This is a genomic window from Carboxylicivirga sp. (assembly GCF_982718395.1).
In genome coordinates this window covers 1-44239 of record NZ_CEXQWX010000033.1, presented here as the reverse complement: position 1 = coordinate 44239, position 44239 = coordinate 1, and the positions used below count along the sequence as shown (strand labels likewise).

The 44239-nt window shown below is 37.1% G+C and carries 27 protein-coding genes and 1 pseudogene; 3 read left to right on the top strand and 25 right to left on the bottom strand.

Going from position 1 to position 44239, the window contains the following annotated elements:
- Positions 1-311: 311 nt before the first annotated feature.
- Positions 312-2198 carry a serine hydrolase domain-containing protein gene (locus tag AC4MRQ_RS08515; protein WP_491197240.1) on the bottom strand — a complete coding sequence of 629 codons (1887 nt, stop codon included), beginning with the start codon at positions 2196-2198 and terminating at the stop codon, positions 312-314.
- Between the two features lie 150 nt (positions 2199-2348).
- Positions 2349-2750: a MotA/TolQ/ExbB proton channel family protein gene (locus tag AC4MRQ_RS08510; protein ID WP_491197239.1), complete on the bottom strand. Its 402-nt coding sequence runs from the start codon at positions 2748-2750 to the stop codon at positions 2349-2351.
- 212 nt (positions 2751-2962) lie between these two features.
- Between AC4MRQ_RS08510 and AC4MRQ_RS08505 the strand changes: the two genes are divergently transcribed.
- From AC4MRQ_RS08505 to AC4MRQ_RS08495, 3 genes are all read left to right on the top strand, one after another.
- Positions 2963-4039: a sensor histidine kinase gene (locus AC4MRQ_RS08505; RefSeq protein ID WP_491197238.1), complete on the top strand. Its 1077-nt coding sequence runs from the start codon at positions 2963-2965 to the stop codon at positions 4037-4039.
- On the top strand, positions 4029-4730 hold the full coding sequence (locus tag AC4MRQ_RS08500; protein ID WP_491197237.1) for a LytR/AlgR family response regulator transcription factor: 702 nt from the start codon (positions 4029-4031) through the stop codon (positions 4728-4730). Before AC4MRQ_RS08505 ends, AC4MRQ_RS08500 begins: the two co-directional genes overlap by 11 nt.
- Positions 4731-5223: 493 nt before the next feature.
- The gene (locus AC4MRQ_RS08495; protein WP_491197236.1) at positions 5224-5631 is read left to right on the top strand and encodes a DUF2721 domain-containing protein; all 408 of its coding nucleotides are present in this window, start codon (positions 5224-5226) and stop codon (positions 5629-5631) included.
- Between the two features lie 109 nt (positions 5632-5740).
- On the opposite strand, the gene AC4MRQ_RS08490 is transcribed toward AC4MRQ_RS08495, so the two are convergent.
- From AC4MRQ_RS08490 to AC4MRQ_RS08380, 23 genes and pseudogenes are all read right to left on the bottom strand, one after another.
- Positions 5741-7435 (bottom strand): sialate O-acetylesterase, encoded by a 1695-nt coding sequence (locus AC4MRQ_RS08490; RefSeq protein ID WP_491197235.1) that lies wholly within the window; start codon positions 7433-7435, stop codon positions 5741-5743.
- A 10-nt stretch (positions 7436-7445) separates the two neighbouring features.
- The gene (locus tag AC4MRQ_RS08485; RefSeq protein WP_491197234.1) at positions 7446-9689 is read right to left on the bottom strand and encodes a sulfatase-like hydrolase/transferase; all 2244 of its coding nucleotides are present in this window, start codon (positions 9687-9689) and stop codon (positions 7446-7448) included.
- Entirely contained in the window at positions 9686-9889 is a 204-nt protein-coding gene (locus AC4MRQ_RS08480) for a hypothetical protein (protein ID WP_491197233.1), read from the bottom strand. Before AC4MRQ_RS08480 ends, AC4MRQ_RS08485 begins: the two co-directional genes overlap by 4 nt.
- 112 nt (positions 9890-10001) lie before the next feature.
- Positions 10002-10355: a hypothetical protein gene (locus tag AC4MRQ_RS08475; RefSeq protein ID WP_491197232.1), complete on the bottom strand. Its 354-nt coding sequence runs from the start codon at positions 10353-10355 to the stop codon at positions 10002-10004.
- Positions 10356-10552: 197 nt separating this feature from the next.
- Complete coding sequence (locus AC4MRQ_RS08470; protein ID WP_491197231.1) at positions 10553-12139, bottom strand: sulfatase family protein; 1587 nt, start codon at positions 12137-12139, stop codon at positions 10553-10555.
- Between the two features lie 15 nt (positions 12140-12154).
- On the bottom strand, positions 12155-13570 hold the full coding sequence (locus tag AC4MRQ_RS08465) for a sulfatase-like hydrolase/transferase (protein WP_491197230.1): 1416 nt from the start codon (positions 13568-13570) through the stop codon (positions 12155-12157).
- Positions 13571-13752: 182 nt separating this feature from the next.
- The gene (locus AC4MRQ_RS08460) at positions 13753-16587 is read right to left on the bottom strand and encodes a helix-turn-helix and ligand-binding sensor domain-containing protein (RefSeq protein WP_491197229.1); all 2835 of its coding nucleotides are present in this window, start codon (positions 16585-16587) and stop codon (positions 13753-13755) included.
- Positions 16588-16694: 107 nt separating this feature from the next.
- Positions 16695-19574 carry a helix-turn-helix and ligand-binding sensor domain-containing protein gene (locus tag AC4MRQ_RS08455; protein WP_491197228.1) on the bottom strand — a complete coding sequence of 960 codons (2880 nt, stop codon included), beginning with the start codon at positions 19572-19574 and terminating at the stop codon, positions 16695-16697.
- A gap of 65 nt (positions 19575-19639) precedes the next feature.
- Positions 19640-21418 carry a sulfatase-like hydrolase/transferase gene (locus tag AC4MRQ_RS08450; RefSeq protein ID WP_491197227.1) on the bottom strand — a complete coding sequence of 593 codons (1779 nt, stop codon included), beginning with the start codon at positions 21416-21418 and terminating at the stop codon, positions 19640-19642.
- A gap of 20 nt (positions 21419-21438) precedes the next feature.
- Positions 21439-22962 carry a sulfatase family protein gene (locus tag AC4MRQ_RS08445; RefSeq protein ID WP_491197226.1) on the bottom strand — a complete coding sequence of 508 codons (1524 nt, stop codon included), beginning with the start codon at positions 22960-22962 and terminating at the stop codon, positions 21439-21441.
- A gap of 48 nt (positions 22963-23010) precedes the next feature.
- Positions 23011-25260 (bottom strand): glycoside hydrolase family 3 N-terminal domain-containing protein, encoded by a 2250-nt coding sequence (locus AC4MRQ_RS08440; RefSeq protein ID WP_491197225.1) that lies wholly within the window; start codon positions 25258-25260, stop codon positions 23011-23013.
- Between the two features lie 222 nt (positions 25261-25482).
- Positions 25483-27078, bottom strand: a complete 1596-nt coding sequence (locus AC4MRQ_RS08435; RefSeq protein WP_491197224.1) for a T9SS type A sorting domain-containing protein — start codon at positions 27076-27078, stop codon at positions 25483-25485.
- Positions 27079-27096: 18 nt separating this feature from the next.
- On the bottom strand, positions 27097-28629 hold the full coding sequence (locus tag AC4MRQ_RS08430; protein WP_491197223.1) for a sulfatase family protein: 1533 nt from the start codon (positions 28627-28629) through the stop codon (positions 27097-27099).
- A gap of 26 nt (positions 28630-28655) precedes the next feature.
- Positions 28656-30068, bottom strand: coding sequence for a hypothetical protein (locus AC4MRQ_RS08425; RefSeq protein ID WP_491197222.1), 1413 nt, complete (start codon positions 30066-30068; stop codon positions 28656-28658).
- 19 nt (positions 30069-30087) lie between these two features.
- Positions 30088-31779: a RagB/SusD family nutrient uptake outer membrane protein gene (locus AC4MRQ_RS08420; RefSeq protein ID WP_491197221.1), complete on the bottom strand. Its 1692-nt coding sequence runs from the start codon at positions 31777-31779 to the stop codon at positions 30088-30090.
- A gap of 20 nt (positions 31780-31799) precedes the next feature.
- The gene (locus AC4MRQ_RS08415; RefSeq protein WP_491197220.1) at positions 31800-34925 is read right to left on the bottom strand and encodes a SusC/RagA family TonB-linked outer membrane protein; all 3126 of its coding nucleotides are present in this window, start codon (positions 34923-34925) and stop codon (positions 31800-31802) included.
- Between the two features lie 13 nt (positions 34926-34938).
- Positions 34939-36318: a hypothetical protein gene (locus AC4MRQ_RS08410; RefSeq protein WP_491197219.1), complete on the bottom strand. Its 1380-nt coding sequence runs from the start codon at positions 36316-36318 to the stop codon at positions 34939-34941.
- 366 nt (positions 36319-36684) lie between these two features.
- Positions 36685-38967, bottom strand: coding sequence for a sulfatase/phosphatase domain-containing protein (locus AC4MRQ_RS08405; RefSeq protein WP_491197218.1), 2283 nt, complete (start codon positions 38965-38967; stop codon positions 36685-36687).
- Positions 38968-39036: 69 nt separating this feature from the next.
- On the bottom strand, positions 39037-39876 hold the full coding sequence (locus tag AC4MRQ_RS08400; protein ID WP_491197217.1) for a T9SS type A sorting domain-containing protein: 840 nt from the start codon (positions 39874-39876) through the stop codon (positions 39037-39039).
- A gap of 353 nt (positions 39877-40229) precedes the next feature.
- On the bottom strand, positions 40230-40895 hold the full coding sequence (locus AC4MRQ_RS08395) for a transaldolase family protein (RefSeq protein WP_491197216.1): 666 nt from the start codon (positions 40893-40895) through the stop codon (positions 40230-40232).
- A gap of 195 nt (positions 40896-41090) precedes the next feature.
- Positions 41091-42359 (bottom strand): zinc-binding dehydrogenase, encoded by a 1269-nt coding sequence (locus AC4MRQ_RS08390; protein ID WP_491197215.1) that lies wholly within the window; start codon positions 42357-42359, stop codon positions 41091-41093.
- 90 nt (positions 42360-42449) lie between these two features.
- Positions 42450-43571 (bottom strand): SDR family NAD(P)-dependent oxidoreductase, encoded by a 1122-nt coding sequence (locus tag AC4MRQ_RS08385; protein ID WP_491197214.1) that lies wholly within the window; start codon positions 43569-43571, stop codon positions 42450-42452.
- Positions 43558-44239, bottom strand: a pseudogene (locus tag AC4MRQ_RS08380) (hypothetical protein); the annotation flags it as partial. The gene AC4MRQ_RS08385 and the pseudogene AC4MRQ_RS08380, both read right to left, overlap by 14 nt.

Below are 44239 nucleotides of genomic sequence, written 5' to 3'. Positions count from 1 at the left end.
AAAGAAGTTGAAGAATGGGAATCAATCTTAAAAGAATTAATAAAGTAACGCGCTATAATAATGTGTCATATGTCATTGGGCTAATTGTGGCAACTTGAAAGATAATTGCAACTAATAAACATTTCAACGGGTCGAAAGTAAAGAGTCTTGAAATGCCCAACACTACATGCATTGAATTGTTATATGCAAGCATAAGGACTGCATTGCCACTGGCAGTAATTAAACATTGTTAAAGCTGTATTTCACTTAAGCTATCATAGAAAAGGCTAAATTATAAGGCTGTCTTCTATGTTGAAAGACAGCCTCCTTTATTAATAATTAAATCCAATTAAGTTATAGTACATTAACCAGGGAATAAAAACCAAAGCAGCAACAACGATAACTGATTGATAAATTAGATCCAAGGTTCCCAGCTCTTTATATCGAATAGTTTTTATTAAAAAATAGATGCTAACAAAGGCCAATGGAATAATTATAAAGGGTATTATTAGTGCCACTTTAAGGAGCAAAGGTATACCATAGAAAAATTCTGCAGGGTCAGTTGTTATTAATGCGTAAACAAGCATTACCATAAAAAGTGCAATTAAAGAAGCAAGCGAAAAATTAATAGTTTTAATCAGATGACTTTTTTTGTTGCGAACAAATAATTTACGCACCACACTTACTATAATGTAACTCAATAAAATAAGGATAATACTTCCAACCCAGAACATCTGAAACTTAACTGGCTCGTACCATTTTAATTTATTGAATGAATTAGCATTTATAAAAAAATAAGAAATATCACCCTTGGTATCTCTGCCAAAAGCTACGTAATAATTATATACCGAATGGAATGTTAAATCGGATATCGGCACCAGCTTATTGTCAAATTCTACTATTTCAAGTGTGCTATCATTTGATACAATCTTAAATTCGGGAGCTAATCCAACTAAAACGGCCAATTTATTCAACGTTTTATATCCATAAAATATAGATCGGTACGTACCTGTGAATTTCTCCAATGGTTCATCAACGGAACCAGCCGCAGGCATAACTGCCTTCTCTTTTTTGGTAATACTATCGGGCATAAGCCGTGTTAAAAGACTATTAATATAGTTGTTTATAAATACCCGGCTTTTACTATTTAAATAATTTGTAGTGTTGGTACTAATGAAAAGACCTATATTTTTTTCGGGAATCAATGATAATTGACTTTCAAACCCCAAAATGGAGCCTGTATGACCATAAAGTTGCATTCCGTGCCAATACCATTCTTGAAAGCCCAACAACCATCCGTATCCAGCCTTTTCATAATGCCTGAAGGGTTCTTGACGCATTATAGCAACAGTTGTAGAATCTAAAATTTGAATCCCTTTAAAATTGCCATTGTTCAGGAACATAGAAATATAATGCCCCATATCTGATGCCGTTGCGTTTAAGCCTCCTGCCGGATAATCGAGTTTAAAACCGGGTTTGCATGGAATTAATTGACCGCCCTTTTGCAAGTAGCCAGTTGCATAGTCTTCTTTAAAATCAGCTTGCCGCTTAAAACCGCTATAATCCATTTCCAGCGGTTTTAGTATATTTTGCCCAATGTACTCATAACAAGGCATACCTGATACTTCTTCGACAATAAGACCCAATAAAGCATAAGCATCATCGGTATACGCAATAACCCTACCCGAGGGTCTTATTTGAGTTGGCATTCGTCTTTTTATATATTGTGCCAAGGGAATGACATCTTTTTCCGCCCGAACTACTGAGCCAATACTACGCATATCTATACCCGCAGTATGAGTTAACAAACGTCTTACTGTAATCGAGTCCTTGAATTCGTATTCTAATTGAAATGATGTGAGATAATTATTAACATCTCGATCGAGTTCTAGCTTTCCATCCTCATACAACTGCATAATGGCTGTCGCTGCAAAAGTTTTTGATATAGAACCTATTCCAAATATCGAAGAAGTACTATTCACCGGAGTATTGGATTCAATATTGGCCAGGCCATACCCTTTTATATGAAGAACGGAATCACCTTGCATTAATATGATGGTAGCCCCAGCAATATTATAATCTTCCAGGCCCTTTATAAATGAGGAATCAATCCAGGCAGCTAAACTGTCAGTGTGAATATCTGTATTTTGAGAATAAATTATGTCGTGATGCATAAAAAAGGAACATATCACTAAAAGTGTCATAAGTAAATGTTTCATAATGTGATTTGATTTAGGCGGTATGTTATGTTTTTCGAACAGCTGAAATCACAATAGTCGTTAATACGATGTAAATATTGGGATCTTCACTATAGTGGAGTTAGTGGACTGATCAGAGGAAATGGATTTGCAGCCGCCTTATATTCCCTATTACTGAGTGACAGGTTCGTTTTGGAATGGATATTCTTTCAGATTTCGAAAAATAAACCAAAGGATGGCTGATACCATAAGAAGTGCCATGCCAAAAATTGGTACAATAAAAGTAACTTTTAAACCACCAGCTAAATAATGCGGTGATACGCCCTCACTTCCAGCCCTTTGAATTGCATCAAAAGCTGCAACAAGACCAACCATTTGCCCGGTTATCCCCACCAAAAAAGCAAAACTGCCAATAAACAAAATAGTGTCGTTCGTCCTTTTAAGTTTTTGAGGATCTTTATTACTACGATATAAAATGATAAATCGGATGGCAAGGATAAATACAATTATCCACATCATTAGAACAGGACCCGTAAAACTGGGGCCACCTTCATAAAATAATCTAACTATCATGACTTTAAATTTTAAAATTAATAATGAAACAATAGTAAATATTCATGATAACCCTTAAAATATTATTATAGGAACAACATAAATGGCATCCTCAACAACAAATTTAAAACAATAAATAGCATTTTTGTTATTCAGAGCGCGTTTCGTGCTATTAGCATAAAATAAGGATGCTTTTTAATACCGAAGCTTTTTTCGTTTTATATTTGTTAGCTATGGCTATCAACAAAAACATAAAATCAAATAATACCGTTTTTCCTATTTGGGAAATCATTTATTGGTTAATAGCATCTCTATTAATGTTTTTTGTTTTCAGCAACAGGCATTACGATATTCAAATGCGTACACACTTATCAATCTTACTTTTAGTTATAAGTTTCGTTAATGCATGGGTAACCAACGAAATTTTAATTCCTAAGCTTTTATTTAAAGGTAAAAGAGCGCTGTTTTTATACTTACTCTTCTTATTATTTATTATATCGTTATGGCTTATTAGTATTGCTCTCTTTCTTATCGCTTTTTATTCTAAAGTTGCCCTGCCAAATATGATTTTGCCTTCACTTGAAGATGTTATAATTCTTCTCACAGGCACTTATCTTATTTCACTGCTGTCTTCTGTTTTTTATTTTACGAAGGAATCCTATCGATCGAAAGAAGAAAAATCAATTATTGAGCAAGAAAAAAACAGGTTGGAGTTAAAGTTCAAAGAGGTACAACTGCAAGTGCTTAAAGAGCAAATTCATCCGCATTTTATTTTTAATATGATGAATAACCTTTACGCCCTTGTAAACGAAAATACTTCACTTACCAGGGAAGTTATTGTTCGTTTATCCGATTTACTCGAATATATGCTGTATGAATGCAATACCGACAAAGTAGATTTAAGCAATGAAGTTAATTTTATCAACAATTATATTGAACTTGAGAAAATAAGACACGAAAGCTTTAATGTTAAAACTGATTTTCATAAAGATGTATCCGGGATAAAAATTGCTCCTTTAATTCTATTCCCCTTTGTTGAAAATGCGTTTAAGCATGGGTTAAAACAAGCAAGCAACGATTTTATCGAAATAAAATTAGGGATAAGCCAGTATTTAATTGATTTTCATATTAAAAACAGTATTCACGATAATGTTTGCAACAACATTGATGAAAGGAAAAGCAAAGGCCTCGGGCTGAAAAACGTTCGCGAACGGCTTGAACTTTTGTATCAAAATAGATTTGAATTACAATTATCTTCAGATAATGATGTTTTTGACGCCAAACTTAAAATTATTAGGTATGCCCGTTAACGAAAAATTCAAATGCTTAATAATTGACGATGAACCATTGGCAATAAAAGTTATTCAGGAACATCTTGAAAATTTTAGCGATCATATTGAATGTATTGGCACATATACGAAACCAATTGATGCAATACCACTAATCAACAAAGGAGCTATTGATATATTATTTTTAGATATCAATATGCCATCCATTTCCGGCATTGAATTCCTAAAAGCCATACCCAAACAACCTTATGTAATTTTTACAACAGCTTACAGAGAATATGCTGTTGATGCATTTGAGCTCAATGCACTCGATTACCTTGTAAAGCCTATCTCTACCGGAAGGTTTTTAAAAGCCATGAATAGATTTCTGTCAATGGAACAAACACGATTTCAAAAGCCAAAAGAATTTATTCATATTAAGGCAGATAAAAAGAACTATAATATTCCCACCGAAACCATTCTTTATATTGAAGGGGTGGATAACTACATCAAAATTAAAACAACATCCAACAGTCTCATCTGCTACGAATCATTATCTGGTATGGAAAAGGAATTACCTGCAGAGATGTTTATTCGTATCCACCGTTCTTTCATTATTAATATTAACCAAATTGACCACTACACATCGTCATATATTAAGCTGGATGACCGGCAATTTACTATTGGCAGAAATTATAAAGAGCAAGTATTAAATCATCTGGAAAAACAATAAGACCTTTCAAAACTTGCAAAAGAGCTAACGAATACCAGCATACGACAAAAAAACAACTATAATATGGCAGACAAAAACAAAATAATAAGACCAAAATGGCTTAGATTTTTACTTGGATTACTTTCAGCCTGGACTTCATTTGTATTAACAATTGTATTGATCTTTGTTATTGTTTGGATTTTTCAAGTGAAAATATTTGATAGTGAAATTTCCGCTCTCCCGGCGTCGATATTACTTGTAATCGCAATGGTCACTTCAATATATATTGCTTTTAGAATTACAAGGTGGCAGAGCAATTACATGAACAATAAATCTTTAAAGCTCAACTATATCACTCTAATCATTTTATTATTATTAGCTTTCCTATTTATACCAATACCATTTACTTACATGATTTATTAGTTCACAGATTGTAATGATTAAATATTGTTAAAATACTCTGTACAACCGAACAATCGCTAATAGCTTATGGTTTGTGCATAAAAATGAAATGATGGAAGCATTAACATTAACTACTCCGGCTTTGCTATTTTCGGCTGTCTCATTAATTCTTTTAGCCTACACAAACCGTTTTCTTGGCTACGCCGCTTTGGTGCGACAACTATATGAAAAGTTAAAAGCCAATCCCGATCAGGTGCTGCTTGATCAAATTATAAACCTGCGTAAGCGTTTATATCTGATTAAAAACATGCAACTCCTTGGTGTAGCTAGTTTAATGTTCTGTGTATTATCCATGTTTCTGATTTATATCGAAGTATTTACTCCGGCAGCCTATGCCTTTGGTCTGGGTTTACTACTCTTAATTATCTCGCTATTGTTATCAGGTTGGGAAATTAAGATATCAGTTCGTGCCCTTGATTTACACCTAAACGATATGGAGCATCCAGTGAACGAGGATTAAAGAAGATAAAAACAAGGCTGTTCAATAGATACCAGATGGGTTGGTTTCGTGATTGAACAGCCTTTTGCTAGTCGGGAATCAAATTAAATATTATCTCATAAGCCCCAAATTAAGGTGTCATAGCTGGTCGCCACCAGTCTTTTGAAACATAGCCTTTGGGCTTCTTGGGTTTATTAACTGTTATTTCTTCAGCATCACTCTCAAACAAACCCCAGTCATCTGTTCTGAATGGTGAAGCAGGAAAACCCTCGGTATTATACAAGAGGTTTCGTTGAGAAGGATTCATTGCCCATGCATAGCGCACTGCCACAGGATTGGGCACATCCTTTGATGAAACAATTACTTTTTCATCCTTTATTTTGGCTTTGGCCCAATACCATCGTTTATCCATGCCAGCAATAGCGAAACTGTTTAAGGCTTCTCCATTAGCTGATTTCAGACCATTGCCAACACCATCAAAGGAAAGCACTATGGTATTCTCATTTCTGGTAAATGATGTAAAATAAGGGCCATGCCCTACCCTATTCTTCTTGTAAACATCATGCAAAATCCCGTAAGCATGCCTTAAACCAATCGGCTTCTTATTTTTGGGGTGCAACTCCACCGGGCTGCCTGTATCGATTGAAACAGCTAAGCCAACATTATCTAATTCATTTTGCAACTCCAGCATTATTTGCCTCGAAACAGCCCAGGGGGATTCAACACCCTCAACGGGCTGCGATTGTTCAGGTCCCCATGACGGTAGTTGAGTTAAAGAAAAATAAAGATCATCATTAACATGACCATCAGAATACTCAAACCACAGTTTTCTGTAGGTATCGATCAAACGGTTCAGCTGTTCTTTAAAAGCTATTGCCTGCTGTACCGTTTTGGAGTTTCGTTCACCCTGATACCAAATAATTCCCTTAATCCCATAACCTAATAAAGGATGTACCATAGCATTATAAATATGGGCCGGATATTGATTGCCAAGGTTGGCAGGTCTGGTGATAATGGGAGCCATTAAGCGCTTATTTTTACTTTTCATCGTATCGCCACTTGCCATCCGTTGATGGTACTCAGCTAATTCTGATTTATACTTCTCCATGGCACTTTCAGTGCTCATATTTAGCTTACCAAGCTGACGATTTAATACGTCGTCCATCGTTTGCTTATGGTATTGGCTTCGTTCAATATCCTCCTGATCCTGCCATGGAATCCAGCCCTCGACAGGTGTACCTGCATAGGCCTGAACAATAATTCCAACCGGAATACCGAGCTCCCGCTGTAAAGTAGCTCCAAAGTGCCAGGCCACGGCAGATGTATTACCAGCTGATATTGAATTGGATTGCCTCCACCGGCCCGTGGCACAGTCATTTCTTGGTTCGTGCCAGTGTTGCCGGTCTGATTTGTAAATATGTAAATCGGCAACATTGGCCTTTTTCAATTCTTCATTGGTGTTAAAGCAATTCTTTAAAGCCCAACCCATATTAGATTGCCCAAGACATAACCATACTTCACCAATAGATACATTTTTGATCTCTACTTCTTCTGTACCTGCGGAAATAATAAGCGATTGACCTCTGCGATATGACGGTGTTGGAACAATTGCTTTCCAATACCCGTTTTTATCTGACACAACCTTTCTCTGTTCTCCCCAGGATGTTCTGATACTAACATGTGCATTAGCTTCAGACCATCCCCAAATGGCGTTTGAGGTATTTTGCTGTAACACCATATTATCAGCAAAAAACGTGGGTAGTTTTAATTGTGCTGTAACGATTGTTGTTAATGCAAAAAGCAGTGTCAAGCAGAGGTATTTCATAATCTAAAATTTAGCGCTTAATAAATTTCTTAACAAAGATCTGCTGATCCTTTTCTGCACTTATAAAGTACATACCGCTTGTTAATTCACTTATATCAATGCTTTTTCGATAATTATCTGTTCCTGTTCCACGAACAACATTGCCATTAATATCCAATATTTGAATTGATGTTACTTCTCCTGAAAAATAGAGCTTATCGTGTGCCGGATTTGGATAGACTGAAATATCAATCTCTACATTCTCCTGTAAATCAGTGCTGATTGGTGCTCTCGAATCGGGATTGTTGTTAATGATGATATCATCAATATAGATATCGTAATCACCCGATTGACTACTGTAATCGACTTGTATCCAAATTTTACCGCAATCTGTATATTCTCCCATATCAAAAACAAGATCCTGCCATTCTCCCAGATGATTGGCATCATATGGTTCCATACTTTTTTTAATCACCTTATTGCTGTTATCCTCTTTTGAGAACTGAAAGCGTGTGTCAGAGGCACGATCCTTCAGTATTTTCATGTGTACATAGCGTGGTGCATCAAATATGGCCACTTTTGTTGATGTTCCAATGTAGCTTTTGGTATTATCAGCTTTACGCTCAACTTTCAAAACTTTATTACTGGTATTAATCCCTTCTTTTAAAGGATTTTCAACAATATTAACGGGAGCACCTCCAATCTTACCATATTGATATGGTGTATTTTCAAAGGTTTCAGAATAAATCGTACCCTCAGCCGGATAGATAGTCCACTTTTCTTGTACCACCACCAGGTTAGGCGCATGTCCTATCCAGTTAGCCTCCTCAATGACACGAACAAACTCATCATAAGTTTTTTGAACATCGCCACTGCTTTGATATTCATCGAACACTGATAAAATCGGGTCATTGCTGTCAACCATTTCCTGTCGCAGGCTTTCTTTAAAAGCTGCAATATCATTTTGGTACGATGGATCATCAATCAAATTATTTAAGCAATCTGGATCAGCTTGTACATCATAAAACTCTTCAGGAATTCTTTTAAGAATAAAGTCACAACGATCTTGCCAATATTGATTCGTTTGTCCGATATTTAGCATTGTTTCAAAAAAGCTGGCACCGAGTGAAGAACTATTGTAAGTTGTGCGACCATCGTGCCATGGATTAAAAACATATGCGAATCTCTCATTATGTACTTTTCTGAATGCATAAATATTCTTGCCAATTGTCGTATTATAAGTCGAGAATAGCATACCTCTCCCACTTTGATCTTCACCTTTAATAAGTGGTAATAAAGATTGCCCATCCAGGTCTGTTGGGATGTCAATACCTGCTGCTTCACAAATCGTCGGGAAAATATCCAATGCCGACACCATTTCACTGACTGAAGTACCTGGCGTCAGGTTATTATTGCCAGACCATCGCAGTATTAAGGGTGTTTTTGTTGCGTGATAATAAATATTGGACTTAATACTTGGCGCTGCCATACCATGGTCCGATAAGAAAAACACAAGGGTATTATCGGCAATATTTTTTTCGTCGAGTACCTGAAGTAACTTTCCAACCACATCATCACAACGCCTTGATGAACAAAGATATTCAGCCATTTCTGTTCGTACATCTTCATCCTCAGGTAACCATGCTGGTAATATCACATCTTCCGGATAGAAAACTTTTGAAGGATGTGATTTTGCTTCACCTAAATCTGTGCCAACACTATTCAGCTTATAATAAGGGCGATGCGGATCATGTGAATTCACAATCAGATAAAATGGTTTACCAACTGTATTTAACGCTGAATCTATAACGGTTGATGCACGTGAGTAGAACACATCTGTATTCCTTTCCATCTCTTCGTCCAAATGCCATGGAGTTACATTCTCGTATGGCGTACTATGAGGAATCTTTCCCAGGATACCCACAAAGTAATCATTGGCATCAAACACATTTGGAATTGTTGGAATATTCTTAATTCGTAAATCGTGAAAGCCTTCTCCTCCACTTCTGTGAGGTAAAAGGCCGGTATTAATTGCATTACGTGATGGCATACATGCAGTTGAAGCAACATGGGCATTTGTAAATTTAACACCTTGTGCTGCCAATGCATCAATGTTAGGAGTCACACCTTCACCGTGCTTCTCACCATCGAAACAACCGACTGTATTCCAGCTCATATCGTCGGCTGTGATAATTAATATATTTGGTCGTTGTGCAGATACATTTGCGCACCAAACCATTACTAAAAGGGCTATTGCATATTTAGATATTCTCATTTCTTTGGGATTATTTTAACCTGACCTCCAATCTGATTGACTACCATAAAAAGGAAACCAGATAATTTAGGCAGGTTTTTTAAAGTCTGGACTAATTCTTCTTTAACTAAAGCGTATGCACTGCCATCAGAAAAATGAACAGTTGCATATTCACATTGATTAATATCGTCGATTTGCACATCTACATTCATTTCTAACATCAATTCCCCGTTCATAACTTCTTCTCCTCCAAATTAATCGTCGATTGTAATTTGTGCTGATATGTGATTGTAGCAATCACATATCAGCTTATCTAAATCAGGACATGAACAATTATTTATTTCGCTTAGCCTTTCTATATTTTTTCCATTTTGCAAGCTGCTCTTTAGAACATACTTTTTTCAATTCAGCCATATAGCTTTGCATGTTAGCTTTGCGTGCATCTTTTAACTCCTGTGACCCTTTTTCATGCGCTTTTGAAGCTTTTAAATTGCTTTGTCTCAAATTAGTCTTCAGATCCAAAACCTGAGCTTGTTGTTCAGAGCTCAAATCCATTACTTTTGTCATTTCTGCAACTTCCTCTTTAATGGCTCCCTGTGCTTTCTTCCCTAACTTTTGTGCACTCAAATTATTGAACATCATCAATGCACAAAAAATCATTGCAACTGTTAAAACTTGATTTTTCATAACTATTAATTTTAGTTTACTGATTTTTCTAATTAAAAGGTACTTTAAACATACCCGTATTAAACATCTGTGAATCCATTTTATGAAAAGGCTTTTAAAGCAAAGTAGTCATCCTGCTTAATATTTAATAGGATTCGTAGTATGACCAAATGATGAATGGTAGCCTGTAAGAAACAGGCTACCTGATTGAATTTGTGTTATTTCATGTGTCGTAAACGCTTTAAAGATTTTTCCAGATACTCCTGAGTTAATTCATCTGAGTCCTGGTATTTCACCCGTAAAGCTTCCAACCTGTTGTGTAAATCTTTTTGAACATCTGAATACTGCTCCTGACCGTAAACATTATTCATTTCGCTCGGATCTTCCTTTAAATCGTACATCTCCCACTCATCTACGTCGTGGTAAAAATGCATTAGTTTGTAACGCTCTGTGGCGATACCATAATGACGTTTCACCATGTGCCAGCTTGGATACTCATAATAATGATAGTAATGTTCTTTACGCCAATCCTCAGGAGTTTCACCTTTCAGGATCGGTACAATACTGCGTCCCTGCATCTCTTCACCACCTGAGGCTCCTGCTATTTCAAGGAAAGTTTGGGCAAAGTCAAGGTTCGAAACCAAATTGGAATTAGTACTACCAGGCTTTGTAACACCAGGCCATTTAACCAGTAATGGAGTTTTAAGAGATTCCTCATACATAAAACGTTTATCAAACCAGCCATGCTCACCTAAATAAAATCCTTGATCTGAAGAATATATGACAATTGTATTTTCATCGAGACCTGATTCCTTAAGGTAATCTAACACACGGCCAACATTCTTATCTACACTGGCAATACAAGCCAGATAATCCTGCATGTAACGTTGGTATTTAAATTGAACCAACTCTTTCCCTTTTAAATCAGCGTTATTATAATACTCGAGAATCGGATCATACACTTTATCCCATTCCTTTTCCTGTTCTTCATTTAAGCGAGCTGTGGTGCCAAGTTTTTTGTCCTTAAACATTTTCAAATCACGATCCATTCGCATGGTAATGTCAATTGACATGTCCTGTTCTTTAGCTGCACTTCCTCTATTTGAGTAATCATCAAATAAGTTTGCCGGCTCAGGAAAAGTAACATCCTTGTATAAAGTCAACTCATTAGGACCTGGTTCCCATTCGCGGTGAGGAGCTTTATGTTGAAGCATTAACATGAATGGTTTATTATCATCCTGAGCTCCTTTTATGTAATCGATAGCTTTATCTGTAATGATTTCAGTTACATAACCGGTTTCGGTGTGTTTACCTGCTGGTGTTTTAAAAATAGGATTGTAATAAAAACCTTGTCCTGGTAATACTTCCCAATAATCAAAACCTGTTGGCTCAGATCCAAGGTGCCACTTACCCACAATACCTGTTTTATATCCGGCCTCTTGCATCAGTTTAGGGAATGTAACTTGAGAACCATCAAATTTAGTACCTCCTTCATTTGATATAAAACCATTTAAATGTCCGTATTTTCCGCTTAAAATGGTAGCTCTTGAAGGTCCACAGATTGAATTGGTTACCAGGCAACGATTAAACAACATACCTCCATCTGCAATACGATCAATGTTTGGTGTTGGTGCATAATCCTTTAATACGCCACCATAAGCACTAATAGCCTGATAGGCATGGTCATCACTGAAAATAAAAACAATATTAGGTTGTTTTTTTTGCGACTCTTTCTTTTTGGCTGGTTGACAAGCAACAACTAAAACCATTGCCATCAACAATACAATTTGACTGATCTTATTCATAATCTATATCGGTTATTATTCACGTATTCTATTATCAGGTGCTCCCCACCACTCTGAATCAGGCAACTGGCTATCCCAGGTATTAAATATGCTCTGCAATTCCGCAGCCAACTCTGGAAATTCATCTGCCAGGTTAAATTCTTCCTTTGGATCATCAGCCAGGTTAAATAGTTCTGGTGAATCAGAATTTTTCATCCCCCTATCATTCCAGCAAAGTTTCCAGTCTCCCTTGCGAATAGCATAATCATCATCACGACGCCAGTATAGTATTTCATGTGGGTTTTCATCAGTTTCATTTTTCAGATAGGGTAACAAGTCAACACCATCAAAATCATGATCGCCATTTATATCAAGATAGCTTACCAATGTTGGTAAAATATCCAAATTAGAAACTGGCTTATCATACATACCGGGTTCCAATACACCTGGCCATTTGATCAGAAACGGTACTCTGATTCCTCCTTCATAGGTATCTCCTTTCCATCCACGTAAGCCTCCTGTTGAAGACATATAATCATTAGGTACATTTCTCTTTGCCTGTCCTCTGGGAGAACCGTTATCACTCATAAAAATAACAATGGTATTTTCTCCAATTTCTTGCCTGTCCAAACACTGAATAACCTTTTGAATTCCATCATCCATTGCTAATACCATACCCGCAAATTTTCTCCGATTGGGTAGCTCAATGTGCGATAAGCGCTCTAAATATTTATCTGGGACTTCCCACGGGTGATGAACCGCATTGTATGAAAGGTATAGAAAGAAAGGTTGGTTACTTGATTTTTCAATGAAATTAATTGCTTTATCAGTGAAAACTTCGGTCAGATATCCTTTAAAGGTAACTGGTGTATTATTGTCAAATAATGGCCAACGTGCTTTTTTATTGCCCATCTTAAGTCCTGACTTATAATACGAATGAGCACCATTTAAAAAGCCGTAATAGTAGTCGAAACCCTTTTGGTTTGGACGTTTTGATTCGGCAACACCCAAGTGCCATTTACCCACCATTCCGGTTGTGTACCCAATTGATTTAAGTAATTCCGGCGCCAATACTTTATCATCAGGGATACCAGATCCTTGTGAAATTTCAGAGTCCGGCCAACCTGAAGCACTACAATTCTCTCCTAGTCCAAAACGTTGTTGATACTGCCCGGTTAATAAGCCTGCACGAGAAGGAGCACAAACCGAGGCTGACACATAAGCTTGATTAAACTGTATTGATTGTTTTGCTAAGGCATCCAGACCAGGGGTTAAAACATCGTTAAAACCGTTATAGGCAACATCCCCAAAACCCATATCATCGGCGTAAATAATAACGATGTTAGGTCTATCAGTTTTTTTGCGTATTGGATTTGCAATACACATCAAGCCACAAAGAAACAGCAGACTTAACATTAATTGCAATCGGATAATTGTAGCTAATTTGAACATTTCTAATTTTCATTATTCATCTCAACGAAAATATCAACATTCAAACAACAGCTCAACAAACCCACCTTTACATCGTTTTCATCGTTGCAACATTCTGATTAAATCACCCATACAAAACCATCATCTATATAAAAAACTCACTATATAAGCCTAACTATATGAATATTACAAAACTTCACAACTTAAAATGATATCATAAACTCAGAAAGATTGTCATTAGGATCAAGGTGCAGTTTTTTACGGATTTTGTAACGATGAACTTCTACACTACGCAGTGAAACGTTCATCAGCGGAGCAATTTCTTTGGTAGATAAATTCATTTTCAGATAGGCACACAAACGTAAATCTTTAGGTGTAAGATCCTCATAATTATTCTTTAAGCGCTTAAAGAAATCTTCATGTGCGCGATCAAAATGTAAACGGAATACGTTCCAATCATCCTCATCTTCAATACTATGATCAATCATTCTTATCAGGCGATTCATGTATTTTTCGGGATAACTGTATTTAAGATGTTCACGTTGTTTTAGAATTTCTTGCTTTACTTCGGTCAGAACTTCTTTACGTTTAATAGTGGCGATAGTACGGTTTGCAAGTTCTGTACTTTGGTGTTGAATTTCCTTTTGCAACAGCTCATTTTTTAAGCGAATCATACGTTCTTCGTTGCGATGCTGTTCCTCATTATATTTATCCTCCCAGGCCCTTTTTTCATCTTCAACAAGTTTAATATGATGTTCCTTTATTAACTTCCTTACAAACATTACAATCCCGGCCATTGCAATTAAGCCAATAATACTGACAAGAATAATGAACCATATTTGGGCAAAAAACGGCCTTTCAATCAAGAAAGAGTATTTCACAGGTAGTAATTCGTGCCCAAACTCATCTTCACCTTTTATATGCAGAGTATAACTACCCCATGGGAGTTTCTCAAATACAATACGATTGCGCTTATTGCCTTTTATCCACCTATCATGAAAGCCTTCAAGCTTAACCCAATACTTGCTTTTTTGAGCAACAGATGCCATTGACATATAATCAAACATCAGCTTTTTATTGGTATATGGAATCCTAATTATAGTGTCGCCTGAATTATTTGGTAATGATGAGATTTCATTTTTATTCCAACATGTGACATGCCTGACGTGAATTGCATCAAAGTTATTTTGTTGCTCTTCAAATGCCGATTTATAGACTAACGCTAAACCATTTTCTAACCCAAAAGCTGTTGTGCTGTCGTTTAATGCAACAATGATCGGATATTTTTCATCAAGAGAATTATACGGATCACTAAATGCATATTCAAACTCCTTCTTAATGGTGTTGGATTCGACTTTAAATAAAGCAACTTTTTGTGGTAAAGCAAACCAGTATTTGTTAAAGTCTGATTGAACGACAGCATTCGCGAAGGCATATTCATTCAACTGCTCCTCCACTTTTGCATAACGAACAACTGTATCACGCAATTCATCATAAGTAAATAAACCACTGTTTGTTGTAAAAACGATGCGTCCATCCAATTTTGATACTTTATTTCCTGCATTTTGAGGCATTCCTTTATTTAGTCCGTAACGCTCCTTAAGCAATGGTTTGTTTAGCTCATTTATTTGAACTTTAAAGACTTCCTTTCTACGTGTATGAGAAACCCAAATGTTGTTATATTGATCCACCTCCATATTACGAGAAGGTTCAAAAAAACCTTTTAATATATTACTCAATTCAAACCCATCCTCACCCTTCCTAAACAATACCAATGAAGTATATGAATTTTGTATTAGAAACTCCTTTTTCTCATTTTGAATGGGTATAAAAGATTGCCCACCTCCGAGTGTGGATATTTGAGTCACCTTTCTGCCCTTAATCTGAAAACTTCCTTTATTATGCCCACAGAGCAAATAATCCCCCACTTGCTTTAGTGTCCATGCGTGACCTTTTAACTCTTCAATTACCTTAAAATCTGATGGCTTTAATTCGCTCAAATCATAACCGTCTAGTGGATGGTAATAGACTCCTTGATCGGTTCCCACATAAATATTGCCTTGAAATATAGCAACTGCATGAACAACGCCCCAATTGGCTGACACATCGGATATATAATCAACAGGACGGTTAAACTCAATGCACGAAATCCCTTTGTTGAGAGCAACCCATAAACGCTTCTGTTTATCACATTTCACATCCAGGATTGTATTGCTTTCTAAGCCATTATTCGAATTCAGATGTTCAATGATCTCACCTTTTCGGCTAAGTTTAAATATTCCATTGTCGAGAGTTCCAATGTAGTAGAATTGGCCATCAAAGGTTCCTGCATTAATGTCAAACTCCTTTATTATTCTCTGCGCTTCACATTTCCATTCAACTATACTGTTTTTACCATCCCAAACAAACAATCCTTTTTTACCTGTGCCTAGTAGAAACTTGTCACCTTCAAAGGGTAATAAAACACGAGTAAAAGCTCTGTATAAATTGTCACTTCCCTCTATTTCTTTAAATTCTCTGCTATCATATTCAAGCAAATTACCCCTGGTTTTTTGTGTAATCAGACGATTACGAACATTCAAAAGAAAAATGATGCCACCACCGATCTCCTCAATACTCAATTCATCATTTTCATATATGTATATAGTATTAAATGATTGAAATATAATCTCTCCCCTATTTCCTTTAACAATCTTCCAAATCATATCATTGTGCAACTTATTTAAAGGAACATTGGCCGATAAAGATGTGTATTTGAGTTTTCCAGTATTGCCCTTTTCCCAATATCCGAATTCTTCGAATGAACCGGTGTAAATACGATCACCGATTACAAGTATCGAACGAACACTCCCATTTCCAGGGGTCTTATACAACTCCCACATGTTTCCATCAAATTGCAGTAATCCAGCTTCATTTCCGAAATAGGCTGTTCCATTATCCTCAAAATCAATGGCCCAATTTTTACTAAAACCATTGTATGTATTCTTTAAAAAGTTTGTTATCTCATTTGCTCCAAATATGAAATTTACATTAATCAAATAACAAAATATTACTGCAGCAATTCTGTATGAATAATTAAATAATCCCATAAAATCTGATAAAGAAGCAATATACGAAATCATTAAAGAAAGCAACTATGCTTAAATTAAAAACTAATCATAAACTCTGACAAGTTAGTTTCTGCTGGTAAATCCATTTTTTTTCTCAGTCGATAACGATGAACTTCAACACTCCGCTCTGATATATCCAATAAAGGAGCAATTTCTTTGCTTGATAAGTTCATTTTCAGATAAGCACAAAGCCTTAAATCACGAGGGGTTAACTGCTTATACTCCTGTTTTAATCGTGAAACAAAATTATTATTGGCTTTATCGAAATGCCGCTCAAATAAACCCCAATCATCCTCTGTATGAATATTTGAATCAATAAGTTCAACTAACTTTTTATAGTATTTATCAGGATAACGAATGCCTAACTTTTCTTTCTGACTTGAAAGTTCTTTCTTAATACTTGCTAATACTTCCTTGTTTCTAATAGCGTTTAGCGCACCTGTTGCAATGTGATTGTTCTGTTGGATTAGTTCATCCTCCAGCTTGTTCTGAACATTCTTTAACTCATTAATTTTTATATGGTTATCAGCATCTCCATCAGAAACTACTTCCTGCAAATCAGGTACATACCGCCTAAGATTTCTTTTAAAACGTAGTAATAGTATCAAAAGTATGCTTAAACCGCATAGACTCCAAAGTATTAAGAATCCCGTTTTTAGATACCATGGTTTTAATAGACTAACCAACATTTTTTTAGATAAGGTTGCTTGTCCCCATTGGTCATATGCTTTAATTGTCAGTTGACATTCATTACCGGGCAACTCTGTAATATTAAACTGTTCATGATTTCCCTTAAAGTGAACACTATCATTTTGGGATATGAATTCTAAATGATATTCCATTTGTCGTCCCGGCGACGCTAATGTACTCAGGTTGATAACCAAATCTTTGAAATTAAATGGTAACTCAATATGATCTGATTCCGGTTTTCCGATTTGTATATTATTTTTTCCATCCTTATAGCTCAATTGTAATATTATATCGTGATGACGATCCTTAACTTCTGCATTTAAGTTATTTAGGTCATCATCATATATCATTCCCAATCCATTTTCCAGTCCTATAAAGGTTCCAATTGAATCAATGGTAACAATATTCTCCCAGTCTTCAACTAATCCCATATGTGGTTCCACAAACTTATATTGCAGGATTTTAGAAATATCATTATCACTAATTCTAAATAACGCGATATTTCTGTCACCAATGAGCCAGTAATGGTTGTTATCTCGCCTAATTATTCGATGCGCACTTTTTAAGTTACCCAGCTGTTTATTAATTTCATCGTAATAAACAATTGAGTCTTTTAGTCCATCATATGTATAAATACCTTTTGAACTGGTAATGATAATACGTTTGTTAAATTCATATACTTCACTTTTAACATCCTGAGGTAAGCCATTATCGGCCTCAAATACATTATAGCTATAGGCATCTTTCAGGTTGTGTTGCAGACGTATATTGTAAAGTTCGCTTTTTCGGTCATGTTGAAGCCATATCTGATTTTTATGATCTACGGCTATGGACATGGTCGGCTCTGAAAATCCTTGTACAGTGGTTTTAAATTGCCACGTTCCCTGCTCTCCTTTTTCGAGTATGACTAAATCAGAATAACAATTTTGAATTAAATAGTTCTTTTCTTTCACCTTGATTTTTTGAAAGCTTCTTCCGCCTGCATAATTTGAGATTTGCTTAACCTGATCTTTTTGAATAAGAAATGTTCCCTGATTGTGTCCACATAATAGTTGATCATCAACAACAGCTAAAGACCAGGCCAAACCAATTAAATCCGGTAATAACTTAAAATCATCAAAAGAAACCAATCGCTCGTTCTTCGAAAATGATTTATACCAAACGCCTTTGTTTGAAGCTATGTATAAATTGTCATTATGAAACGCAACAGAATGTACCGCTCCTATTTGCTTTTTTGGATCAATCAGAAATCTTATTGGTGAATCTAATTCAAGATATCCAATACCTACACTCATTGTAAACCAAAGTCTGTTAAATTCATCAAACTTTAACGACAAAATCGTATTATCCTGTAAGTAATTCTGGCTATTAATTTTATAAACAATTTCCCCATTCGAGTTAAAGATTATCAGTCCCGAATTAATTGTTCCAATATAATAGAAGCCTTCATGATAGGCTGCACAATTTATATCCTCATTCTTTAAGAATTGATTTGCCTCACTCTGCCAGGGGATTAGTCTATTATTCTGCCAAATATACATACCTTGTTTTTTAGTCAAAACAAGTCTTTTCATATCCCTGAATGGCAAAATTCCTTTTATACGTTCTTGTTTAAGGTGCTTCGACTGTAAGGCTTTCTGATAACCATAACCGGTCAATTCCAGTAATGCGCCGCGCCTTGTATTCCCCCATAACCTTTTATTATATTCCACCATCAAGAATGGAGGAGTGTTAATTTCAACCTTACGCACACTTTGCCCGTCATACTTCAAAGTAAGACTAAACCCCTGGAAGATGATGTTTTTATCAACATCTTCAAAAATCCGCCAAATCTCCTGATTATGAAAGGTTACATTTACCAACTTATCATTTAATGAGAAATATCCGAGTTTTCCATTTACGTCTCTTTTCCAATAACCAATTTCTTCAGATGAGCCTGTGTATACAAGTCCATCAGAGGCGGCACATACAGAACGAACTTTCGAATATGCAGGTAACTCATTTAAAGACCAATTGACTCCATCAAAACTTAATAAACCTTTATCATTACCAATGTAAACATAACCATCTTTTCCATGGTCAATACACCAGTTACGGTTACTGGCATTATATTGGTGTTTGTAAAAGGTTGTAACTTGTGGTAATGTAAAATGGTTGGTGCACCAACCATCTACTAAGAAATTTAATTGAAATAGCAATATCAGAAATAACAACCTGTGCACCATTTTCCTTTATTTGAGTTATTGCTTAAAAATAACAATTTGATGTGAGATTCAAATATTATAAATCATTACAGTTTTGTGCTCCTGAATTGAATATCATCAAGGTATACAGGTTTTGTAAAAGTTCCTGACGTATTTTGAAAAACAAAAGTAATCTGAGAGACAGCTCCTTTGAATGCCTGGCAGTCAAACTCCAATTTATGCCATTCTCCATATGTTTCGGATTTATTAATTGGCTCAAGTTTAACCACCTTTCCCTTTTTCCCTTTAATCTCAACATATAGATCACAAGGTTCATCCGCCTTAACAGAAACATTAAGGTAACGGTGACGCCGTTGGAAGACAGAAGTCTTCATACTAACTGCCAAACCTTTTATACCATCAACATCAGGGTTGATTCCAATAACGTTATCACTGGTATTCTCCCCTTTTGGCAATGGATTTTTCACATACAATAGACTGCCTTTGTTTTTATGAGAAAGAAACTGTTCTGTATTAATACCTTCAAAATCTTCATGTGGATGTCGAACATATTTACCAACAGAAGGGCTCCATCCCCACTGTTTAGCACCAACTTGTTTCGACCATGCCTGGTATTTCTTTCGTAGTTTTTGGACTATTTCTGGATGCCGCTCATATAAATCAACAGATTCTGTTTTATCCTCAGCAATTTGAAATAATTTCGGTTGCCCTTTAATTTCGTTCTTAACGAGCTTCCACTCTGTATCACGGATAGCCCAACGGTGGTTAATTCGCCAATATAATACATCATGTACCGGACTTTCTTCTTTTCCATTTAAATAAGGCATTAAATCCTTACCGACCATACCTTTAGTATTCTTAACCGAAGTAGCTTCTAGAATGGTAGGTAATATGTCCAAGGTACTAACCGCTTCATGATACTCTTTATTAGCCTGGATTTTTCCAGGCCATGAAACACAAAATGGCAAACGAATTCCGCCTTCAAATAATGTTCCTTTCTCACCCCGATAAGGCATGTTATAAGAATAATTACCCTTTAACTTTCCACCATTATCACTAACAAAAAAGATAAGTGTATTATCACGTAATCCTTTATCTTCAAGAACCTTTAGTATTTTCCCAATGTTTGCATCCATCGCATATTGCATAGCACACAATGTACGTCGTTTTGGATTCTCAATTTGCTTAAATAGTTTTTGATACTCTGCAGGAGGCTCTTGAAGGGGTCCATGAACTGCATTAAATGCCAGATACATAAAGAACGGATCATCACCCACTCTATTGATATATTCACATGCTTCTTCTCCAAAAGCATCAGTTAAATAACGCTCTTCAGAACTAAGCGGTTTTGTATTTCTAAATAAAGTTCTGCCTTCATTATTGCCCGGGTAGTAGCTGGCCGCACCGCCTAAAAATCCGTAAAAATAATCAAAGCCTCTATTGGTAGGAAAGTATTCATCTGATTCATGTCCAACATGCCATTTTCCGATACATGCAGTTTGATATCCCTTGGGTTTTAAAAACTCAGGGATAATTTTAATTGTTGGCGGAATACCAGCCAGCACATCTGGACCGGAACGAAACGGCCCTGGATTATCATCAAATCCCAAAGATTGTTGATAGCGTCCTGTTAGTAATCCTGCCCGAGATGGCCCGCAAACAGGTGCAGTTACATATCCACAACTAAAATAAGTACCGCTTTCAGCCAAAGCATCAATATTAGGAGTAGGAATATTGCTATTTTGCTGGTGATAACCAACATCGGCATTACCAAGATCATCTGCGACAATGACAATTACATTGGGCTTTTGAGCCCAAAGCAATTGACTTATAAAAAGACTAACAATCAGAATACTATAATGCATATTCATATTTTCTTCAAAAATCAGATAGCTTCCTTATACTCCTCTTGTAACTCAGCTAAACGCTTTTTTAGATTTCTCGTAATCTCCACATAATCCGGATGTCCATACAGATTATTCATCTCAGATGGGTCCTCCTGTAAGTCATACAATTCCCATGCATCCATCTTATGGTAAAAATGCATCAGTTTATATCGCTCTGTTCGAACGCCGTAATGTCTTCTAACAGAATGGAAACCAGGAAATTCATAAAAGTGATAATACAAAGCATCGCGCCATTTATCAACTTTCTCTCCTGATAATAATGGCTTTAAAGAGAGTCCCTGCATATCTTCAGGCTGATTTACGCCGCAGAAGTCAAGGATGGTTTGCGCATAATCAAGATTTTGCACCATCTGGTTAATTTCAGTTCCGGCTTTTATCTTACCAGGATATTGGATCAATAAAGGAGTTCGGAATGACTCTTCATACATGAAACGTTTATCGAAGAAGCCATGCTCTCCTAAATAAAAACCTTGATCAGACGTGTAAATTACAATTGTATTTTCTTCTAAACCTGATTCTTTCAAGTAGTCTAATAGGCGCCCCACATTCTCATCAACAGAAGCAATCGTACCCATATAATCCTGCAAATACCTTTGATACTTCCAAAGAGCCAACTCCTTATCACTTAAGTCCATGTTATGAAATGCTTCGTTAATTGGACGATACGCTTTCCAAAATGTCTCTTTTTGCTCATCTGTTGCACGGTTAAACAAGTGTGGCCATGGATCGTAGCGAAAGCTATCAACTCCGGCTTTAACTGTCATTTTTAAATCGTGCCCTTCATACATGTCACGATAAATATTCATCTTTTGTTTTGCAGATGCTTTGCGTCCTTTGTAATCATCAAAATAAGTATCAGGCACTGGGAAAGACACTGAATCATACATATTATAATGACGCTCAGCAGGCCACCAGTTACGATGAGGTGCTTTGTTTTGCACCATTAACATAAATGGCTTCTCCTCATCTCTTTGTTCATCCAACCATTTTAAAGATTTCTCCATAATCAGGTCAGTAGCATATCCATGATTCATAACGGTATCCTTACCTGTAATAAAATCTGGATTATAATATTCGCCCTGATCATTTAATACCTCCCAATAATCAAAACCTTGAGTCGGAACACCTTTCAAGTGCCATTTACCAACAATTGCTGTTTGATAACCTTCAGCTTGCAGATATTTTGGCAATGTGGGCTGATTCTGGTCAAATTTATCACGATTACGCGTGAAGCCATTAATATGACTGAATTTTCCTGTTAATATTGTTGCCCGACTTGGACCACATAAAGAGTTGGTACAATATGCTTTATTAAATAAAGCTCCATTCTCTGCAATTCTATCAATATTAGGTGTTGGTGCGACTTTAGAAATGCCATGACCATAAGCACTAATAGCTTGTATAGCATGGTCATCTGATGTAATTAAGATGATATTTGGTCGCTTTTTAGTGGGTCTCGTTGCCGAACACGCCAACGAGACTGCCACTAAGGCACCTAACATGATACGATTTATTCTATTTCTTGAAAACATATAATTGGATTCTTGGGGTTAATTTTCTAATAATGTGAATTCAACCTGATAATCAGTATCTGAATTAGGCCCTACGAAAACGGTAAATTTTCCTGGTTCGGTTCCAAAAGACATATCTTGTCGATAGAACGCTAACATATCTGCATTAATGATGAAGCTAACAGTTTTAGTTTCATCTTTCTTGATGTGTAGTTTCCTAAATCCTTTTAGTTCTTTTAATGGTCGGGTAACCGAAGCCACATGATCATGGATATATAGTTGCATTACTTCGTCAGCATCATAATCTCCTGTGTTTGTTACATCAACTGTTAGGGTTAATTCTTCGCCCTGATTAACGGATTGCTTGTTAAGCTTAGGATTGGAATATTTAAATGTTGTATAACTCAAACCATATCCAAACGGAAATAGTGGTGAATTAGCAACGTCTAAATAGCGAGACTTATAGGTATCTTTTGGTTTTTCAGGATCAAACGGACGTCCGGTATTCTTGTAATTGTAATAAATCGGTATTTGACCAACATTTCGCGGCATCGTCATCGTTAATTTACCGGATGGAATTTGTTTTCCATAAAGCAGGTCCGCAACTGCTTTGCCACCTTCTGTTCCCGGATACCAAATATTCATAACTGCATCAGACAGTTTGACTTCTTCCTCAATAGTCATTGAACGCCCTGTCATGTAAACAAGGATTAAAGGTTTATTCAACTTAGCAATTTCCTTTAACAATTCAGACTGAACACCAGGCAGGTTAAGGTTTGTTCGGCATGCCGCTTCACCTGACATACTCCATTTTTCACCCAATACCATCACAACTTTATCCGCATTTTTTGCGATCTGGATCGCTTTCTTAAAGCCTGATCTATTATTGCTATTTACATCACAACCTTTAGCAAAGGTTACTCCTGTTTCGGTTCCATTCAGTTTTATAGCCTCCAGAATTGTTGCTTCTACTGCCTGAGGTTTACCTGCCGCTTTCCATGAACCAAGCAGGTCACGTTTGGAATTAGCTAATGGACCAATCACAGCAACCTTATCTTCTTGTTTCAGAGGTAGGGCTTTCTTTTCATTTTTAAGCAACACACACGATGCAACTGCCATTTCATATGCTGTTTTTCGATTCTCAGCAGATAGAATCTCAATCTTCTCCAATTCGTCATTACAATATTTGAATGGATCATCCATAATACCCAATTCAAACTTTAAGCGTAAAACATTTCTAACAGCTTCATCCAACTCTTCCTCGCTAACATCACCCTTTTCGATGGCGGTCTTTAGATGATCCATAAACACGCCGCCTTCCATATCCATATCAACGCCTGCATTCATGGCTAATACACCGGCATGATACTCATCCTTAGCTACTCCGTGAGGAATTAATTCATTAATTGCAGTATAATCGGTAACTACCATACCGTCAAACCCCCACTCTTTTCGCAAAATATCAGTTAGTAGATATTTGCTTGCCGATGCAGGTACACCATCTAAATCATTAAACGAAGTCATAACTGTGCGAGCCCCTGCATCAATTGCTGCCTTATATGGTGGCAAATATGTCTCTCGCAACACCCTATCGGACATATCTACACTGTTATAATCCCTACCTGCAGTAGCAGCTCCATAAGCGGCCATATGCTTAACGCAAGCTAACACTGTATTGGTTTTACTTAAGTCATCGCCTTGAAAACCACGGACACGCGCCGCTGCAATTTGCTCACCCAGAAAAGGATCTTCTCCAGCTCCTTCTGATACTCGTCCCCAACGTGGATCACGACCAATATCACACATCGGAGCAAATGTCCAGTGTAAACCAGAAGCTGCTGCTTCACGGGCTGCCATGTGTGCGCTTTTTTCAATCAACTTCAAATCCCAGCTGGCCGACTCTCCTAAAGAAATCGGAGTTAAGGTTTGATGACCATGAATTACATCGTATCCAAATAATAATGGTATACCTAACCTTGTTTCATTTACGGCTAATTCTTGTAACTTTCTGGTATACTCAACTGTATGAGCATTAAAGATATTACCACACTTACCTGTTCGAATTGCTTCCTCTTCTCCTTCGCGCAAAACTGGTCCCGTTACATCCCAACGGCTAGTGAATAAAACGGTTTGACCAACTTTCTCATCCAGAGTCATTTGACTGAGTAGACTATCTACGCGTTCTGATATTTTATCATTCTTGATATTACCAGTCTGATTTGCCTGTTTACAGCTAATAGCTAACAATAGCAAACTCAATCCAATTATTATATTTTTTAACTTATTCATTTCAGTTATAATTTTACGTCCCCAATAACCTGCACTTATATCATTGTACTGTCTTGCACTTACATTAAATGTGTTCTAAAACCCTATCTGACAATATTGAACTAACCATATAATCCGATTGCGAAATATTAATCACTAATAAAGGCAAACACCATGTCCTCAACATTTGATGATTTTACAGGCTGTTTTTGCCTTAGAATTATTCATTTGATTTCATCAAAATCAATTCTTTACCAACTTTTTAGTTACGTAACTCTTGTCGTTACTTAAGCAGACAACGTAATTACCACTACTTAGATCACTTACCGAAAAATTAATGCTTGAATTAAATTCTGTCGAAACCTGTATCTTCTTAACAAGAGTACCATTGATACCATAAATTTTTAGGGTATCATACCCTTGTCCTTTGTATATACCTGAAAGACTTACCTCATCACTCGTTGGATTTGGACTTAAAACGATATCTTCCTGCATCTTGTTATCACGAATTGCAGCAGGACTTTCAGAGAAGAAATCATTGTATTTATTAAAGAAATCGGCACCAAGAAACTGAGGCAGTGCTGCCAGGCCAAAGAACATACAAGAATAATCTACACCTTCTACTTTATTCGGCTTCCAGTCTAAATCACTATAGCTGTATTTCCATAAAATTGTTGCTCCTTCCTCAATATCAACCTGACCTATTTTACGTGGATCTTTTAACATAGATAAGATATCAGCTCTCACACGATCAGGTGCTGCCGGTGAAAAGCCAGCTAAAATATGTGGTGAAACATTTAAGTTTTGGTTTTGATCTTTACTTGTTCCCATATTCTCAGGTAAGCAAATACGATCAACCTGATACTTACTGTCAGGAGCTCCAACACCAGCACCGGTTCCATATTCATATGGCTGCCAACCTAATGCCTTTAAATCTACATCACCGGCATCACTTCTGTCGGCCCACCACGCAGAGTCAGCCTTCATTGCCATGCGCATTTCATCAATGTATACATTGTTCGAAGAAAAATGATGAACAAAATTATGATTGAACATAAACGTAAACATAGAGGTAAAACGTGCAAACGATGGTGAAGCAACTGGAATATCGCCATTTTTACCTTCATAAATTGCATGTTTAAGATTAGTTGGATCTTCATAATGTTTCATCCATAATTTATGAGCTGGTGAATTTTCGTCATTCGCCTGGTTCTTAGCAAACCAAGCCACAATCATGTATTCATTAAAAGGAACAGTCCAATTCCCGTTAGGCGTTCCATCTTGCTGCATTCCCAAAGCAATCTGCCCTTTATCAATATCACCAACAAATACTGAGTGATCGGTTGAATTATACAATTCAGTCGCTAATTGGTAAATCTCTGCATTATCCTTAAAATAATTGCGCGCAAACAATGCACCTCCTAACATCAGATCAGTATCAATCGGACTCCAATTGCTTCCCCTTGCAGCGCCAGTATTGATATCATAGAAGTGAATAAAGCACCCCTTTTCTGTACGGGGTAGGTTAAAACCAGGAACTTGACCTGATACAGCTTTGAGTGTCTGCAACACCTTTTCTTCGGCAGTTGGTTCCCACCCCATAGCATGTCCTACGCAAAGTGACATCAAGCCCATTCCAATGTTGGCCACTGAACCTCGATCCGAATCAGCATCGAGTTTTACCATATCAAGATAAGCTCCATTTGTATGTCTTAATGCTTGGTAAAACTTGTAAGTATTATGAAACAATTCTTCTAATAACTCATCATCCGATTTCTGAGCATTTAAGTTAACTCCAATTGCTAATATAAAAACGAGTAGTATTTTAAATATTTTCATTGCCTGTTTTTTTACTGGTTAGTGGTTTGATTTCTTTGATCGCTTGCCTGCTGCTCTATTCTTCTTTTTCTGCTCAGCCTTTAGTTTGATCTTTTCCAACTGCTCTTTTGGCATTAAACTTCTTTTTGTCGGAAAATCATTCTCCCACAAATCCTTAACCTTATTCGGGTTATTACGGTTATCAAACATGACCAATGCCGGATCTTTTTTCTCTACCATCCAATTTCGCAACTCATTTTGTAATTGAGCCAATTCTTTTTGGTATCGAGGATCATCAATTAAATTATTTGTTGCATCAGGATCATTCACCACATCATAAAGTTCTTCAGGCACACGATAGCGATACATTTTAGCCCAATCCAGATACTCTTTATATTCAGGGTCATTCTCAACTGTTTTGAGTATTTCACCCTCGTTGGAATTAGCATAACGATAACCTGACATATGCCACGGATTAAAAATGTATCGGAAACGCTTATTATCAACAGATCGCATTGGTGTAGCTTTACCTCCGATTTTATAATCAATTTCACCAAAATGATAATCAAATCCTTTTTGCGACTTTCCTTTAATTAATGGCATTAAGGATTTTCCATCCAATTCCTGATCTATTTTAATACCTGTAGCATCTAAGAAGGTAGGAAACAAATCCACCTCAGCTACCATGTGCTTTTCATCCAAATGTCCTTTTTTCATTTCCGGATGATGAATGTAGAATGGTGTTTTAGTGCTGGCTACATATGTATTTGCTTTAGCAAAAGGGAAAGCAGATCCGTTATCCGAAAGAAATACGATTATTGTCGATTCGTATAACCCAGCCTTTTTCAATGCATTTATGACTGCATTAAAGGTATCATCCAATCGACGAACTGAGTTATAATAACAAGCCAACTCATAACGGACTTGTGCTATATCCGGCAGATATCCTGGCACCTCTACTTCTTCTGGTGAATAAGTCTTTGAAGGATGTTCTTCTCCTTTCTTCATTTTCTTATTCGGATCGTGGAATGGTCTGTGAGGATCATGAGAATTAACCATGAAATAAAATGGTTTACCTTCAGCTTTACACTTTTCAAAAAACTCTGTACTGAAAGCTGCATATTTCGATGGACTGCGGCCGGCACCTAACTCAGCGTAATCATGAACAAAATCCCATTTATACTGCATATTTGGAGTCGAGTGGTTAACTTTTCCTAATATGCCGGTTACGTATCCATTATCCTGAAAGGTCTGCATGGTTGTTGGAACTTCCTTCTTCATATGCATAAAACCCATCATACCACTTGAGACTCCATAAAGTCCGGTAGCCATAATACTGCGACTTGGCATGCAAATGGGCGTGTTGGTATGACCATTTTCGAATCGTACACCTTCATCAGCAAACTTATCAAGGTTTGGCGTCAGGTCTGGTATATTGCGCCCGAAAGTACCATTGGCTTCATAACCCAAATCATCAGCGGTAAACAATAATATATTGAATTGCTTATCTTGAGCCTGGACAATCCCTAGGCTCAAAAGACAAGCTATAATTATTAAAATTCGATTTTTCATATTCATCAGTTAACTATGATCATTCACTAATTATCCTGGAATGTTCCCTCAATATTTAGTTGTTGTAATGCTATCCAACCAGGATTGGCCCCATCTTTATCAGCCACCGTATGGAATAAGAAACGTATTTGGTTTGATGCACTTACTGGTAATTCAGCTTTATCAATTGTTGCTGATATTTCGAAATATCCATATCCTGTATTATCATTTGTACCTGCAGTTGCATTCAATCCGTAAGAACTAACAACTAATTGCCAATTATTAACCGCTTCTTTCTTTTCAGCCTGAGTTGTCATTGCCAACATTGCCTGATATTCTTCTTCGGTACAAACCCGTAAATCATAACGAAGCAAACCAGAGGTTAACTCTGCAGCTTTGTTGGATACAAAAGAAGCATCTAAACGTACTTCCCTGGCATTGGACACATCAACCATTTCGTTCAAAATAGCAATAGATTGTGATTTATTAGCAGTCCCACTCTCGTAACCTGTTGCAGCATTAAAAGCTAGCCAACGCAATATTGGTGTTGAGCCATATTCAGCAACCGGATGGTTTGAGTCAGCCTGAACATTCCAAAATGCTTTACCACTCTTTAGTTCGCCATAAATCAGGTGGGTTTGTAATCCCGCTATTAAATTTTCGGGTAAATCATTTCTTGGACCTGTTTCTTCACCTGATAAATCTAATGCAAAAATGCTTTCATCGTATGGCAGGTTAAGTTTGGTCACATTCACATTAAGGCTAACAGGTTGTGGTTGACTTACAGTTCCTACAAATTCAAGAACATATGTTCCAACATCAAATGGACCAACCATTTTGACCACACCAATCTCATCACTCCCCTCTTCTTCATAATCTGATTGACGACCAAATGAGAAAACATCTGTCGGTGACATCAGTACCTCTTTAATGCTAAGGTTCTCGAATGACAAACTAACACCAGATAAAATACCTTCTATAACATTTCCTGCTTCATCAACTGGTTGACCAGCCGGATTTATAAGTAAATCAACTTCGTTGGTCCCTGATGGAGTTTGTATGGTAATAACAGGTATCGCACTCTCTACAATCTCAAGACTGATTGCTTTATCGTTCACAACCGATCCGAATTCATTACTCACTTCAATAGCTATAATATAAGTACCTAATTCAAGAGTATTTTCAGCTGGTAGTGAAACAACACCTTGTGCATCAATCGTAAACTCATGAGAATTAACCACCGTATCCTGGGATGTAACACTTAATAGCTCATAGGTCATCGGTGCTTCGCCTCGAACCAATGGCAGACCGGATGACCACTCACTTCCTATTAACACATTCGCTGAATAATTCTGGTAATCCAACACCGAGGGAGCTGAGTTCAATTGCAATACTTCCTTATCTTCGGAGCAAGCCCAAAGACTAAAGATTATAAGTATGGATAATATATAACGTGTCATAATTTTAGATTTTAAAATCCTACCACTCTGGATGTTGTTTAACATTCTTGTTTAATGTAATTTCATCATTAGGAATCGGAAAAACATCATGGCGTTCCTGAACAGCATTACCCGGATAGGTTAAGAACTCATCTTTTGATGGATCATAATCCGGATGATTAATTATTAAGCTGTTTTGCTCTTGCATGGTTTCAACTAAAATGCCCCAACGCACCAAATCAAAACGACGATGGCCTTCATAACAAAGTTCACGACTGCGTTCATCTTTTATCAGCTCAAATAACTGATTTTGAGACAAACCTAGTCCCTGATCAGCTAAATAATCCTGAACAGTGGAAGCTCCCGCTCTCAAACGAACGGCGTTAATTTGATCCAATGCATCCAGCGTTGGCCCATACAAGTAGTTTACTGCTTCTGCTTTCATTAACAGAACATCGGCATAACGCAACAATGGAAAATTAATAGAGGTATGCCAGCGATTAATGGCACCTGTTTCTAAAAGTAACGCACTATGAGTTATCGATCCATCAGGATTTTCGGTACTTACACGTTGTACGCGGCGCCATTTGCCTGGATACCACCTTAATTTATTGCCAATATCGCCCGGGAAGCTATATACTCCGTCGTCATAATTGATATTGTAAGGTACAACATTCCAGCCATGCCGGGTATCTTCATTCTCAGCAGGGATCTCCTCATACATTTCTCCATATAACTGGTTAATCGTTGGTGTTACAAACACCATTGGGGTACTTTCAGGATCTGTATTATCACTTCCTTCAACTTTTGGAGCATTAAATTTACCAATAAACCCACCAAGGTTTCGCTCATTTGTGTAAGTGAAATTTACTTCCCAAAGTACTTCACGGCTATCTTGGGATTGCTGAATTTGATTAATAAATACATCTGCATAATTATCCAACAAGCTATGTTTACCACTATTTATTACGGCCTCACTATGCTCTATTACCCGGTTATAGCATTCATCAATACCATAATCACCGCCTTGGGTTCGGTTACCAGCCAAATGAAGAAAAGTTCGTGCCAATAAACCATGAGCCACATACTTTGTAACCCGACCATAAGCAATAGCTTCCTCAGGTAGCATAGCCACTGAAGCTTCCAGATCTTCTATAATTTGATTGTAAACTTCGGCCGGTTCAACATTACCAAGATGTAAATCACCATTTTCTTCAGCAATATCAACAAATGGTAAAATGCGTACTGGAATGTGTTCATACATCCGAACCAGATTTAAATAAGTCATTGCTCTAAGCGTTAAAGCTTCTCCAATAATGGCTTGCTTATCCAATGCACTTAACCCTGAAATTGTATCGCGCCCTTCAATATTATAAATTACATCATTAGCTCGAGATATTAGCGAATAGGACATTGTCCATATCTTTTTTACATCGACAGTAAAGGCGTTGTATGTAAATTTAGATAATTCACTTCCTCGTGTTGTTCCTGCTATTTTACTATGCAGTAGCTCATCATTACCGGCACTTAACCATATTGATAAATGCTCGTCGTACAAATCGGCCATATTAGCATATACTGCTGCCAATGCCATCTCTGCCTGATTTTTATCTTCGTAATAATCTTCACGTTTAAACTCGTCGGCCGGCTCAAGATCAAGAAAATTACAACTACTTGCCAGTGCAATCATGCCCAGCAAAAAAACTTTTATATTTAAATTATATCGTCTCATGTTGTTGTATTAAAAATGATTTAGAAAGTGACATTTAAACCAAGGGTATAGGTTCTTCCTTTCGGATAGGCCGAATAATCAATACCTCGGTTGAGAGCTTCATTTTTGACCGACACTTCCGGATCGTAACCTGAATATTTTGTAAATACAAAAACATTATCAACAGTGGCCGACAGCCTTATGCGTTCAAAGTTTATCTTATCGCTTATATTCTTTGGTAAAGTATAGCCTAACGCAATGTTTTTAATACGGATATAAGAACCATCTTCAATCCAGAAATCACTCATCATTTTACCACTGTATACCGGAATATATGTACGTTCTCCTACCGGAGCAGCCCAAACACCATCATCAACAGGATTGTCAGGTGTCCATCGATTAGCTACTTCTGCCAGGTAATTGCGATTTCTTTGTGCTCCAGGAACACCAAATACCGCCCTGTTACCATTAAAAATATCATTCCCATAAGACCAAGTCACTAAAACACCTAAGTCAAAGCCTTTGTATTCAAATGTATTTTGAATACCTCCATGATGAAGTGGATTAGGGTTACCAATAATATCACGATCATTTTCATCAACAATTCCATTACCATCTAAATCGGCGTATTTCGGCATCCCCGGTGCCAGTGTACCAGCTGTATGTTCCAGATCAATAACGCCATCTCTTAATGTATATTCACCTGTTTGAGGATTGTGAACAAAATCATCAACCTGGTAGGTTCCCACTCGTTTGTACCCATACATTACGCCAACCGCTTCACCAACAAACAATCCGTAAATATTCTCCTCAGAAAAAATACCGCCAACGTTAGGGTTATAAAGTCGCTCATCTTCGCCAATACTTAATTTTAACACCTCGTTACGGTTAAATGAGATATTAAAGTTACTCGTCCATTTAAAATCTTTGGTATGAACATTAACCGTGTGAAGAGACAGTTCTAATCCATAGTTTGAAATCGAACCTCTGTTCTCTTTTACACCTGTGAATCCTGCAGAAGGTGGCACCAAAGCATCGAGTAATAAATCATCGGTCAGTTTATAATAACCTTCTGTTTCGAGTATGATACGGTTCTTTAAGAATCCCATTTCGATACCAACATTGTACTGCTGGGTTGTTTCCCACTTCAAATCAGTATTCGCCAGTTTTTTCTGGTAAATGCCCGGGTAGTAGTTATTACCGAAATAATAACCATTGCCGCTACCATATGTTATTACAGAATCAAAATTACCAACCCGGTTATTACCCGTTGTACCAAAACCTGCTTTAAGTTTAAGGTTTGAGAATACATTTAAATTCTGAATAAAGCCTTCTTCAATGGCACGCCAGGCAATTGCGAATGATGGGAAATACCCAAATTTATTATTCGTTGGGAATTTCGAAGAACCATCGGCTCTGAATGAGGCTGTTAATAAATACTTGTCGTTAAATGTATAATTCACACGCCCTAATCCCGACATTAATCGGTTTTGTGACAAACCACTTTGTGACACTTGCGGACTTATACCTAAACTAAAATCATTCCATCCAAAATCATCAAATGGGAAAAGGTTACTTTTCATGAAAGTGGTAAAAATCTGCGTATCCTGAAATGTTAAACCAGCCAATACATTAAGATGGTGCTTATCTTTACGAAGGTTATAAGTCAATGTATTTTCATTCACCCATGAGCGACGTAACGATGTATTAATGCTACCATTAATTCCATCAACACCTCGCCAAGCCTGATTGGTTCCTTCATTGTAAAATGTTTTAACAGATTTATTATCGTAGGTATACCCAAAGGTAGTTCTAAACTTCAGGTTTTTAGCCACCTTATAATTCAGATAAGTATTAACCTGTATCACATCACGCGGTTCAGAACGATCTGTATTATTTAAAGTTAAAACCGGTGGAAAATAACCTGCATTTAAGTCTTCTAGCTCATCCTGCTCTTCATCTTCACTGATTGGCAAAACAGGACGAAACATGATGGCACTTTTAATGGCACTTACAGTTGAAGTAGAAATTTTCATTCCTTCATATTCCGTGTTGGTATATGATGCATTTATTCCTACCTCTAACTTTTTATTAATCTTGTGGTCAACTTTCAATCGTCCCGTGAAACGTTCAAAGCCAGTACTTATCATTGTACCTTCTTCATTTACGTAACCAAATGATGAGAATAAACGAGTTAAATCATTACCAGATTGCATTGATACATTGTATCGGTTAAAATTACCTGGTTGGAAAATTTCGTCCTGCCAATTCGTTCCTTCGATGTTTCGATATAATTCCGGATCAGCATATGAAGTACTGCCTAACTCTTCCTGTAACTTAACAAACTCATACGTCGACAATACATCTAACCTTCTTTCTTGCGGTACAACGCTTACACCATTTTGCACATTGGCATTTATTTTAGTGATACTTTCATCAGTTCCACTCTTTGTGCTGATAATAACAACACCATTAGAACCACGTGAACCATAAATAGCAGTGGCTGATGCATCCTTTAAAATATCGATACGTTCAATGTCTTCCGGTGCAATTGTGGTAATGTAAGTTGGATCGTCAACCGGAAAACCATCTACAATGTAAAGTGGATCAGAGCTACCGGTAATAGAGTTGCTACCGCGTATTTCAAAAACCATAGCCTGCCCAGGTCCTCCCTCTGCCTTGTTCAGGCGAACACCGGCCAAACGTCCTTGCAACATGTCATCCACCGAAGTAGAAGAGTTATCTGCAATTTCATCAAGTTTTATTGATTTGATGGAGCCAGTGACATCTTTTGCTTTGGTAGTTCCGTATCCAGTCACAACAATTTCTTCTAATTCCTCAAGATCACCTACCATTGTTATGGTCAAATCTTTGTTAAGTCCAACAGGAACTTCTTGCGTAACCATTCCGATAAAAGAGAAAATCAATACATCACTTTCCTTGGCTCTTATGGAAAACTTTCCTTCATAATCAGTAATGGTTCCCTCTGTACGACCTTTAATGCGAATGGTAACTCCAGGCATTGGATCGCCGGTAGCATCCTCCACAACGGTACCTTTTATTTTTCTGAATTGAGCCTGGGCATATATATCTGTGGTGAAAAACAACAGATTGATAAACACAGCCAGATAAAATGCTCTGCTAATATATTTTTTAGTTTTTTTCATGTTCCAATTGTTTTTAATACATCGCTCTTACCTGCCATTTATAAACAAAGGCCTCACGCCCTATATTACCTAAATCAGGATTCAAGTGAACAGCTTTTAAAGCCAAACGAATTTTCTTTCCAACTAATTCAGCAGGAATATCAAAAGCTTGCGTTCCATTATTGTTTAGCTCAGATTCCTTAATTGGATTAGCATATGGTAACATTCCAGGGGCAAAATTAGAACTTAAGGTTGTCCATGGAGTTTCGAATGGTTCTTCTTCATTGTATAACTCATCTTCACAAACCAATAATGCAAACCGCTGATTAAAATCGTTGTCTACATAGCGTTTGTATGCAACTATCTCAGAATATGCACTACTGGCACCTTCAAGGTCAATAGAATCACTTACAGCCATTGAGACACATTCGGTAGTATTTGTCGAAGTTTTAAAACTGAGAAACAAGGTATTTATAAGATCTCCTGATCCACTCTCATCCATTTCGACGTTCCATGGTGCAACATGCCAACTATTCGTGTACCTGTTACCTTTATAAATTGGACCATTTACACTTTCAGTTAATATCGTAGAATATTCTTCTTCATTTACAATATCAGTATAAATACCAGCATAAGTGAAAGCTGAACTATTAATTAATCCAATATCAACAGCATTGGGTTCTTTTAACTCTGCGTTATAGGCTAATTTCCCAACATTAGCCCCAATAATTTCGATTGTTACGGCCTTAGGAGCAGTATAGTCACCAAGTTGATTACTAACACTGACATCATAAGTTTTGATGATCTTTGAATCCTCTCCAACTTCTACTTCAGCAATCTTTGAAATCTGGCCTGAGTTTTCGTCAATAGTAAAATAATTAAATGGATCCTGCATTGAGAAGGTATATGGCCCACCTCCATTAACATTTGCAGCTGACGTTAAATCTCCCAAGGAGCTCCCATAAAATGAATATAACGAAGGAGTATAACTCAATTTGCTTGGTGCAACCTGTATTGCGTCAAAGCTAAACGCATTTTCAAAGACCTCAGATCCAAAGCTATTACTCACTTTAACATTTAATGAGTAACTACCTGGCAGAATTCTGCAGAACTCTTTAATATTGATAATGCCATTTTCATTATTAATTGAAAACGATGTATTAAGAACATCTTCCGCAGAAGGTCCTGTTATCGATACAATTTCGAAAGTTGCATTTTCACCACCCATTACTGTTGGTTGTATAGAAACATAATCATCGCCTATATGATATGCATCGATAGGCATATAACGTAATGAGTGTGGAACACCTGAATACTTTTCATCGTCGAGAAAAGTTGTACAGGCTGTAATAAATATTAAGGCAAGAGGAATCATTAATTTACTCCACAAATACCTTTTTTTGTCTTTCTTCATAAAGCTGAGTTTACAATTAGTTACTGAATTCATTCACTAAAACAGACTTAAAGTCTTTTTAAGTTTTTTTAGCAAATTTATTCTCGCCTCTACAAGAAGCTAAAAAAATGACTACAGTAGAACTTTCAATCCTAATAATTCAAAAATTAAATACTAATATATCACCCATACATTTTTTAAATATGATTCATAACACACTATTATCATGATATTTGTATATAAATATTTTTAACACATATTACTCAAAACAATCCACACATTAATCCTTGTTTAGTTACTTTACTATTATAATATCAAGTCAAAGAAATAAAAAAAGGATGCCAAATCCCGGCATCCTTATTAAGGCTATAAAAGAAAATATTAAAACTATATCTTCTGTATTTTTTCAATTAAAGAATCTCCACCAGCCACCTGCAACCTCACCAAGTACATTCCGTCAGATAAATTCATTAAATCTATTTTTCTTATATCTCCACCTTTTACCACAGAAACTAAAGCCCCATTTATTGAGTAAATCTCAACTCTTTGAACATTATCAATTCCCTTAATATTCAAGGTATCCTTTGTTGGATTTGGAAATAAATACACTTGTTCGTTTTTAAACCCTAAAATATCTGTTGCAAGATTATCTTCAAAGCACAAGTCATCAAACCACACAATTCCATCACTATCAGGGTTTGATAATGAAAACTCTAATTCAAGTTGATTAAATGTATTCTGAAGCTTATCATATGGCATATCAGAAAAATCAATATCCACTTTTACCCATTCAGCCCCACTATCAACATTAAAAGATTTAGAATATGAACCACTACCATCTTTGGAGAAACTCACTTTGATATCTGTATTATAATCAGATCGAACTTTTACACTTAAAGATCGACTAATCATCAAATCCCAGAATTCATTTTCCAGATTAACAAACAGTTTAGTAGAGCTCGTTGCTCCATTACGCACAATCTTTCCAACCTTAGTAGAAGAATTTACCGCATTATCTGCCGGGTTGTTTACAACACGATAACTTGAACCATTACTACTTGTTAACTGCCAATTTTGTTTTGCCTGATTATTCTTATAATCTCCACCTTCAAAATCCTCCACAACTTTATCTGCACCCGGCAATTCATACTTATTCTTCAGGTGTGCCAATTTAAGCTTTAACTCCTTAACTGTGTTTTCATATTGTCCATCTGAATAAACATTATTAACCTCGTGAGGATCATTTTCAAGATCATACAATTCCCATGCGTCATCTGTATAAAAGTTTATTAATTTATATCGGTGTGTTCTAACACCTTCATGACGTGGTACTCCATGCTTTCCATGATCATAGTAGTGATAATACACGGCATTGCGCCAATCTTCTGGCACATTACCTTCCAAAACAGACTTAAACGACTCGCCTTGCATGTCATCAGGAATATCAATACTTAAATAGTCAAGTATAGTTGGTGCATAATCAATATTCTGTACCATCTCTTCAACATTAGTTGAAGGTTCAATGTGATTAGGGTAACGCATTAGCAAAGGCATTTTCATACCATCTTCATATATAAACCGTTTCTCGTAATAACCGTGCTGTCCGGTAAAATAACTTTGATCACCACAATAAATCACTATAGTGTTTTCAGTTAAGTTATTTGTATCAAGGTAATCCAATAACCTTTTTACATTCTGATCAACACCTGCAACAACTTTCAAATAGTCTTTTATAAAACGCTGATAGGCATAAGCCTTTCCACTTTTCTCTCCCGGTACAACTTCACCGCTCGCCACCAAATTTTCATATTCCTCATTAACAGTGTCGTAGTAATTATGATATGCTTGCCTTTGCTCATCAGTCATACGATTCAACAATTTATAATCTGCAACATCATACGTACCATACCTGGGGAAATAATTATATGCTGTTGTCTCAATATCAGACCTTAGCCTGTTAACAGCTGAAGAAGCATATATTTCCCGAGTGCTATAGTCATCATAAAGCGTTTCCGGTTCTGGAATAGTTTCCCCTTCATAAAGTTCAAGATTCCGAATCATAGGCATACGTGTTACATGAGGTGCCTTATAATGAACCATTAAACAAAATGGTGAATTTTTATTATCATCTAACCATTCTAGTGACTGATCGGTTATAACGTCTGTTGAATAGCCCTCAACTTGTTCTGTAGTACCTGCGTGTGACTTAAAAGTAGGATTGTAATAATATCCCTGACCACCACCTTCAGTTAATATATTCCAATAAGTAAATGCACCTCCGGGATCTTCACCTTTTAGGTGCCACTTACCTATAATAGCGGTCGTATAACCGTTGTTTTGCAATATACGAGGTAACTGCTGTTGGGTATTATCATAAGTTGAACCATTCCCAAATACACCGTTTTTATGGCTGTGCTTTCCTGTTAGGATTGCAGCCCGACTAGGTTGACAAATTGAATTGGCACAAAAACTATTATTGAAAATAGCGCCTTCATTGGCAATTCTATCAATATTAGGCGTGCTATTTATACCATCACCATATGCACTTATTGTGCGATTGGCATGATCATCAGCCATAATTAGCAATACATTTGGCTTCTGTGATGTTGCATTGAAGCTATTTAGCACAAAAAATAAAACAAAAACAAGCTGTTCTCCTAAGTATTTCATATCCAAATTAATTGGCTAAAAAAGGGGATAAAGAGCAACTCTATCCCCTACTATTTCAAAATCTAAACACTATTGTTTAAAAACTTTATAAACAGATTCTTTAATTCCAGCTTTTACATGTATCACATACACTCCATTTGTAAAACCATCGACTTCAACCTGTTGTATATTACTACCCTTTTGAACTTTAACCTTTTTACCTGTTAAGTCAAAGACGCTTACTTCATTTACACTGGCATCTCCAACTAATCGAATTCTACCATCAGAACAATATACTTTTAAATTTTCTATTGGCTCTGATCCAATTCCTGTTGCTGGATCAACAGGAACAACAATATCATCAATATAAAAAGTAATAGGATCTGCACCAGCTGGCATATCACCTACCCCAAAATTAATTTGAAATAGCAATCTTCTCCAAACAGTAGAAGTCTGCGCTAAAGAACCAAAAGTAAATGTAACATCCTGCCAACTACCATTAACTGTTGCATTACTATCATCATTCAATTTTCCATTAACAACTTTTCCAGAAGTTGCTTCATCAGCATTATCCTCAACACGGCACCTTATTCTCCCATTACCACCCGATCTATAATATCTGGCTGTTATAACATTATTGGTTGCGGTAATCAGAATATTATCTAAAACTTCTGTTAGAGGACCAGCATATGCTTTATCGTATTCATTAATAACACTTTTAAGAACAGTATTACTAGCATCTAATGGATCTGCTTCATAGTACGCTATACTATCAGCTCGTTCACCATCCACATCTAATGTGCCATTTATCACCCAGTCAGGGTAGGCAGTACCAATAGTTTCACCTTCAAAATTAAGCGTGTGTGTATTTTGTGCATTTAACATTAATACGCCAACAACAAATAACATAGAGAGTAATAGTTTTTTCATAACATATCGATTTAAAAATTAACATTCGTAAACAAATCTACACTCGATATGTAATTTCCTCAACTATAAGACCTATCCAACACTTTCAGTCTATAATTGCTCAAGTCAATATCTCCTATACAATGCGCACAAAAAACAATATTAAATCCTATATAACAATCACTTAAGCAATCAGTAAAAATAAAATTCTATACATACATAAATCATTATTATTAGCTAAGAGTAATAAGCTTATTAAGGATATTATTCGTCAGAAAACCTTCTTTTATTATCCATATAACAAAAAAAGCACCTTTGATTCGTTAATCAAAAGTGCTTTTTGTTTGAAGAACTATTCTACTGCATACCTACAGTCAAAAATCAATATCGTATAAGCCTTTGGCATCTTTTTCGAACCATTCTACGCTCATGTCCGTCATTGGGTGACTGCGCAAGCGTTCCAGTATCTCGAAGTTAATGGTAGCTGCCTGACTGCCCATCATGCTCACCCGGTGAACCTGGTCAACCGTTTTAAAGCTGGCAGCCAACACTTTTGTATTCAATCCGAATCGCTCAATATTTTCAACAATATTACCAACCACCTCAATACCATGCGATGAAATATTGTCCAAACGATTGACATAGGGTGCTACCCAATCAGCACCGGCTCTGGCAGCCACCAGTGCTTGCTGCTGCGTAAAAATAGCTGTCGCCGTTACATTAATACCGGCATCCTTAATCATGGGCATGGCCTTATAACCTTGCTCAGTTACCGGTATCTTTGCAAAATAATTATCACCCAAGCCATATTTTGCCTTGTAAGCTTTTGCTTCGCGCAACATACCTTCGGCCTGATTGCTGATCATCTGCACGTGCAGCATTTTATCCTGCACAATCTCTATCAACTCCGGTATAATTACCGACATAGGCTTATTGGCCTGTGCGATAATCGTTGGATTGGTAGTCACCCCTTCCAAAGGAAAGTAATAAAACAACTTCCTCAACTCCTCAACATTAGCTGTATCGGCTAAATAAATCATATTCTTTGTATTTATCTGTTACAATAGATCGTTAGATTCTAGACAAAAGACATAAGCCTGATTTTAAACCATTAAAGTTTATAAAACACAAATAAACTTTAAAAAACCAGCCTCTCATTATCAATACCATTCAAAACCTAAGCAACCAATATGTTATAATTGATATTTAATACCAGCGTTTTCACGCTCAAACTATCAGACAAAGTTAGCTAACAAATATTCTTCTGCCTCAACATTCCACAAGCCATTATGCTTTTCACACAATTCGCCCAGTTTTGCATATACCCCATTGGTCTCGCCCATTGCTTTAAAATCGGCAATAGCTGTCAGTGGCATTTCCACATGTGGGTAGATTAGTTTTTTGCCTCCTGGAATATTCGGCAAGTCAAGCGTTGCCTCTGGCACCACATTTAACCCTCCGATATGTGTCACCAATCCTGCCGGATCAAGCCCTCTGGTCATAATCTCCAAAGCTTCTTTCATATCGTATGTATTTCCACCCGATGTACCCACAATGTGCGTGTAAGCATAGTGTACGTTGTAGAAATTCATTTTAGCCGAGAAATCGGTATTAGACGGTCCAGCGAAGAAATTCAGGCAGCCATCGAAACCAAGAATGGCATCACCCTGCTCAATTACCTGAGGTACCGGTGCAAATACAAAAACATCGTTGTACCCATCTCCCCCTGTTATTTCACGAAGGCCAGCAACAGCATCATCCATGGCAGAGGTATTAACATAGCGTAAGTCAATGCCTCGCGATTTGGCAAATTCAACTGTATACAAACTGGCTGCTCTGTCCAATCGCTCCTGATCAATATCGGTTACCACCAAAAGCGATGGCTTGCGGTCTTCGCGACGAAGGGCATAATTGATGGCCGCCAAACCCATTGGCCCAACACCGGCTAAGATGACCATTTTACCACCATCCACAATTTCCATATCGTGCACATAACTACCCGCTTTGGTGTGGTAATTGGCATGCATCGCACCAATTACACAACTTAAAGGCTCAGCTAAAGAAGCCGGATAAAAACCGGGTCCGTCATAGGCCAATAAACAATCTTGTACCATTACATCTTTAGGAATGATTACATAGGTAGCATCGCCACCAATGTGCTGATAAGAATAGCCTGGCGCACTTAACACACCTACCGGGCCATCTTCGTAATAAATGGCTGGCTGAATAGAAAACTTCTGTCCCGCCTTGAATTTATCAGTCCAGTTGGCACCAACCTCAACAATTTCTCCGGCGAACTCATGACCAATGATGATCGGATTTTCAGCTATATCATCTGGCACACGCTTATGGTCCGTTGCCTGATTGGCAGCCTTGTAACTCGACATACATAAACTATCGGTCACTACTTTAGCCAATACCTCATCTTCTGTAATCGGAGGTAATTCAAACTCTTCTATGCGAAGGTCTTTTTTACCGTATAATCTTACTGCTTTTGTTTTCATTTTTTTAAGTATCAAGATACAAGAATCAAGACTATAGCCCTTTAATTCAAATCAAACATCATCATTCAAACATCAAATATCATATATCATTTACCTTAACATTTCCTGCCCGCCTGTAACCGGCACTGCCTGTCCCGTTTCGTATTCCTGATCAATCACGTAAACAATGGCTTTGGTTACATCTTTAACCCGACAACCTCTGCCAGCCGGAACCTGCTTCTCGTAATGCGCCTGCACATCAGCGATAGACTTGGCACCTGGCACCTTACCTGCTTTCAAGTACTGAACAAACAAACCGTTCTCCGGATCGCTCCATAGTGGTCCGTCAAAGAAATTACCCGGACAAATAGAGTTTACCTTAATGTTGTGTGGCATCAGCTCTAAGGCAAATGACTGGGTCAGTCCAATACCACCAAACTTACCTCCTGCATAGGCAAAATTGCGGTTACTTCCTTTCAGTCCTGACTTTGAATTCACTTGAATAATATCCATATAATGATCAGGTGCAGCCATCGAATGCAGTTTCATAACACGAGATGCATGCTTGGCACAATAGAAATAGCCTGTGTAGTTCACTTTGGTCATTAAATCAAAGGTATCCGGATCCATCTCGTCCAGTCCTCCGGCACGCAAAATTCCGGCATTGCTAATGATGGCATCCACACCACCCAGTTGAAGCACTGTCTGGTCAATCAAGTTACGCACCGAACCGGAATCACCCACATTGGTATTCACAAAAATGGCTTTATTATTTCTGCCCTTGCTATTCAGCTTGGTCACCATCTCTTGCCCAACAGTCTCATTTAAATCGGCCACAACAATGTGTGCCCCTTTATCAAAAAGTTCTTCAGCAACACCGCCTCCGAAGCCCTGCGCTCCACCCGTTACAATAACGATGCGATTACCAACCACTTCATTACTTTCCTTACTGAAGGCATCAACCAGAATAGCTCCTTTATTCTTAACTACAACAGCCTTTATAGCCTCATTTACCTGACTAATTTGTTGTTTCAGCTCAGCTATCAACTGCTCTTCATTTTCGAATGCATCTATTTGAATGCAATTGTTTGCATCGATAGCATTATCAATCTGTTTAAGCGCCTCAATTGAATCTACAGCCTTACCGCTTTCATTTGCCATCCCCTTACATGTCACCAGACCTTGCTCCGATAAGCACATTCGGGTTATTGCTAATATATCAATCAACTCCATGAAGTTCTGTTTTACAAGTTACATGTTTTATTACAGCGTTACCAAGCTCATAGAATTCTTTACGTCGCTCAGCTTCAAAAACGCCCTTTTCATCTAAAATACCCTTACCATTTTTTGCAAACAAATATTGGTGAGCAGCTAAAATGCAGGCGCCTTCATAATTGATTTGCATCAACTCATCATCCAGTTTAACGCCTCCTTTAGCCTTCACTTCAATGGGTTGTTTACCCGGACTGTTATGCTCGGTACCAAACGTAACAACAAAACCTTTATCTCTCAGGTATGTTGAGTATTCTTTTAAGGTTTGGTGCGTATTACGGGTAGGTATCAATTCCACCGAATAGATATTCCGACGTTTTAGATCAGCAGCCACCTTGTGCAACTCTCTTTCGAAATCGGTATAACCTTTTACTGCATCTGCCAAAAACGGGTAGGTTGGAACACCTCCGGCCCTTAGTATTATCTCTTTGATCACACTACTCTCAGCAAATGCTTCCGAACTTTCTTCAACATAAGCTGGCTTACCCGCCTTTAATAGCGCACTTCGAATCTCATTTTCCATTCCAGCCGATGAATGTAAATTACTTTCAAAGCATTTATCTCCAAATAAAATCAGATAAAATCCTAACAAACGCGGACGGCTTACGCGATTTAAGTTAAGGCAGCTG

Coding starts and splice junctions, on each gene's coding strand:
- AC4MRQ_RS08515 (WP_491197240.1), bottom strand. CDS start 2,198: ATGAAACATTTACTTATGACACTTTTAGTGATATGTTCCTTTTTTATG.
- AC4MRQ_RS08510 (WP_491197239.1), bottom strand. CDS start 2,750: ATGATAGTTAGATTATTTTATGAAGGTGGCCCCAGTTTTACGGGTCCT.
- AC4MRQ_RS08505 (WP_491197238.1), top strand. CDS start 2,963: ATGGCTATCAACAAAAACATAAAATCAAATAATACCGTTTTTCCTATT.
- AC4MRQ_RS08500 (WP_491197237.1), top strand. CDS start 4,029: ATGCCCGTTAACGAAAAATTCAAATGCTTAATAATTGACGATGAACCA.
- AC4MRQ_RS08495 (WP_491197236.1), top strand. CDS start 5,224: ATGGAAGCATTAACATTAACTACTCCGGCTTTGCTATTTTCGGCTGTC.
- AC4MRQ_RS08490 (WP_491197235.1), bottom strand. CDS start 7,435: ATGAAATACCTCTGCTTGACACTGCTTTTTGCATTAACAACAATCGTT.
- AC4MRQ_RS08485 (WP_491197234.1), bottom strand. CDS start 9,689: ATGAGAATATCTAAATATGCAATAGCCCTTTTAGTAATGGTTTGGTGC.
- AC4MRQ_RS08480 (WP_491197233.1), bottom strand. CDS start 9,889: ATGTTAGAAATGAATGTAGATGTGCAAATCGACGATATTAATCAATGT.
- AC4MRQ_RS08475 (WP_491197232.1), bottom strand. CDS start 10,355: ATGAAAAATCAAGTTTTAACAGTTGCAATGATTTTTTGTGCATTGATG.
- AC4MRQ_RS08470 (WP_491197231.1), bottom strand. CDS start 12,139: ATGAATAAGATCAGTCAAATTGTATTGTTGATGGCAATGGTTTTAGTT.
- AC4MRQ_RS08465 (WP_491197230.1), bottom strand. CDS start 13,570: ATGTTCAAATTAGCTACAATTATCCGATTGCAATTAATGTTAAGTCTG.
- AC4MRQ_RS08455 (WP_491197228.1), bottom strand. CDS start 19,574: ATGGTGCACAGGTTGTTATTTCTGATATTGCTATTTCAATTAAATTTC.
- AC4MRQ_RS08450 (WP_491197227.1), bottom strand. CDS start 21,418: ATGCATTATAGTATTCTGATTGTTAGTCTTTTTATAAGTCAATTGCTT.
- AC4MRQ_RS08445 (WP_491197226.1), bottom strand. CDS start 22,962: ATGTTAGGTGCCTTAGTGGCAGTCTCGTTGGCGTGTTCGGCAACGAGA.
- AC4MRQ_RS08440 (WP_491197225.1), bottom strand. CDS start 25,260: ATGAATAAGTTAAAAAATATAATAATTGGATTGAGTTTGCTATTGTTA.
- AC4MRQ_RS08435 (WP_491197224.1), bottom strand. CDS start 27,078: ATGAAAATATTTAAAATACTACTCGTTTTTATATTAGCAATTGGAGTT.
- AC4MRQ_RS08430 (WP_491197223.1), bottom strand. CDS start 28,629: ATGAAAAATCGAATTTTAATAATTATAGCTTGTCTTTTGAGCCTAGGG.
- AC4MRQ_RS08425 (WP_491197222.1), bottom strand. CDS start 30,068: ATGACACGTTATATATTATCCATACTTATAATCTTTAGTCTTTGGGCT.
- AC4MRQ_RS08420 (WP_491197221.1), bottom strand. CDS start 31,779: ATGAGACGATATAATTTAAATATAAAAGTTTTTTTGCTGGGCATGATT.
- AC4MRQ_RS08415 (WP_491197220.1), bottom strand. CDS start 34,925: ATGAAAAAAACTAAAAAATATATTAGCAGAGCATTTTATCTGGCTGTG.
- AC4MRQ_RS08410 (WP_491197219.1), bottom strand. CDS start 36,318: ATGAAGAAAGACAAAAAAAGGTATTTGTGGAGTAAATTAATGATTCCT.
- AC4MRQ_RS08405 (WP_491197218.1), bottom strand. CDS start 38,967: ATGAAATACTTAGGAGAACAGCTTGTTTTTGTTTTATTTTTTGTGCTA.
- AC4MRQ_RS08400 (WP_491197217.1), bottom strand. CDS start 39,876: ATGAAAAAACTATTACTCTCTATGTTATTTGTTGTTGGCGTATTAATG.
- AC4MRQ_RS08395 (WP_491197216.1), bottom strand. CDS start 40,895: ATGATTTATTTAGCCGATACAGCTAATGTTGAGGAGTTGAGGAAGTTG.
- AC4MRQ_RS08390 (WP_491197215.1), bottom strand. CDS start 42,359: ATGAAAACAAAAGCAGTAAGATTATACGGTAAAAAAGACCTTCGCATA.
- AC4MRQ_RS08385 (WP_491197214.1), bottom strand. CDS start 43,571: ATGGAGTTGATTGATATATTAGCAATAACCCGAATGTGCTTATCGGAG.